General features: G+C 35.7%; 44 protein-coding genes, 5 tRNA genes and 1 riboswitch. Of the genes, 35 read left to right on the top strand and 14 right to left on the bottom strand.

The features are described from left to right. The 21 genes from ABIZ51_07000 to ABIZ51_06900 form a co-directional block, all read left to right on the top strand. Positions 1 to 495: dihydrolipoyl dehydrogenase (locus ABIZ51_07000; protein MEO7088520.1), on the top strand; the 495-nt coding region annotated here is incomplete at its 5' end. Positions 496 to 1,119: 624 nt separating this feature from the next. After that, a complete protein-coding gene (locus ABIZ51_06995) occupies positions 1,120 to 1,626 on the top strand; it encodes a hypothetical protein (GenBank protein ID MEO7088519.1) in 507 nt (168 codons plus the stop codon). Positions 1,627 to 2,055: 429 nt separating this feature from the next. Beyond that, complete coding sequence (locus ABIZ51_06990; GenBank protein ID MEO7088518.1) at positions 2,056 to 3,195, top strand: acyl-CoA dehydrogenase family protein; 1,140 nt, start codon at positions 2,056 to 2,058, stop codon at positions 3,193 to 3,195. 82 nt (positions 3,196 to 3,277) lie between these two features. Beyond that, positions 3,278 to 3,469 carry a 30S ribosomal protein S21 gene (gene rpsU / locus ABIZ51_06985; GenBank protein ID MEO7088517.1) on the top strand — a complete coding sequence of 64 codons (192 nt, stop codon included), beginning with the start codon at positions 3,278 to 3,280 and terminating at the stop codon, positions 3,467 to 3,469. 108 nt (positions 3,470 to 3,577) lie between these two features. Continuing rightward, positions 3,578 to 4,459 (top strand): tyrosine recombinase XerC, encoded by an 882-nt coding sequence (locus ABIZ51_06980; GenBank protein ID MEO7088516.1) that lies wholly within the window; start codon positions 3,578 to 3,580, stop codon positions 4,457 to 4,459. A gap of 62 nt (positions 4,460 to 4,521) precedes the next feature. Then, the gene (gene raiA, locus ABIZ51_06975; protein ID MEO7088515.1) at positions 4,522 to 4,821 is read left to right on the top strand and encodes a ribosome-associated translation inhibitor RaiA; all 300 of its coding nucleotides are present in this window, start codon (positions 4,522 to 4,524) and stop codon (positions 4,819 to 4,821) included. 148 nt (positions 4,822 to 4,969) lie between these two features. Then, a tRNA-Thr gene (locus tag ABIZ51_06970) sits at positions 4,970 to 5,043 on the top strand. Between the two features lie 24 nt (positions 5,044 to 5,067). Then, positions 5,068 to 5,150 (top strand) — tRNA-Tyr (locus tag ABIZ51_06965). Positions 5,151 to 5,258: 108 nt separating this feature from the next. Next, a tRNA-Gly gene (locus tag ABIZ51_06960) sits at positions 5,259 to 5,331 on the top strand. Between the two features lie 69 nt (positions 5,332 to 5,400). Beyond that, a tRNA-Thr gene (locus ABIZ51_06955) sits at positions 5,401 to 5,472 on the top strand. Between the two features lie 77 nt (positions 5,473 to 5,549). Continuing rightward, positions 5,550 to 6,743, top strand: coding sequence for an elongation factor Tu (tuf, locus tag ABIZ51_06950; GenBank protein MEO7088514.1), 1,194 nt, complete (start codon positions 5,550 to 5,552; stop codon positions 6,741 to 6,743). A gap of 62 nt (positions 6,744 to 6,805) precedes the next feature. Further along, positions 6,806 to 6,878 (top strand) — tRNA-Trp (locus ABIZ51_06945). 21 nt (positions 6,879 to 6,899) lie between these two features. Then, entirely contained in the window at positions 6,900 to 7,094 is a 195-nt protein-coding gene (secE, locus tag ABIZ51_06940) for a preprotein translocase subunit SecE (GenBank protein ID MEO7088513.1), read from the top strand. A gap of 22 nt (positions 7,095 to 7,116) precedes the next feature. Continuing rightward, complete coding sequence (nusG, locus tag ABIZ51_06935; GenBank protein ID MEO7088512.1) at positions 7,117 to 7,680, top strand: transcription termination/antitermination protein NusG; 564 nt, start codon at positions 7,117 to 7,119, stop codon at positions 7,678 to 7,680. Positions 7,681 to 7,772: 92 nt separating this feature from the next. Further along, positions 7,773 to 8,216 carry a 50S ribosomal protein L11 gene (gene rplK, locus ABIZ51_06930; GenBank protein MEO7088511.1) on the top strand — a complete coding sequence of 148 codons (444 nt, stop codon included), beginning with the start codon at positions 7,773 to 7,775 and terminating at the stop codon, positions 8,214 to 8,216. Between the two features lie 59 nt (positions 8,217 to 8,275). Further along, complete coding sequence (gene rplA, locus ABIZ51_06925; protein MEO7088510.1) at positions 8,276 to 8,968, top strand: 50S ribosomal protein L1; 693 nt, start codon at positions 8,276 to 8,278, stop codon at positions 8,966 to 8,968. 47 nt (positions 8,969 to 9,015) lie between these two features. Continuing rightward, complete coding sequence (rplJ, locus tag ABIZ51_06920) at positions 9,016 to 9,540, top strand: 50S ribosomal protein L10 (protein MEO7088509.1); 525 nt, start codon at positions 9,016 to 9,018, stop codon at positions 9,538 to 9,540. Between the two features lie 48 nt (positions 9,541 to 9,588). Continuing rightward, the gene (gene rplL / locus ABIZ51_06915) at positions 9,589 to 9,960 is read left to right on the top strand and encodes a 50S ribosomal protein L7/L12 (protein ID MEO7088508.1); all 372 of its coding nucleotides are present in this window, start codon (positions 9,589 to 9,591) and stop codon (positions 9,958 to 9,960) included. 111 nt (positions 9,961 to 10,071) lie between these two features. Continuing rightward, positions 10,072 to 13,881, top strand: a complete 3,810-nt coding sequence (rpoB, locus tag ABIZ51_06910; protein MEO7088507.1) for a DNA-directed RNA polymerase subunit beta — start codon at positions 10,072 to 10,074, stop codon at positions 13,879 to 13,881. Between the two features lie 67 nt (positions 13,882 to 13,948). Then, positions 13,949 to 18,247, top strand: coding sequence for a DNA-directed RNA polymerase subunit beta' (gene rpoC / locus ABIZ51_06905; GenBank protein ID MEO7088506.1), 4,299 nt, complete (start codon positions 13,949 to 13,951; stop codon positions 18,245 to 18,247). A gap of 159 nt (positions 18,248 to 18,406) precedes the next feature. Beyond that, a complete protein-coding gene (locus ABIZ51_06900) occupies positions 18,407 to 18,724 on the top strand; it encodes a DUF3467 domain-containing protein (GenBank protein MEO7088505.1) in 318 nt (105 codons plus the stop codon). A gap of 72 nt (positions 18,725 to 18,796) precedes the next feature. On the opposite strand, the gene ABIZ51_06895 is transcribed toward ABIZ51_06900, so the two are convergent. Continuing rightward, positions 18,797 to 19,567: a DUF3108 domain-containing protein gene (locus tag ABIZ51_06895; GenBank protein ID MEO7088504.1), complete on the bottom strand. Its 771-nt coding sequence runs from the start codon at positions 19,565 to 19,567 to the stop codon at positions 18,797 to 18,799. Positions 19,568 to 19,653: 86 nt separating this feature from the next. Between ABIZ51_06895 and ABIZ51_06890 the strand changes: the two genes are divergently transcribed. The 4 genes from ABIZ51_06890 (at position 19,654) to ABIZ51_06875 (ending at position 23,162) form a co-directional block, all read left to right on the top strand. Further along, complete coding sequence (locus tag ABIZ51_06890; protein MEO7088503.1) at positions 19,654 to 20,772, top strand: hypothetical protein; 1,119 nt, start codon at positions 19,654 to 19,656, stop codon at positions 20,770 to 20,772. Between the two features lie 158 nt (positions 20,773 to 20,930). Beyond that, positions 20,931 to 21,401 carry a DUF1573 domain-containing protein gene (locus ABIZ51_06885; GenBank protein MEO7088502.1) on the top strand — a complete coding sequence of 157 codons (471 nt, stop codon included), beginning with the start codon at positions 20,931 to 20,933 and terminating at the stop codon, positions 21,399 to 21,401. A 43-nt stretch (positions 21,402 to 21,444) separates the two neighbouring features. Continuing rightward, positions 21,445 to 21,888, top strand: a complete 444-nt coding sequence (locus ABIZ51_06880) for a DUF1573 domain-containing protein (protein ID MEO7088501.1) — start codon at positions 21,445 to 21,447, stop codon at positions 21,886 to 21,888. 74 nt (positions 21,889 to 21,962) lie between these two features. Further along, positions 21,963 to 23,162: a pyridoxal phosphate-dependent aminotransferase gene (locus ABIZ51_06875; protein ID MEO7088500.1), complete on the top strand. Its 1,200-nt coding sequence runs from the start codon at positions 21,963 to 21,965 to the stop codon at positions 23,160 to 23,162. A gap of 59 nt (positions 23,163 to 23,221) precedes the next feature. Here the strand turns inward: ABIZ51_06875 and ABIZ51_06870 are convergent, their stop codons facing one another. Further along, positions 23,222 to 24,379 (bottom strand): SpoIIE family protein phosphatase, encoded by a 1,158-nt coding sequence (locus ABIZ51_06870; GenBank protein MEO7088499.1) that lies wholly within the window; start codon positions 24,377 to 24,379, stop codon positions 23,222 to 23,224. A gap of 368 nt (positions 24,380 to 24,747) precedes the next feature. Here ABIZ51_06870 and ABIZ51_06865 point away from each other — a divergent pair, with 368 nt between their 5' ends. Further along, the gene (locus ABIZ51_06865; protein MEO7088498.1) at positions 24,748 to 26,142 is read left to right on the top strand and encodes a DUF1800 domain-containing protein; all 1,395 of its coding nucleotides are present in this window, start codon (positions 24,748 to 24,750) and stop codon (positions 26,140 to 26,142) included. 26 nt (positions 26,143 to 26,168) lie between these two features. Continuing rightward, positions 26,169 to 27,362, top strand: coding sequence for a DUF1501 domain-containing protein (locus tag ABIZ51_06860; protein MEO7088497.1), 1,194 nt, complete (start codon positions 26,169 to 26,171; stop codon positions 27,360 to 27,362). Positions 27,363 to 27,417: 55 nt separating this feature from the next. On the opposite strand, the gene metH is transcribed toward ABIZ51_06860, so the two are convergent. After that, entirely contained in the window at positions 27,418 to 31,095 is a 3,678-nt protein-coding gene (gene metH, locus ABIZ51_06855; GenBank protein MEO7088496.1) for a methionine synthase, read from the bottom strand. A 124-nt stretch (positions 31,096 to 31,219) separates the two neighbouring features. Continuing rightward, a riboswitch (SAM riboswitch) is annotated at positions 31,220 to 31,352 on the bottom strand. Between the two features lie 15 nt (positions 31,353 to 31,367). Further along, positions 31,368 to 31,640, bottom strand: a complete 273-nt coding sequence (locus ABIZ51_06850) for a hypothetical protein (GenBank protein MEO7088495.1) — start codon at positions 31,638 to 31,640, stop codon at positions 31,368 to 31,370. 129 nt (positions 31,641 to 31,769) lie between these two features. On the opposite strand from ABIZ51_06850, the gene htpG reads away from it, so the two are divergent. From htpG to ABIZ51_06820, 6 genes are all read left to right on the top strand, one after another. After that, the gene (gene htpG / locus ABIZ51_06845) at positions 31,770 to 33,596 is read left to right on the top strand and encodes a molecular chaperone HtpG (protein MEO7088494.1); all 1,827 of its coding nucleotides are present in this window, start codon (positions 31,770 to 31,772) and stop codon (positions 33,594 to 33,596) included. Between the two features lie 56 nt (positions 33,597 to 33,652). After that, positions 33,653 to 34,249 (top strand): LemA family protein, encoded by a 597-nt coding sequence (locus ABIZ51_06840; protein MEO7088493.1) that lies wholly within the window; start codon positions 33,653 to 33,655, stop codon positions 34,247 to 34,249. 2 nt (positions 34,250 to 34,251) lie between these two features. Next, entirely contained in the window at positions 34,252 to 34,698 is a 447-nt protein-coding gene (locus ABIZ51_06835) for a TPM domain-containing protein (GenBank protein ID MEO7088492.1), read from the top strand. Positions 34,699 to 34,783: 85 nt separating this feature from the next. Next, positions 34,784 to 35,548, top strand: a complete 765-nt coding sequence (locus ABIZ51_06830; GenBank protein ID MEO7088491.1) for a TPM domain-containing protein — start codon at positions 34,784 to 34,786, stop codon at positions 35,546 to 35,548. 106 nt (positions 35,549 to 35,654) lie between these two features. Continuing rightward, positions 35,655 to 36,389: a TerB family tellurite resistance protein gene (locus ABIZ51_06825; protein MEO7088490.1), complete on the top strand. Its 735-nt coding sequence runs from the start codon at positions 35,655 to 35,657 to the stop codon at positions 36,387 to 36,389. A 20-nt stretch (positions 36,390 to 36,409) separates the two neighbouring features. After that, a complete protein-coding gene (locus tag ABIZ51_06820) occupies positions 36,410 to 37,036 on the top strand; it encodes a rhomboid family intramembrane serine protease (protein MEO7088489.1) in 627 nt (208 codons plus the stop codon). 72 nt (positions 37,037 to 37,108) lie between these two features. Here ABIZ51_06820 and ABIZ51_06815 read toward each other — a convergent pair whose 3' ends face one another. From ABIZ51_06815 to hemE, 4 genes are all read right to left on the bottom strand, one after another. Continuing rightward, complete coding sequence (locus ABIZ51_06815) at positions 37,109 to 37,516, bottom strand: hypothetical protein (protein MEO7088488.1); 408 nt, start codon at positions 37,514 to 37,516, stop codon at positions 37,109 to 37,111. Between the two features lie 293 nt (positions 37,517 to 37,809). Continuing rightward, the gene (locus ABIZ51_06810) at positions 37,810 to 38,529 is read right to left on the bottom strand and encodes a (Fe-S)-binding protein (protein ID MEO7088487.1); all 720 of its coding nucleotides are present in this window, start codon (positions 38,527 to 38,529) and stop codon (positions 37,810 to 37,812) included. Positions 38,530 to 38,570: 41 nt separating this feature from the next. Next, positions 38,571 to 39,944, bottom strand: coding sequence for an MFS transporter (locus tag ABIZ51_06805; GenBank protein ID MEO7088486.1), 1,374 nt, complete (start codon positions 39,942 to 39,944; stop codon positions 38,571 to 38,573). A 27-nt stretch (positions 39,945 to 39,971) separates the two neighbouring features. Next, complete coding sequence (hemE, locus tag ABIZ51_06800; GenBank protein ID MEO7088485.1) at positions 39,972 to 40,997, bottom strand: uroporphyrinogen decarboxylase; 1,026 nt, start codon at positions 40,995 to 40,997, stop codon at positions 39,972 to 39,974. Between the two features lie 333 nt (positions 40,998 to 41,330). Here hemE and ABIZ51_06795 point away from each other — a divergent pair, with 333 nt between their 5' ends. Further along, the gene (locus ABIZ51_06795) at positions 41,331 to 41,693 is read left to right on the top strand and encodes a hypothetical protein (protein MEO7088484.1); all 363 of its coding nucleotides are present in this window, start codon (positions 41,331 to 41,333) and stop codon (positions 41,691 to 41,693) included. A 156-nt stretch (positions 41,694 to 41,849) separates the two neighbouring features. Here the strand turns inward: ABIZ51_06795 and ABIZ51_06790 are convergent, their stop codons facing one another. From ABIZ51_06790 to mutY, 4 genes are read right to left on the bottom strand one after another with little or no spacing between them, the layout of a single operon-like run. Beyond that, positions 41,850 to 42,806: a 2-hydroxyacid dehydrogenase gene (locus tag ABIZ51_06790; protein ID MEO7088483.1), complete on the bottom strand. Its 957-nt coding sequence runs from the start codon at positions 42,804 to 42,806 to the stop codon at positions 41,850 to 41,852. Positions 42,807 to 42,849: 43 nt separating this feature from the next. Beyond that, positions 42,850 to 43,644, bottom strand: coding sequence for an SDR family oxidoreductase (locus tag ABIZ51_06785; protein ID MEO7088482.1), 795 nt, complete (start codon positions 43,642 to 43,644; stop codon positions 42,850 to 42,852). After that, positions 43,641 to 45,035 carry a DUF5723 family protein gene (locus tag ABIZ51_06780; GenBank protein ID MEO7088481.1) on the bottom strand — a complete coding sequence of 465 codons (1,395 nt, stop codon included), beginning with the start codon at positions 45,033 to 45,035 and terminating at the stop codon, positions 43,641 to 43,643. The genes ABIZ51_06785 and ABIZ51_06780 overlap by 4 nt, the downstream gene beginning before the upstream one ends. A 32-nt stretch (positions 45,036 to 45,067) precedes the next feature. After that, complete coding sequence (gene mutY / locus ABIZ51_06775) at positions 45,068 to 46,144, bottom strand: A/G-specific adenine glycosylase (GenBank protein MEO7088480.1); 1,077 nt, start codon at positions 46,142 to 46,144, stop codon at positions 45,068 to 45,070. A 96-nt stretch (positions 46,145 to 46,240) separates the two neighbouring features. Between mutY and ABIZ51_06770 the strand changes: the two genes are divergently transcribed. Then, positions 46,241 to 46,921 carry an SGNH/GDSL hydrolase family protein gene (locus ABIZ51_06770; GenBank protein MEO7088479.1) on the top strand — a complete coding sequence of 227 codons (681 nt, stop codon included), beginning with the start codon at positions 46,241 to 46,243 and terminating at the stop codon, positions 46,919 to 46,921. Between the two features lie 119 nt (positions 46,922 to 47,040). Here the strand turns inward: ABIZ51_06770 and ABIZ51_06765 are convergent, their stop codons facing one another. Together ABIZ51_06765 and ABIZ51_06760 are read right to left on the bottom strand one after the other, a co-directional pair. After that, entirely contained in the window at positions 47,041 to 47,271 is a 231-nt protein-coding gene (locus ABIZ51_06765) for a DUF5652 family protein (GenBank protein MEO7088478.1), read from the bottom strand. 219 nt (positions 47,272 to 47,490) lie between these two features. Beyond that, on the bottom strand, positions 47,491 to 48,701 hold a 1,211-nt coding region (locus ABIZ51_06760), incomplete at its 5' end, for a PAS domain-containing sensor histidine kinase (GenBank protein MEO7088477.1).

The following is a 48,701-nucleotide window of genomic DNA, read 5'->3' as shown; positions in this document are numbered from 1 at the left end:
AATATTCCGAGTATTTATGCCATTGGCGATTGTGTTGGCGGACAAGCATTGGCGCACGTAGCAAGTAAAGAAGGAATTATTTGTGTGGAAAAAATTGCAGGACATCATCCAAAACCGTTGGATTATAATAACATTCCGGGATGTACGTATTGTCAGCCAGAAATTGCTTCCGTAGGTTTTACAGAAGCAAAAGCCAAACAAGCAGGTTATGAAATTAAAGTAGGTAAATTTCCTTTTTCGGCTTCTGGAAAAGCAAGTGCAGCAGGTGCGAAAGATGGTTTCGTAAAATTAATTTTCGATGCGAAATATGGTGAAATTTTAGGAGCACATTTAATAGGAGCTAACGTAACTGAAATGATTGAAGAAATTGTAATGGCGCGAGAATTGGAAGCAACAGGACACGAATTATTGACAACCATTCATCCGCATCCAACAATGAGCGAAGCTATTATGGAAGCAGCAGCAGCGGCTTACGGAGAAGTGATTCATCTGTAAGATAGTGTTGAAAAAATAATTTTTCAAGCACTTTTATTTAAGCTCATTTTTAAGGCTTCAAAAAATTAATTTTTTGAAGCCTTTTTTTCGACATCGGATTTCAAATAAATTTTTTGCTTCCTGAAAGCTAAAATGAAATGAGGAATCCAAACATTGAATTTTTCTTTGTTACTTTCATTTGTTTCAAGACAATAGAAAAACATAAAAATAGCTTTAAAAAATAATTTTTCGAATACGAAAATGATCAATTAAAATCGCGAAAAAAATCTTCGAAACTTATTTCTAGTGCTTCCAACAATCTGTTGATAATAAAGATAGACGTATTTACTCTGCCTTTTTCTATTCGGAATAAATTGGGTTTGTCCATATAACATCTTCGCGCCAATTCGCCTGCGAAATATTTTTTTTCAATCTCGCTTTGCGCAGATGTTCTCCGAATTTCAGTAAAAATTTTATTTTTTCTTTTTCTGCGGCAGTCATTATTGTAGCGAAATCTCGATACAATGAAACAGGATTTTTAGTTTAAAAAAGGTATCATATTTGACATCTCTTAAAATAATACATACTTTTGCCAAAGCGGATGCCGAAAAGATTACGAGTAGGCGCAATTAAAAATAAAAAATTATGAAAAAATTTAAACTATTATTTTATGCAGCTTCTGTAACTTTATTTTTAGCTTCTTGCTCGGGTAAAGATGGCGCACCGGGAGTAACGGGTCCTTCAGGAGCAGCGGGAACAAATGGTACAAACGGAACAAATGGTACAAACATTTCAACTAAAATAGACACAATAAATACCAGCTCATGGACTTCGTTTGCTACTTATTATATTGTTAATATTTCTGAGCCGGCTCTCACAAATGTAAATACTGACGGAGTTCTCGCGTATATTAGCTCAAATTCTGGACAATGGTTAGGGTTACCATGTACACATGTATTAAATAATGGAGATAATATGGTACCTGTTTTCCAAAATGGTACTATAAGGTTAGCGTACGAATTCTCGTCTGCTCCATCGGTTACCCTTCTTTTTAAAGTGGTAGTTATTCCTCCTGCAATGATGAAACAACATCCAAACTTAAATTTTAAAGATTACAATGCCGTGCGTAACGCGTTTCATTTACAAGATTAAAAAAGAGTATTCGAAAAAATAATTTTTCAAAAGCCGTAAACGTCATTGTTTGCGGCTTTTTGTATGTCTGAAAAAGGCGTTCAAAAAAATAATTTTTCAAAACTATTTTCTATAAGTTTTCTTTTTTGAGACACTTTTTTGCGGCATAGGATTTCAAATAAAATTTTAGCAAAATGAAAGCGTGATGAGTTTGGGAAGTTCCGAAAGTAATGAGGAAATCACCCGACGAATAGGTTTCAGGAAGCTAAAATGAAATGAGAAATCCCAGCCTTGAATTTTTTGGTTCTTTTTGTTTATAAGACAAAAAGAACAAGAAAACGTCTTCAAAAAAATAATTTTTCAAACGGAAAAAATAAAGCTAAATTTGCAGCCTCAAAAACAAAATACATTATAATGATGGAACACCAAACGATGGAACATACCGCACAAATGAATTTCGAGTTTAATGAAAACCAACGCATGATTGCGGATATGATTCGCAAATTCGGCGAAGAACATATTAAACCGAAAATGATGGAGTGGGACGAAGCTCAAATTTTTCCGGTAGAGGTTTTTAAAAAACTCGGAGAATTGGGGTTGATGGGCGTTTTGGTGCCAACAGAATATGGTGGTTCCGGATTTTCATACACAGAATATGTTACTGCAATTGTTGAAATTTCTAAAATATGCGGTTCTATCGGATTATCAATGGCAGCACATAATTCATTGTGTACGGGACATATTTTAGCATTCGGAAACGAAGAACAAAAAAAGAAATATTTACCAAAATTAGCAACAGCCGAATGGATTGGAGCTTGGGGTTTAACAGAAGTTGGAACAGGCTCGGATGCAGGCGGAATGATGACCACAGCGGTTGCTGACGGAGATTATTTCGTGATAAACGGATCGAAAAATTTTATTACACACGGGAAATCTGGAAACGTAGCCGTTGTAATTGTGCGCACTGGAGAAAAAGGTGATTCGCACGGAATGTCTGCTTTTATTGTTGAAAAAGAAACTGCAGGTTTTACGAGTGGCAGAAAAGAAAATAAATTAGGAATGCGTGCTTCCGAAACCACCGAATTAATTTTTGACAATTGCAGAGTTCATAAAAATCAGTTGATGGGAAATATCGGCGAAGGTTTTATACAAGCAATGAAAGTGTTGGATGGCGGTAGAATTTCGATTGCATCATTATCTGTAGGCATCGCGAAAGGCGCATTTGAAGCAGCGGTAAAATATTCGAAAGAACGCCAACAATTTGGAAAAGCAATTTCAGAATTTCAAGGAATTGCCTTTAAATTAGCAGATATGGCAACCGAAATAGAAGCGGCAGAATTATTAACATATCAAGCGGCAGACCTTAAAAATAGACACAAAAAAGTAACCAAAGAAAGTGCTTTCGCGAAATATTATGCTTCGGAAGTGGCTGTGAGAACAGCGAATGAAGCCGTTCAGATTTTTGGCGGATACGGTTATACAAAAGATTTTCCAGTGGAGAAATTTTATCGTGATGCAAAACTTTGTACCATTGGCGAAGGAACATCCGAAATTCAAAAAATAGTTATCGCAAGAGAAATCTTAAAATAAGGGCTTCAAAAAAATAATTTTTGAAAACTGATTTTTAATTTTTACATTTGCCATCCGTTTTAAAAACTAAAAAACATTAAAAATGATTATTGTACCGATAAAAGAAGGCGAACCAATTGAAAAAGCACTTAAAAAATTCAAAAAGAAATTTGAAAAAACAGGTGTTGTAAGAGAATTGAGAGAAAGACAAAAATTCACGAAACCATCCGTGAAATTTAGAGAAACGCGTATCAAAGCCGTTTACAAACAAAAAATGCAAGAAGCAGAAGCTTAAGCAAAAAAATAATTTTCCCAATAAAAATTTTGCGGGAGAAAATTTACTTTTCGATACAACTTTTTAAAATTGTATTCGTTGAAACAAGTAAGTTTTCTCCCGTTTCTTATGAGTCAAGAAAAATTTCTCCACTATATACAGTACGAAAAACGGTTTTCGCCTCACACCCTTACCGCTTACAAAAATGATTTGAAACAATTTCAATTGTTTCTCGAAAAAATAAATTCCACAAACATTATTAAGGCTGATTTTTCCTCCATTCGTTTGTGGATGGCGGAGTTGATGCAAGAAAAAAACAGTAGCCGCACAGTGAATCGGAAATTAACGGTGCTGAAATCGTTTTACAAATTTTTGTTTCGAGAAAAAATAATTGAGATCAATCCGACGTTGAAAGTAATTGCTCCAAAAACGTCAAAAAAATTGCCCGTTTTTGTGGAAGAAAAGAAAATGACTATTTTGTTGGATAATGTTTTATTTACTGATAATTTTGAGGGCATCAGAAATAAATTAATCATCGAATTATTTTATGCCACAGGTATTCGTTTGTCGGAATTGGTGAATTTGAAAGAAAAAGACATTGATTTATTTTCGGGAAACTTGAAAGTGTTGGGAAAAAGAAATAAAGAACGGATTCTGCCGATTCATGCGGAACTCAAAAATAAAATTGAAAAGTATATCGTTGAAAAAAATAATTTAAACATCGAATACGAAAAAGGTTTTTTGTTCGTTACAGATAAAGGAAAGAAAATATATCCAAAAATGGTCTATCGCATTGTAAAACTTTATTTGGCGCAGGTTACAACAATTGATAAAAAAAGCCCTCATGTATTGAGACACACTTTTGCGACACACATGCTTAACAACGGCGCCGATTTGAATGCAGTGAAAGAATTATTGGGACACGCGAATTTGGCAGCAACACAAATTTATACGCATAATACAGTAGAAAAATTAAAAAAGGTATATCAGCAAGCACATCCGAAAGCATAGTATTTACAATAGAATCACTATAAATATCATTCAAAAAAATAATTTTTAAAAAGGAGGAAATCATGAAAACAGAAATTCAGTCCATACATTTTACTGCGGACAAAAAACTATTAGAGTTTGTGCAGGAAAGAGTTGATAAACTCGGACATTTTTACGATGGAATTATTGGTAGTGAAGTTTTTTTACGGTTGGATAAATCTGATGCTGCAGAAAACAAAGTAGCCGAAATAAAAATATTAATTCCCGGTAACGACTTGTTTGCGAAAAAACAATGTAAAACCTTTGAAGAAGCTGTGGATACAAGTATAGAAGCACTCACAAAGCAAGTAAAAAAGCACAAAGAAAAATTGAGAGGTGTATAAATATGCTTTTTTCTTAGAAAAAAAATAAATTTATTTTGTAACTAATTAAATTAGTTATAACTTTGCAGTCCTTTTTAAAAAAGGGGACTGCTTTTTTGTGTCGATTTAGATTGATTTGTTCTTTGAAAAAAAGTGGTGAGAAAGTCTTGCCGATGTAGCTCAGCTGGCCAGAGCAGCTGATTTGTAATCAGCTGGTCGGGGGTTCGAATCCCTCCATCGGCTCTATAATGTAATGTGAATTTGGCAGGGGAGATACCAGAGTGGCCAAATGGGACAGACTGTAACTCTGTTGTTTTACGACTTCGAAGGTTCGAATCCTTCTCTCCCCACAAACAACTATTATAGAAAAAAAAGTCTTGAAAAATTAATTTTTCAAGACTAAAAAATAGAAGAAGAATAACGTTCATTGAGATTTTTAAAAGATTAAAAAAAATTAAGCAGAAGTAGCTCATTTGGTAGAGCGTCAGCCTTCCAAGCTGAGGGTGGCCGGTTCGAGCCCGGTCTTCTGCTCTTAAAGATAATTGAGGACGAGGTAAACGCTCTTTTGAAAGATGAAAAGTTAGAACGGCAAAATAAAAAGCCATTGTAGCTCAGGGGTAGAGCACTTCCTTGGTAAGGAAGAGGTCACGGGTTCAAATCCCGTCAACGGCTCTGCTTCAGAAGTGAATGAAAGTGAAATATTAGTAATAAATAAATAATAACAATAAATTTAAAAACCCAATATAGCTATGGCTAAAGAAAAATTTGATCGTTCCAAACCACACGTAAACATCGGAACTATTGGTCACGTTGACCACGGTAAAACAACCTTAACTGCTGCTATTACAACAGTATTAGCTAGTAAGGGATTGTCAGAAAAAAGATCGTTCGATTCTATCGATAATGCTCCTGAGGAAAAAGAAAGAGGTATTACTATTAATACATCTCACGTAGAATATTCTACCGCGAATCGCCACTATGCGCACGTTGATTGTCCAGGTCACGCGGATTATGTGAAAAACATGGTTACAGGTGCTGCTCAAATGGACGGTGCTATATTAGTTGTTGCTGCTACGGATGGTCCGATGCCACAAACACGTGAACACATTCTTTTGGCTCGTCAAGTAGGCGTTCCACAAATTGTTGTGTTTATGAACAAAGTGGATATGGTGGATGATCCTGAATTGTTGGATTTAGTTGAAATGGAAATTCGCGAATTATTGAGTTTCTATAATTTTGACGGAGCTAAAATTCCTATCATCAGAGGTTCTGCTTTGGGTGGTTTGAATGGTGATGCAAAATGGGTAGAAAAAATTATGGAATTGATGGATGCGGTGGATTCTTTTATTCCAATTCCAGTTCGTCAAATTGATAAAAACTTTTTGATGCCAGTAGAGGATGTATTCTCTATCACTGGTCGTGGTACTGTTGCAACAGGAAGAATTGAAACAGGTGTTATCAACTCTGGAGAAGATGTTGAAATCATCGGTATGCAAGAGCAAGAAACAAAACTTAAATCAACCATTACAGGTGTTGAGATGTTCCGTAAAATATTGGACAGAGGTGAAGCTGGAGATAACGTTGGTTTATTGTTGAGAGGTATTGATAAAAAAGATATCAGAAGAGGTATGGTTGTTGCTAAACCTGGTTCTATCACTCCTCACACTGAATTTACAGCAGAGATTTATGTATTGAAAAAAGAAGAAGGTGGCCGTCATACTCCATTCCATAACAAATATCGTCCTCAATTTTATTTGAGAACAACAGATGTTACGGGGGAAATTACACTTCCGGAAGGACGTGAAATGGTTATGCCTGGTGATAACGTTACAATTACCGTGAAATTGATTGTACCTGTTGCGATGGATAAAGGATTGCGTTTCGCTATCCGTGAAGGTGGAAGAACAGTAGGTGCAGGACAAGTAATTTCAATTATAAAATAAGTTAACAGTTTCCAGTTGGCAACCGCTACAATGCGGTTGCCTGCTGCCAATTGCTAACGAATACGGGTGTAGCTCAATTGGTAGAGTAGTGGTCTCCAAAACCATTGGCTGGGAGTTCGAGTCTCTCCACCCGTGCAATGGAATTAAAGAAAAAAAATGAGTAAAATAAAAGACTATTTAGAAGACGCAAGCAATGAACTTTTTCATAAAGTATCATGGCCTACGTTGAGTGAACTTCAAAGCAGCTCTGTGGTTGTGATGATTACTTCTGTTATTATCGCAATGATTGTTTTTGGTATGGATAGATCTTTTAACTTTATAATGGAACAATTTTACCATATTTTTCAATAATTTTTAATCGAAAAAAGCAGCAATGAGCGATAAAGTTATCAATACCCCCGTTAGAAAATGGTACGTTGTGAGGGCTGTGAGCGGTCAGGAGAAAAAGGTAAAACAATATATTGAGTCTGAAATCGGCTTGCTTGGAATGAAAGATTATGTTTCGCAAGTTCTGATTCCGACTGAAAAAGTATATCAAATTCGTAACGGAAAAAAAGTGAGTAAGGAAAAAAACTTTTTTCCAGGTTATGTTTTGATTGAAGCAGCGTTGGTGGGAGAAGTACCGCATATCATTAAAAATATTACTGGTGTGATTGGGTTTTTAGGAACCAAAGGAGGAGAAGCTGTTCCTTTGAGAATAGCAGAAGTAAATCGTATTTTAGGAAAAGTAGATGAGTTGGCGGAAAGTGATGCAGAGATAAATATTCCGTTTATTGTTGGAGAAACAGTGAAAGTAATAGATGGACCATTCAATAGTTTTTCTGGAATCATTGAAGAAATCAATGAAGAGAAGAAAAAGCTGAAAGTTATGGTGAAAATATTTGGGCGGAAAACACCACTCGAATTGAGTTACATGCAAGTTGAGAAAGAAAAATAACAATCATTAAATGATGAATTAAGAAGGATGAATTTTTAGAGCTTCCATTCGTAAATTCTAATTCACATTCAACATTTAAAAACAAATAAAAAATGGCTAAAGAAATAACAGGAGTTGTAAAATTGCAAGTAAAAGGCGGAGCGGCTAATCCATCTCCTCCAATTGGTCCTGCATTAGGTGCAAAAGGTGTAAATATCATGGATTTTTGCAAGCAATTCAATGCAAGAACCCAAGATCAAGCAGGTAAAGTATTACCCGTTATTATTACTGTTTATTCAGATAAATCGTTTGATTTTATACTTAAAAAACCTCCAGTTGCTGTGCAATTGAAAGATGCTGCAAAGTTGAAATCAGGGTCTGCTGAACCAAACAGAAAAAAGGTGGCCTCCGTAAATTGGAATCAAATAAAAGCGATTGCTGAAGAAAAAATGTCGGATTTGAATTGTTTTACAATGGATTCAGCAATGAGTATGGTGGCTGGAACTGCAAGAAGTATGGGTATCACCGTTGACGGCGAATCTCCTTTAAAAAAATAAAATATAAACCTGATGGAGTTTGCTTTTTGTAAACGTTTGCACATCAAAAAAACAATAAAATGGCAATTAGCAAAAAAAGAAAAGCAGCGTTAACAAAATACGATAGTGAAAAATCTTATAGTTTAGCGGATGCATCTAAGATTATAAGAGAAATTACAAATACAAAATTTGATTCTTCAGTGGATTTGAGTATCCGCTTAGGAGTTGATCCTCGTAAGGCCAATCAAATGGTAAGAGGTATTGTAACTTTACCTCACGGAACTGGAAAAACAAATAAAATTTTGGTTTTATGTACGCCTGATAAAGAAGCAGAAGCGAAAGCTGCAGGTGCTGATTTTGTAGGTTTAGATGAATATATTGAAAAAATAAAAGGTGGTTGGACAGATGTGGACGTGATAATCACAATGCCAAGTGTAATGGGAAAAGTAGGAGCTTTAGGAAGAGTTTTAGGACCAAGAGGTTTAATGCCGAATCCGAAAACAGGAACTGTTACTATGGAAGTGGGAAAAGCTGTAATGGAATCAAAAGGTGGTAAAATCGACTTTAAAGTAGACAAAGCCGGAATCATTCAATCTTCTGTTGCAAAAGCATCCTTTGATGCACAAAAAATTGCCGAAAATGCAAATGAATTGTTACAATCAATTATAAAATTAAAGCCTGCTTCCGCTAAAGGCATTTATGTTAGAAGTGTGTACATGTCGAGCACGATGAGCCCGAGTGTACAAATTGAAACAAAATCCTTAGGGCTATAATTTTAATCGTTTTTGCTGATAAAATGCAAAAATACAGATAAAAAAACATGAAAAAAGAAGACAAAAATAAAGCAATAGAGTTAATGGTAGAGCAACTCGCCAATAACAAAAATTTCTATTTGACAGATACTTCCGGTTTGAGCGTAGAAAGCGTTAATAAATTGAGAAGAATGTGTTATAGTAAAAAGATTCATTTGCAAGTTGTGAAAAATACCTTGCTTCAAAAAGCAATGGAAAAACAAAACGATGCAGAATTTCAACCTTTATATAGTGCACTTAAAGGCGCTACTGCGATAATGTTTTGCGAATCAGCGAGCGAGCCTGCAAAAGTAATTCAAGAGTTCAGAAAAACGAAAGACAAACCTCTTTTGAAAGCTGCTTTTGTAGAACAATCAGCTTATTTAGGCGACAATGAATTAACAGCATTAGCAAGTATTAAATCTAAAAATGAACTCATTGGAGATATTATCGGCTTATTACAATCTCCAGCTAAAAATGTTATTTCTGCACTTCAATCAGGTAAAAATACAATTGCAGGTGTAGTGAAAACATTATCCGAAAGATCAGAATAAAAATTTTATAATTAAACTTAGTAATTAATCAATTAAAAAACAATAAAAATGGCAGACGTAAAAACATTAGCGGACCAATTGGTTAGCTTGACAGTAAAAGAAGTACAAGAATTAGCAAAAATCCTAAAAGATGAGCATGGTATCGAACCAGCAGCAGCAGCAGTTGCAGTTGCAGTTGGTGGCGGTGGAGCAGCAGCGGCAGCAGAAAAAACAACATTTGATGTTATTTTGAAAAGTGCAGGTGCAGCAAAATTAGGTGTTGTTAAAATAGTAAAAGAAATCACTGGCTTAGGCTTGAAAGAAGCAAAAGATCTTGTTGATGGTGCACCAAAACCAGTAAAAGAAGGTATTGCAAAGGAAGAAGCAGAATCTATTAAAGCACAATTAACAGAAGCAGGAGCTGAGGTTGAAGTTAAATAAGCTCTTCTAAATACAATCATAAGGTACAGCCTCTTTTCCTTAGGGAATGAGGTCTGTTCCTTTTGTTGTTTATAGTTTTATCTTGTTTTTTAACCTTTAAACTCACGCACCTTGGCTCAGAATAAAAAAGCGCAAAGAATTAACTTTGCATCTATAAAAAATCAGATTGATTATCCCGATTTTCTGGATATTCAGATAAAATCTTTTCAAGATTTTTTTCAACTTGAAACTACTTCCGAGAATCGGAAAAAAGAAGGTCTTTTTAAAGTTTTCAGCGAAAACTTTCCAATCTCAGATGCGCGAAATAATTTTGTGCTCGAATTTTTGGATTATTTCGTAGATCCTCCAAGATATTCGATTGACGAATGTATTGAAAGAGGTTTGACATACAGCGTTCCGCTGAAAGCCAAATTAAAATTATATTGTACAGATCCTGAACACGAAGATTTTGAAACTATCGTTCAGGATGTATATTTAGGAACAATTCCTTATATGACACCTAAAGGTACTTTTTGTATCAACGGTGCTGAAAGAGTTGTTGTTTCCCAATTACATCGCTCTCCAGGAGTGTTTTTCGGACAAAGTCGTCATGCAAATGGCACAAAATTATATTCTGCCCGTGTTATTCCTTTCAAGGGTTCTTGGATAGAATTCGCAACAGACATCAACAGTGTGATGTACGCATACATTGATCGTAAAAAGAAATTACCTGTTACAACACTTTTGAGAGCTATCGGTTTCGAAAGTGATAAACAAATACTTGAAATATTTAACCTTGCTGACGAGTTAAAAGTGAGCAAAGTGGCTTTGAAAAAAGCAGAAGGACGTAAGCTTGCTGCCAGAGTTTTAAAAACTTGGGTGGAAGATTTCGTGGATGAAGATACTGGAGAAGTTGTTTCTATTGAGCGTAACGAAGTGATTATTGATCGCGAAACAATATTGGAAGATCATCACATTGATATGATTGTGGATGCCAACGTAAAATCTGTTATTCTTCATAAGGAAGATGTAAATGCTGCTGATTATGCAATTATTTACAATACACTTCAAAAAGACACTTCTAACTCAGAAAAAGAAGCGGTAGAACAAATTTATCGCCAATTGAGAAATGCTGAACCACCTGATGAAGAGACGGCAAGAGGCATTATCGACAAATTATTTTTCTCTGACAAAAGATATGATCTTGGAGAAGTCGGTCGCTACAGAATCAATAAAAAATTAGGGATGCAAACTCCCGAAGATGTTAAAGTTCTTACAAAAGAAGACATCATCGCAATTATCAAATATTTGATTGAGTTGATTAACTCAAAAGCAAATGTGGATGATATTGACCATTTAAGTAACAGAAGAGTTCGTACCGTTGGAGAGCAATTATACTCACAATTTGGAGTAGGATTGGCACGTATGGCACGTACAATTCGTGAACGTATGAACGTTCGTGATAATGAGGTGTTCACGCCAACAGATTTGATTAATGCAAAAACATTATCATCTGTCATCAATTCATTTTTTGGAACGAATCAACTTTCTCAGTTCATGGATCAAACCAATCCTTTGGCTGAAATTACGCACAAAAGAAGATTGTCGGCACTCGGGCCTGGTGGACTTTCAAGAGAAAGAGCTGGATTTGAGGTACGTGACGTTCATTACACACATTACGGACGTTTATGTACAATTGAAACACCCGAAGGTCCTAATATTGGATTGATTTCTTCGCTTTGTGTTTTTGCAAAAATCAATAAACTCGGATTTATCGAAACTCCCTACAGAACCGTTAGTAATGGTAAAGTAGATATGAATGATCCTATTATTTATTTGACGGCTGAAGAGGAAGATCAAAAAATAATTGCTCAAGCAAATGCATCTATAAACGACAAAGGGGCTCTTACAGATGCAAAAATAAAAGCACGCTACGAAGGAGATTTTCCTGTTGTAGACCCGGATAACGTACACTTAATGGACGTTGCTCCGAATCAAATTGCCTCCATTGCTGCATCACTTATTCCATTTTTGGAACACGATGATGCCAATCGTGCTTTGATGGGATCAAATATGCAGCGTCAAGCAGTGCCATTGTTGCGCCCACAATCTCCAGTAGTAGGGACAGGATTGGAAGGTTTGGTTGCGAGAGATTCCCGCGTACTTGTAAATGCAGAAGGCGAAGGCGTTGTAGAATATGTTGATGCTTCTGAAATCGTTATCAGATATAGCAGAACTGAGGAAGAAAAATTAATTAGTTTTGACGATGATACGAAACGATATAAACTCATTAAATTCAGGAAAACCAATCAAAATACGTGTGTTAATTTAAAACCAATTGTTAAAAAAGGAGAAAAAGTAACAAAAGGTCAGGTTTTATGCGAAGGATATGCTACTCAAAACGGAGAGCTTGCTTTGGGTCGTAACTTGAAAGTAGCATTTATGCCTTGGAAAGGGTATAATTTTGAGGATGCGATTGTTATTTCGGAAAGAGTAGGTCGCGAAGATCTTTTTACTTCTATACACATTGATGAGTATTCATTAGAAGTGAGAGATACAAAAAGAGGCTTGGAAGAATTAACTTCTGATATTCCGAACGTGAGTGAGGAGGCAACGAAAGATTTGGATGAAAATGGTTTAATTCGTGTGGGTGCTGAAGTAAAAGAAGGTGATATTCTAATCGGAAAAATTACTCCAAAAGGAGAAACAGACCCTTCGCCAGAAGAAAAATTATTGAGAGCTATTTTTGGAGACAAAGCCGGTGATGTGAAAGATGCATCCTTAAAGGCTACTCCGTCTTTACGTGGTGTGGTAATTGATAAAAAATTATTTTCGAGAGTAGTAAAAGACAAGAAAACAAAAGGGGACGAAAAAGGAATTCTCGATAAAATAGAAAAAGATCATAACCTGGCTGTTGGTGAGTTAAAATCCAAATTAGTGGATAAATTATTTGTATTAGTAAATGGAAAAAGCTCTCAAGGTGTTCACAACAGTTTGAAAGAAGAAATTGTTCCAAAGGGTACAAAATTTACTCAAAAAATTCTTGAAAAAATTGATTATATCACTGTAAATCCAAGTCGTTGGACAACAGACAAGGATAAAAATGATCTTATCAAAACTTTGTTGCATAATTTCCATATTAAATACAACGATTTACTTGGAGCTTATAAGAGAAAAAAATTCGCAATAAAAGTAGGAGATGAATTACCAGCTGGAATTATTCAACTTGCTAAAATTTACATTGCTAAAAAACGTAAATTAAAAGTAGGTGATAAAATGGCTGGTCGCCATGGTAATAAAGGTATTGTTGCGAGAATTGTTCGAGATGAAGATATGCCATTTTTGGAAGACGGAACTCCCGTTGATATTGTATTGAATCCATTAGGCGTACCTTCTCGTATGAACTTGGGTCAGATTTATGAAACCGTTTTAGGTTGGGCAGGACAAAAATTAGGAATGCAATTTTCAACACCTATTTTTGATGGCGCAACCATGGATCAAATCAATGAATATACTGATAAAGCAGGCGTTCCAAGAAATGGAAGAACGTATCTTTACGATGGCGGTACAGGTGAGCGTTTTGAACAACCGGCAACTGTAGGCGTTATTTATATGTTGAAACTTGGACACATGGTGGATGATAAAATGCACGCACGTTCCATCGGACCTTATTCGCTTATTACACAACAACCATTGGGTGGTAAAGCTCAGTTTGGAGGTCAGCGTTTTGGTGAGATGGAGGTTTGGGCATTGGAAGCATTTGGTGCAGCCAATATTCTTCAGGAAATCCTTACTATTAAATCGGATGACGTAATTGGAAGAGCAAAAGCATACGAAGCCATTGTAAAAGGCGAAAACATGCCAACTCCCGGAATACCGGAATCTTTCAACGTATTGTTACACGAGCTAAGAGGATTGGGATTAAATATTTCCTTAGATTAACGACCGACAACCATGTGTTGTAAAAAATAATTTTTGAAAAAAAATTTTTAACGATAAACAAAAAAAAATGGCTTTCAAAAGAGATAATAAACTAAAAAGTAATTTTACAAAAATTACTATCAGCTTAGCTTCACCAGAAGCAATATTAGGACGCTCCAGTGGTGAAGTTTTAAAGCCAGAAACAATCAATTATCGTACTTATAAACCAGAAAGAGATGGTTTATTTTGCGAACGTATTTTCGGTCCGGTTAAAGATTGGGAATGTCATTGCGGTAAATACAAACGAATCAGATACAAAGGTATTGTTTGCGATCGTTGCGGAGTTGAGGTTACGGAGAAAAAAGTGAGGAGAGAACGTATGGGGCACATCAGTTTGGTGGTTCCTGTAGCGCATATTTGGTACTTCAAATCTTTACCTAATAAAATTGGTTATTTGTTAGGACTTCCTACCAAAAAGTTAGACATGATTATTTACTACGAGCGTTATGTAGTGGTAAATGCAGGTGTAAAAGCAAGCGATGGTGTTAATTATTTAGATTTTTTAACAGAAGAAGAATACCTTGAAATTTTAGATACTCTACCAAAAGACAATCAATATTTGGATGATAACGATCCAAATAAATTTATTGCCAAAATGGGTGCTGAGGCACTTCACGAATTGCTTTCTCGTCTTCAACTAGACACATTGTCGTACGACTTGAGACATAAAGCAAATACGGAAACATCTCAACAACGTAAAAACGAAGCATTGAAACGTTTGCAAGTGGTAGAAGCATTTCGCCACGCAAATGACCATGTTGAAAATCGCCCTGAATGGATGATTGTGAAAGTAGTTCCAGTTATTCCTCCAGAATTGCGTCCTCTTGTTCCTTTGGATGGTGGACGTTTTGCAACTTCTGATTTAAATGATTTGTATAGAAGGGTTATCATTCGTAACAATCGTCTAAAAAGATTGATTGAAATAAAAGCTCCAGATGTTATTTTACGGAATGAAAAAAGGATGTTACAAGAATCTGTAGATTCTTTGTTTGATAATTCAAGAAAATCAAATGCCGTTAAAACAGATTCAAACAGAGCATTAAAATCACTTTCGGATTCCTTAAAAGGAAAACAAGGTCGTTTCCGCCAAAATTTATTAGGTAAACGAGTAGATTATTCTGCACGTTCCGTAATTGTTGTAGGTCCTGAAATGCAATTGCACGAATGCGGTTTGCCAAAAGGTATGGCAGCAGAGTTATTTAAACCGTTCATCATTCGTAAAATGATTGAAAGAGGAATCGTGAAAACGGTTAAATCTGCTAAGAAAATTGTAGATAAAAAAGATCCTGTTGTTTGGGATATCTTAGAAAATGTTTTGAAAGGACATCCTGTATTATTGAATCGTGCTCCAACCTTACATCGTTTGGGTATTCAAGCTTTCCAACCAAAGTTAATTGAAGGAAAAGCAATTCAATTACATCCATTGGTTTGTACTGCGTTTAACGCGGATTTTGATGGAGATCAAATGGCGGTGCATCTTCCACTCGGAAATGCAGCTATTTTGGAAGCACAAACATTGATGCTTGCTTCGCATAATATTTTAAATCCTTCTAACGGAGCTCCAGTTACAGTACCTTCACAAGACATGGTATTGGGCTTGTATTACATGACCAAAGGGAGAAAGAGCGAAAAGGGAAATCCTGTGAAAGGAGAAGGCTTGAAATTTTATTCTCCTGAAGAAGCTATTATTGCTTACAATGAGAAAAAAGTAGATTTACACGCTTGGGTGCACGTAAAATTGCACAATATAAAGGAAAATGGAAAGTTCGTTTCTAAACTTTTTGAAACGACTGTGGGAAGAATTATTTTTAACCAAGTAGTTCCCAAAGAAGTTGGTTACATCAATGAATTATTGACCAAAAAGTCTTTGCGTGATATCATTGGTGATATCATGAAAGAGACTGGAATGGCTAAAACGGCTAAATTCTTGGACGAGATTAAAAGTCTTGGATTTAATGCGGCTTTCAGAGGCGGACTTTCATTTAATTTAGGAGATGTGGTTACTCCATCTGATAAAACAAAAATGATTGCAGACGCGAATACGCAAGTGGACGAAGTGGTAAACAATTATAATTTAGGTTTTATCACCAACAACGAGCGTTACAATCAAATCATTGATATTTGGACACATACAAATTCAAGAATTACTAAAAAGGTAATGGATCAACTTTCCAGTGATAGACAAGGTTTTAATCCTGTTTACATGATGCTTGATTCTGGTGCGAGGGGTTCTAAAGAACAAATTCGTCAGTTAAGCGGAATGCGTGGATTGATGGCAAAACCTCAGAAATCTGGATCTACAGGTGGTGAGATTATCGAAAATCCGATTATCTCAAACTTTACAGAGGGACTTTCCATCTTAGAATATTTTATCTCTACTCACGGTGCGCGTAAGGGTTTGGCGGATACTGCTTTGAAAACAGCGGATGCTGGTTACCTTACCAGAAGACTCGTGGATGTGGCGCAAGACGTTATTATTACAGGAGAAGATTGTGGTACATTACGCGGATTGGTTGCTACTCCACTTAAAAAGAATGATGAAGTTGTAGAATCACTTTACGAAAGAATTCTTGGAAGAACCACTGTTCATGATGTTCACGATCCATTAACTGGAAAATTATTGATTGAATCTGGATTGGAGTTTACAGAAGACATCGCTAAATTGATTGAGAAATCGCCAATAGAATCGGTTGAAATCAGATCAGTGCTTACGTGCGAAATGAAAATGGGTGTTTGTGCAAAATGCTACGGACGTAACTTGGCTACTGGCAGAATGGTGCAAAAAGGGGAGGCTGTAGGAGTTATTGCAGCTCAATCTATTGGAGAGCCGGGTACACAGCTGACACTTCGTACATTCCACGTGGGTGGTACTGCTTCTAACACAGCAGCATCTTCTAAAATTGAAGCGAAATACGATGGTATTTTAGAAATAGACGAATTAAAAACGGTACAACGTAAAAATGCAGATGGCATAACGGTAAATTTAGTTATCGGACGTTCTGCAGAGATACGCGTTATCGATGCAAATACAAGAATTACACTTACAACTGCTCATATTCCTTACGGTTCTCAATTGTATGTGAAAGATGGCGGTAAAGTGAAAAAAGGTGATTTGATTTGCGATTGGGATCCATACAATGCGGTTATCGTTTCAGAATTTGCTGGTAAAGCAGAATTTGACAACATCGAAGATGGTATCACTTTCCGTGAAGAATCCGATGAACAAACAGGTTTTAAGGAAAAAGTAATCATCGAATCGAGAGATAAAACAAAAAATCCGGTTATCAAAATCGTTGATAAAAAAGAAACATTACGTTCGTACAACATTCCAGTTGGTGCTCACATTATGATTAGTTCTGGATCGAAAATTGAAACAGGACAAATTTTGGTGAAAATCCCGAGAATGAGCGGAAAATCAGGTGATATCACGGGTGGTTTACCTCGTGTAACCGAATTGTTTGAAGCACGTAATCCTTCTAATCCTGCTGTTGTTTCTGAGATTGACGGAATTGTTTCTTTCGGAAAAATTAAACGCGGAAATCGTGAAGTGATTGTAGAATCAAGAACTGGCGAACAAAAACGCTATTTAGTTCAATTGTCCAAACATATTTTGGTTCAAGAAAATGATTTTATAAAAGCTGGAGAGCCGCTTTCTGACGGAGCAATAACACCTGCAGATATTTTAGCGATTAAAGGACCAACGGCTGTTCAAGAATATTTGGTGAATGAAATTCAAGAGGTTTATCGTTTGCAAGGACAAAAACTAAACGATAAACATTTCGAAGTAATTGTTCGTCAGATGATGCGCAAAGTGAACATCGAAGATCCAGGAGATACTATTTTCCTTGAAAAACAAATGGCTAACAAGCTTGATTTCATGGAAGAAAATAATCGTTTGTACGGTAATAAAGTGGTGATTGATGCAGGAGATTCTGCAGAATTTAAACCGGGACAAATTGTTTCTGCGCGTAAATTGAGAGATGAAAATTCTTTGTTGAAACGTAAAGATATGAAAGTAGCGGAAGCGAGAGATGCTGTTCCTGCAACGTCCAATTCAGTGTTGCAAGGTATTACCAGAGCATCTTTGCAAACCAATAGCTTTATGTCTGCGGCTTCCTTCCAAGAAACAACAAAAGTATTGAACGAAGCGGCTATCAGCGGAAAAGTAGATGATTTATCAGGATTGAAAGAAAACGTAATTGTTGGACATTTAATTCCTGCCGGAACAGGCTTGAGAGATTACGACAAAATGATTGTCGGTTCTCAAGAAGAATACAATCGTTTGATGGCTTCTAAAAAAGAAGCAGATGTAGAAGAAGAGGTCTAAAAACTTTTTTTTGAAGCATATAAAGAAGGGACGGCAGCAATGTGCGTCCCTTCTTTTTCAAAAAAATAATTTTTCAAACATAGAAAAACAAGGCTCGAAAAAATAATTTTTTCAGCGTAAATAAGCAGTTCAAAAAAATAATTTTTCAAAACAAAAATCATGAACGAACAAGAAAAAAATCCCAATCAATTAAACATTGAATTGAGCGAAGAAATGGCGGAAGGCGTGTATTCTAATCTTGCTATTATTACACATTCCAATTCAGAATTTGTAATTGATTTCATTAAAATAATGCCAGGAACGCCAAAAGCAAAAGTAAAATCGCGCATCGTATTAACGCCGCAACATGCGAAAAGATTAGTGAAAGCATTAAAAGAAAATGTAGCGAAATTCGAATCCATTCACGGACCAATAAAAGATACTGAAATGCCAAACGCTTTGCCGCTTAATTTCGGTGGGCCGACAGCGCAAGCTTGAAAAAATATTTTTTCAACGTACTTATTTTGATAGTTTTTTAGACTTCAAAAAAATAATTTTCCGAAGTCGAAATTAATGGAATGTAATCGGATTAGCTAAACCGGAATACGATTGTAAATCCATTTTTAAAGAACCGAAAAGTATATCTGCTTCTGCGCGAATAGGGATGTGGTTGGCATCATCGGTTATCCACACTTTCATATCTTCTTCGTGTTTAAAAATACGTCCGGTTTGTAAAACGGGTACAAACACCAAACATTTTATTTTTCCGAAAGTGGTTGTAATGGTTTCTCTTTTTAAAAATTTTATTTGAAGATTAAATAATTTATCGTCCACAAAGCTGGGTACATCAAACAAATCACCTTTTTTTGCTTTTGAAAAATCAAAACATCTGGCATAATAAAAAGAGGAAATCATATCTTGAATATTGGGCGGAACGTTAAGCGTTTTTCCATTACTATTGACAGTATGTTTTAATTGATTAAAAACCATGTTTTGGTTAATGATGTAACCGCCTTCATTTACTCTGCGGATAAAAAGCCAAGGCACCAATGCTTTTTCATCAATGTATGTCTCGTACCGATCGCGCACTTTAAAAAACCAATCGAAATTAGTATTGGAAACACCAATTCCTACAATGTGAAAAGTGTTTCTGCCGCCAATCAATGTGTTTTCGTTTTTTACTTCAATGCTGGCAGTTGCGGCATCAATAAAGCCATAATGGATGCGGTAATTTAAAATTTCGCCACGTTTAAATGCACTTACGTTTTCGTTTCGTAATTCTTGTGCTTTTACAGTGGGCAGCATGCCAGTAAAAAGCAATGCGAAAATTATTTTTTTCATGGCTTCAATTTACACATAGATTTCCAAATAACATGCCAAACAAAAAAAGGATGTAAAAAATTTAGTTTAAATTGCACGCTATTCTTATGCAGAAAATACCTTCATTTATTCGATTTTTTATAGTGCTATTTGTTTTTTTTGGAAATTGTTTTTATGCCTTTTCTCAAAATGAACAACCAGAAAAAAACACTGATATTTATTCGAAAAATATTCAAGCCAATGATTCAATTGACATAAGGCGTTTTGATTCCATTCCCAACGGAACGTATTGGGGATATTATGCTTCCGATACCACAAAGCCTGCTTTTGTGTATGAAAAATTAAATAACCGATCGTCGCTCATTATTTTTTGGCAAAATGGGAAAATAAAAAGAATCGGGCAGTATAAAACAACTGTTTTGTCGGGAACCTATCTAAGTGCTTACGAAAGTGGCTTAATGGCGGAAAGGGGGAGTTATAAAAGCGGCGAAAAAAATCATATTTGGAAATATTGGAATACCGATGGAGCCCTTGTGAAACAAGTAAAATACAAAAATGGAAAGAAAGAAATGGTGTTTGAAAAAAATAATTTTTCATCCTTGAAACTTTCTAAAATAGGATTTTATGTTTCCAGTGGTAGTTCGTATTATAATTTCGGAACGTTGAACAATGAATTGCAACAGTTCGGATTCAAAAATATTTTTCCGGCACGTATTGTTTTTGGAGGTGGTTTACTTTATGGAAATACCAAATCTCTTTTTGCTTCTTTAGGCATAGACTTTGATTTGCTTGCAAACTCCGAAACGCCTTACTTGAGAAGTGTTTTTGGAAGTAATTATTCTTTTCTTTTCAATTACGCATTATTGAAAAAACAAAACTGGTCGCTCATTCCGCAGTTAGGTATTGTAAATATCAACCAAAAATTTAATTTTTATGCTGCAAAAGGCATTGTTTACTACAACTCAACAGCTATGTATATTGGCAACGGAATGCTTCGAACAACGAACAATTGGGCTTTAAAAGCGGGCTTTGAAATGGATATAGATAAACCTGTTTTTTTTTCGAGTGCGGTCAATAGCGATACAGGAACCTCTGTTTTTTTTAATGCAGGCGTTTATGTACCGATTTCAAAACCTTTATGGCGAGAAGGAAATCAAGCAGTTTTAGGAACTAATCCAGTACTTTTTAACGGTTTTTATGCTGGCTTAGGGATTTGTTTTTTGTAGCTCGAAAAAATAATTTTTCAATACTTTTCGGATGTATTTTGAGAGAAATTTAAAAATGGCATGATTTTAGTAGTTATCTTTCCAAGAAAAACGAATTGTTTTGAAACCTTGTTTTTATTAAATACTTTTGCAACACATTTTTTAAAAGGAATAATAGCATGAAAAAAATAATTTTTACTTCTGTCATTGTATTAATAGCATTTTTAGGTGCGCAAGCTCAAAATGCGACGAAAACAGTTGATCCGAATGCACCAATACTTGTTTTTGAAACGAGTTTGCATGATTTCGGAACCATTGATCAAAATGGCAATGGAACCTACGAATTCAAATTTAAGAATACCGGAAAAGAACCATTAATCATTAAAGAAGCTCATGGATCATGCGGTTGTACGGTTCCGAGTTGGCCCAAAGATCCGATTGCTCCTGGAAAAGAATCTGTGATAAAAGTAACGTATGATACGCACAGAATAGGTGCTTTTGTGAAAACGGTTACACTTCAATCCAATGCTAATCCAGAACAAAATATTATCACTATTAAAGGAAAAGTAGTAGCAGTCCCTGCAGCCGATGTTTTTCCGGGAACTGGAACCGATAAAGCAGCTCCATATTCTCCATCCACTGAAAATTAATCTAAACTAAATAAGTACAAAAATTAACCTAAAAACAAACACTATGAAAAAAGTAATTTTATCCCTCGGAATGATGATGTGCATCGCCTTTGTAGGGAAAGCTCAAAATGCAGTAACACCTGCTCCTCCGGATCCAAATGCTCCTGTGATGACTTTTGTTCAAGATACCATTAATTATGGAACGATTGAGCACAATGCAGATGGATACAGATATTTCAAATTTACGAATACTGGAAAAGAACCATTGATTATTAAAGAAGCACATGGATCATGTGGTTGTACTATTCCAACTTATCCAAAAGATCCGATTAAACCGGGCGAAACTTCTGAAATTAAAGTACATTATGCAACAGATAGAGTTGGACAATTTGTGAAAACAGTAACTGTAAACAGCAATGCAAAAAACGAAACTGTTGTATTGCACATTATGGGAACAGTAAAGCCTGATGCTCCAAAACCAACACCAGTTGCACCTGCAGCAAAATAATTAATTTTAGTAAAAAAAATGCAATCTTTGTCCCGACTTTTAGTCGGGACTTTTTTATTTTAAATCGATACACAATGCCTAAAATATCAAAAAAATCAATAGAAATGCCTGCTTCGCCCATTCGGAAATTAGTTCCGTTTGCAGATAAAGCGAAACAAGACGGACGTATTATTTATCATTTGAATATCGGTCAGCCGGATATTGAAACGCCAGAAATTATGTTCGAAGCAGTAAGAAATTTCAAAGGAAAAATATTGGAATACAGCCACAGCGCTGGAATTGAATCTTATCGAAAAAAATTAACCACATATTATAAAAAATATTCGATTGATTTGGATTTTGAAGAAATCATGGTTACTACGGGTGGTTCTGAAGCCATAGAAATTGCGTTGATGACGTGTTTTAATGAAGGAGATGAATTGATTGTTCCCGAACCATTTTATGCCAATTACAATGGTTTTTCTTGCGCTGCGGGCGTGGTGATAAAACCAATTAAATCCAGTATCGAAACAGGTTTTGCACTTCCGCCGATTAGCGAATTTGACAAATTAATTACGCCGAAAACAAAAGGAATCATGATTTGTAATCCTGGAAATCCTACGGGTTATTTGTATACACGAGAAGAGATAGAATCCTTGGCGGCATTGGTTAAAAAGCATAATATTTTTCTTTTGTCTGACGAAGTTTACAGAGAATTCTGTTATGACAATAAAACATATACATCCGTAATGCACATCAAAGGAGTCGAAGAAAATGTAGTATTGTTGGATTCTATTTCGAAAAGATACAGTGCTTGTGGCGCGAGAATTGGAGCACTTATTTCAAAAAACAAAGAAGTAATGAATGCGGCAATTAAATTCGCACAAGCAAGATTAAGTCCGCCAACTTTCGGACAAATAGCCGGAGAAGCCGCTATTGATACACCCCCTTCTTATTTTGCTGCCGTAAAAAAAGAATACGAAGAACGCAGAAACTTTTTGGTAGCTGAATTAAATAAAATAGACGGCGTGTTTTGCCCGATGCCGAGTGGTGCGTTTTATTGTATTGCGCGTTTACCGATTGATGATGCCGATGTATTTTGTAAATGGTTGCTCGAATCTTTTCAGCATGAAAACCAAACGCTCATGTTGGCGCCAGCTACAGGTTTTTATTCTACGCCCAATACTGGAAAAGACGAAGTTCGTTTGGCGTATGTTCTGAATAAAGATGCCTTGAAAAATGCAATGATTTGTTTGAAAAAAGCATTGGAAGTTTATCCTGATCGAAAAAAATAATTTTTTGAATTTGTAAAAAAGATGTTTGAAAAATTAATTTTTCAAACATCTTTTTTTGCTTAAATTTTTATTCCCAATACCAATACATCGTCCACTTGTGGCTCCTCTTGCCGCCAATTAAGTAAAGCATATTGTAAAAAAGATTCTTGCTCATTCATTTCCATGGATTGTGCGGAAAGCAATAATTCTTTAAAACGTTTCCGATTGAATTTCTTTTTTTTCTCTCCGCCAAATTGATCGCAATAACCGTCGGTAAAAAAATAAAAACTATCATTCGGTTTTATCTCTATTTCTATAGATGAAAATTTTTTTTCTAAATCAGCATAAAAACCAATCGGATAACGATTCGATTCTAATTCGATAATATCGGAATCGCGCACTATTAAAAGCGGACGGAATGCGCCAGAATACGAAAAAATATTTTTTTCGAAATCAAAAACACCCATCGAAACATCCATTCCGTCGTTCGTGATATCATTGTTTTGTTTGTTCAATGCCAAAAATAATTCTTCGTCCAATGCGTATAAAATTTCCGAAGGTTCTTCAATTCCTTTTTTTACGATTACTTCTTTCAAAATCGAATTCGCAATAACCGACATCAATGCACCGGGAACTCCGTGTCCGGTGCAATCTACGGCAGCCACAAAAACCTTTTTTCCTTTTGTGTGAAAAAAATAATAATCGCCACTCACCACGTCTTTCGGCTGATACAATACAAATGCGTCGTTAAATTTATTTTTAATTTTTTCGATATCTGGCAAAATCGCAGCCTGTATTCGGCTCGCGTATTGGATACTGTCCAACATATCTTTGTTGTGCTGAAAAAGTATTTTGTTTTTTTCGAGCAATTGTTGTTCGGCATTTTTCCTTTCCGTAATATCGTGTCCGATTCCAACCAAGGTATTTAGCGGACCTTTCGAAGTATTCCATAAAATCCAACGTTCGCCACCATTGCCCGTTTTTAATAATTGTTCGTACGGAATTGTTTCCAAAAGGGTGTCCTGTTTCAGTTGCCGATTCACCAATTCTTTGATGTCGTTTCGCGTTGCATCCGTGTCGCGGGTTAAATTCCACCAACCGTTGCCCATTAATTGTTCTGGTTCAAAACCTAAAATTCGTTTCGCAGAAGGACTCACATATTCCACTTCGCCTTTTTGGCTCACAACTATAATTAAGCTGTTTATTTTTTCGAGTATAGCATCTGTAACTAATGACATAAAAATAATTTTTTGAAGAAAAATTGGATGAATAAAAAAGGGAAATTTTGTTTTACAGATTTTTTATCTGTTAATAGAAATGCAATTCGTAAATCGCTTTCTATTATGCATACAATGGCGCATTCCAATGCTTGAGTGCATCGGAGAAACATAAGAAATAACGTATGTTATTATATTTGCCATTATTATTTTTGGAGCGATTTTTGAAAATAAATTTCCATCGCTTCAGCGACAAATGTACTTCTTTTTTTGTTTTTTGAATGAAGAATTTTTTTCGCTTTGAAAAATTAATTTTTCAAACCTATTTTTGAGAGGCTTTATTTTAAACTATTTTGTACGACTTCTGTCGAACTAAAAAAAATAATTTTATGTCGCAAGCTCAAAAAAAAATTCTCCATTTATATGCGCGTGCAGGATTTGGCATCGATTATAAATCGTGGCAACGTTTTTCTGAAAATTCCATCGAAAAAAATATTCAACAACTTTTTGATGATTCCGCTAATTACAGCAATTTGTCAGTGGTTGATGAAGATATGACGAAGAAAAAAATCAAAGATTTAAAAGGAGAAGAAAAAAAAGAATTTAAAAAACAGCTTCGCGAAAAGGTACAAGAACTAAATACCACTTGGTTCTTAAAAATGGCCAACGACAATGCGCAATTGCGCGAAAAAATGACCTTGTTTTGGCACGGACATTTTGCTTGTAGAATTGACAATCCGCTTTTTTTACAAGATCTCAACAATATTTTACGCGCAAATGCTTTAGGAGATTTCAAAAAAATGTTGTCGGAAGTTTCTAAATCGCCTGCGATGCTTCAGTTCTTGAACAATCAACAAAATAAAAAAGATCATCCAAACGAAAATTTTGCGCGCGAAGTAATGGAATTATTTACCATCGGCAGAGACAACTATTCGGAACAAGATATTCGTGAATCCGCCAGAGCGTATACTGGTTGGAGATTTAATAAAGATGGACAATTTGAGTTTGTGGAAAGAATTCACGACGACGGAAGTAAAACATTTATGGGCAAAACCGGCAATTTTAACGGCGATGATATCTTGGGAATTATTTTGCAACAAATACAAACGGCACATTTTATCACCAAAAAAATATATGCCTTTTTAGTAAATGATGACGTGGATGAAAGCCGCGTAACGGAGCTTTCGGAATCTTTTTTTAATTCTGGATACGATATTGGAAGCTTGCTGAAAAATATTTTTTCGTCGAATTGGTTTTACGAAAGGCAAAATGTAGGAACGAAAATAAAATCTCCGACAGAGTTAATTGTAGGCACCAATAAATTATTTTCTGTGATGTATCAAGATCCGAAAGTGCTGTTGTACATGCAGCGCTTACTCGGACAAGTATTGTTTTATCCGCCCAATGTGAGCGGTTGGAAAGGCGGAAAAAGTTGGATTGATAGTTCGTCGTTAATGTTCCGAATAAAATTGGCTTCTATTGTTTTAAACTCCGGTATCATTAATATGGAAGTGAAAAATGATATGCCCGAAGATTTTATGATGATGATGGAACAAGAGCATAAAATTCAACAAAAAGTGCAGAAAAAGGTCCAAACAATAGTGGATTGGAACAGTTTTTTAAATACGCTTCCTGCGAATATTTCTCAAAAAGAATTAATCGCTTTTATTTTAATGCCAGATTTATCAAAAAATATGGAACAATTATTGGATCCATTTTCAAAAGAAAAAATAAAAGACATTACCATTCAATTGCTTTCTACACCGCAATATCAGCTGTGTTGAAAAAATAATTTTTTAAAACCAATAAAATGGAAAGACGTGATTTTATAAAAAATTCGTTGTTGGCATCGGGAATGTTTTTTGTGCCTTCGTTTTTAAAACCATTTCAATATTTATCGGATGGAAATGGATATAAAAATCTGGTTGTTATTCAGCTTTCGGGCGGTAACGACGGGCTAAACACGATTGTTCCGTACAGCAATGATTTGTATTATCAAAAGCGCCCGCAATTAGCCCTCAATAAAAGCGATGTAATTCCATTGAATGATGCGCTCGGTTTTCATCCATCTATGAAAAATTTACATGAAATTTTCGACAACGGTTGGATGAGTATTATGAACAGCGTGGGTTATCCAAATCCCGATCGTTCGCATTTTCGTTCCATGGATATTTGGCATTCCGCCAGCGATAGCAACGAATATCTTTCGTCTGGATGGATTGGTCGTTATTTAGATTCCGATTGTACAGATTGTAAAAATGCGTTTAATGCGATTGAAGTAGATGACACGCTTTCGCTTGCTATGAAAGGAGAAGCGAGAAATGGTTTAGCCGTAAAAAATGCGCAACAACTTTTTCAGGAAACGCGCGATCCTTTTTTTCAAAACTTGGCGGCACATTGTAAAGATGAAAATTTGAATGAAGATAATCTCGGTTATCTCTATAAAACTGTACTCGAAACAAATTCTTCGGCGCAATATATTTTTGAAACTTCTAAAACATATTCAAATGCTTGCGTTTATCCGAATTCTGCATTTGCAAAAGATTTGAAAAATATTTCTACGTTCATCAATTCTGGATTAAAAACCAGAGTGTATTATGTTTCTTTGGGCGGATTTGATACACATGTTGACCAAAAAGGACGTCAAGAAAAATTATTGCGCGATTATTCCGAAGGCATTTCTTGTTTTTTAAAAGATTTGAAAAATACTGGAAAATTGGATGACACTTTGGTGATGACTTTTTCTGAATTTGGCAGAAGAGTGGAGCAAAATGCCAGCAATGGAACCGATCATGGAACGGCAAACAATGTTTTTTTAATGGGCGGAAAAATTTCGAAAAAAGGTTTTTACAACGCTGCGCCTGATTTAAACGATTTGAGCATGGGCGATCTTAATTTTCAAATTGATTTTAGAAGTATTTATGCTACAATACTTGATAAATGGCTTGGCGTAAACGATGTGTCCATTCTTCCGCATAATTTTCAGAAATTAGATTTCGTATAGAAAAATAATTTTTCAACGCTGAAATTCTTTTTCAAAAAAATAATTTTTCGGAGCATCAATATCCCAAGCTCGAACCCAGCCAACGTTCTGTTTCTTCTACACTCATTGATTTTCGTTTCGCATAATCTTTCACTTGTTCTTTGGTAATTTTTCCAAGTCCGAAATAATGTGCTTGTGGATGTGCTAAATACAATCCGCTGACAGCCGCTGTGGGAACCATTGCCAAACCTTCAGTAAGAATAATTCCGACATTTTTTTCGGCATCTAATAAATTAAACAATTCAATTTTTTCAGTATGATCAGGTTGCGCAGGATAGCCAGGAGCCGGACGAATTCCGGCATATTCTTCTTTTATCAATTGATCGTTTGATAAATTTTCTTCTTTCGCATATCCCCAAAATTCTTTCCGCACTTTTTTGTGCATCAATTCTGCAAATGCTTCTGCAAGCCTATCTGCAAGAGCTTTCAACATAATAGAAGAATAATCGTCAAAATCTTTTGCAAATTTTTCTAACCATTTTTCAATCCCGATTCCTGCCGTAACCGCGAAACCTCCCAAATAATCTGTTGTATTAGAAGAGGTATTTTTCGGTAAAATAAAATCTGATAAAGCTACATTGTATTGTCCTGCAGGCTTTTTTGTTTGCTGACGAAGTGTGTGAAAAAATATTTTTTCGTTTTCGTTGTTAATGAGTTCAATATCATCTCCAACTGCATTCGCAGGATAAATTCCGATAACGGCATTTGCTTGCAACATTTTTTCGTTGATGATACGCTGTATCATTTTTTGTGCATCGTCAAATAATTTTTTTGCTTCGATGCCACGTGTCGGATCATTAAAAATTTTAGGATACGAACCCTTCATTTCCCAAGCATGAAAAAATGGTGTCCAATCAATATAGGTTGCAATTTCAGCGATGGGATAATCAATGAAAATTTTATTTCCAGTAAACGTGGGCTTCGCAATTTTTGTGGAATTCCAATCAACCGGAAAATTATTTTTTCGAGCTTCTTCCAAGGAAATAAATTTATTGGCAGATTGTGCATTTTTATTTTGTTCGCGGACATGTGCATAATCGGCATTAATTTTTTTCATAAAATCCGGACGTAAAATTTCGGAAATTAAACTGGAAGCTGCGGGAACCGATTTACTCGCATCGTTCACGTGAACAACAGCGTGCGAATAATGTGGAGCAATTTTTACAGCAGTATGAACGCGCGAAGTTGTCGCTCCGCCAATCAATAAAGGAATCGTAAATTTTTGTCGCTCCATTTCTTTTGCAACGTGTACCATTTCATCTAAAGATGGCGTGATTAATCCGCTTAATCCGATAATGTCCACGTTTTGTTTTATCGCTTCGTCTAATATTTTGTCGCAAGTAACCATCACGCCCAAATCAATAATTTCGTAGTTGTTGCAAGCCAATACAACGCCTACAATATTTTTTCCGATGTCGTGAACATCGCCTTTAACAGTCGCCATTAAAATTTTTCCATTGTTTTTTGCAACTGTTCCATTTTTGCGTTTTTCTTCTTCCATAAATGGTAATAAATACGCAACTGCTTTTTTCATAACGCGCGCACTTTTTACCACTTGCGGCAAAAACATTTTCCCGCTGCCGAATAAATCGCCCACAATGTTCATTCCGTCCATCAGCGGACCTTCAATTACGTGTAAAGCTTGCGGAAATTTATTTCTGGCCTCTTCGGTATCTGCTTCAATAAAATCAACAATTCCTTTTACCAATGCGTGCGATAAACGCTCTTCTACTGGAGCTTTTCGCCATTCTTCATCTTTTACAGATTTTTGTATTCCGACATTTTTCAATGTTTCTGCATGAACAAGTAATCGTTCAGTAGCGTCTTCGCGACGATCAAGTAAAACGTCTTCTACTAAATCCAATAATTCTTTCGGAATATCATCATACACTTGCAACATTCCTGGATTCACAATTCCCATATCCATTCCGGCTTTGATGCCGTGATATAAAAATGCGGAGTGAATGGCTTCGCGAACGGTATCGTTTCCGCGAAAAGAAAAAGAAACATTGCTAACGCCTCCGCTTACTTTCGCGAATGGAAGATTTTTTTTAATCCATTTTGTAGCTTCAAAATAATCAATGGCATTTCTGCGATGTTCGTCCATTCCCGTTGCAACGGGAAAAATATTAGGATCGAAAATAATATCTTGTGGCGTAAATTTTACTTCGTTTACTAAAATATCATAAGCGCGTTTGCAAATATCAATACGTCTTTGTAAGGTATCAGCTTGTCCCGCTTCGTCAAATGCCATCACGATTACAGCAGCTCCGTATTTTTTTACTTTACGTGCTTGTTCGCGAAATATATCTTCGCCTTCTTTCATCGAAATAGAATTGACAATCGCTTTTCCTTGTACACATTTTAATCCGGCTTCAATCACATTCCATTTCGAAGAATCAATCATAATGGGCAATTTACAGATGTCAGGTTCAGAACCAATTAGGTTTAGAAATTTAACCATCACGGCTTCGCTGTCCAACATTCCTTCATCCATATTGATGTCAATCACCTGCGCGCCGCCGTCTACTTGATCTTTGGCGATAGCGAGTGCATCTTCGTATTTTCCATCAATAATTAGTTTGGCGAATTTTTTAGAACCAGTGATATTGGTGCGTTCTCCGATATTCATAAAATTACTTTCAGGTCGCAACGTTACTGGTTCCAAGCCGCTGAGGTGCATTAAAGTATCCGCAGAAACCGGTTTGCGTGGCTTTGCTTTTTTCGCAAGTTCAGCGATTTCTTTAATGTGAGCAGGTGTTGTTCCGCAACATCCACCGACAATATTTAAAAATCCGGATTGCAAAAAATCTTCGATTTGATGTCCCATTTGATGCGCATCTTGATCGTATTCGCCAAACTGATTCGGCAAACCGGCATTGGGATAAGCACTCACAAAAAAAGGAGATTTTGCAGACATCTCTTCAATGTACGGACGCATTTCTTTCGCACCCAGCGCGCAATTTAAACCAACGCTTAATAAATCAACGTGCGAAATAGAATTTAAAAAGGCTTCGGTAGTTTGTCCAGAAAGCGTTCTGCCACTGGCATCTGTAATAGTTCCAGAAACCATCACTGGAAATTTGCGATTAATTTTTTCGCAATAATTTTGTATCGCGAAAAGCGCGGCTTTTGCATTTAAGGTATCAAAAATAGTTTCGATGAGGAGCAAATCCGCACCGCCATCAATAAGTCCGCGAATTTGTTCGGTGTACGCATCCACTAATTCATCCCAAGTAATAGCGCGAAAACCTGGATCATTTACATCAGGAGAAAGTGAAAGGGTGCGATTTGTAGGTCCGATGGCGCCTGCTACAAATTTTGGTGTTGCGAGAGTTGGATTTTCAGCATTAAATTCGGCAACAGCTTGTTTGGCAATTTTGGCGGCTTCGAAATTAAGTTCGTACGCTAAATCTTGCATGTCGTAATCTACCAAAGAAATTTTTTGCGCGTTGAACGTATTGGTTTCAATAATATCTGCACCAGCTTTTAAATATTCTTTATGAATGGTTTTGATAATAACGGGTTGGGTAAGACAAAGCAAATCATTGTTGCCTTTTAAATCTTTATGGAAATCGGCAAAACGTGTCCCGCGATATTCTTTTTCTTCGAGCTTGTATTGCTGAATCATAGTGCCCATTGCACCGTCAATCACTAAAATTTTTTTTTCGAGTTCTTTTCGTATATCACTCATTGTTTTTCGTTTTGAAAAATTATTTTTTTGAACGATTCAATTCAATCTTTTTATAAAAAAAAATCTCTCCCGGAAGTCGGAAGAGATTTGATAAATGAATATTTCTAAATCTTTTTTATTTTCCGACTTATCGTTTTCCGTAAAAAAATACGGAACAGGAGTTGGCACCTTCTTTTATTCCTTCGTAAAATTACGAAAGTAGAAAAGGGTTGCCAAGGCTTCATCGGGCACAGTCCCTCAGCCTTTCTGGATAAGCAATTAATTTAAAAGAACTATACTTTGTGCGAACTATATTTCGCTTTTAAAATTCTGAATTTTTCAAAAATTTCGTCTTTGAAATAAAAAAACAAACAAGTGCTCACAACCAAATAGGGTATAGCCATCAAATATAAAATAGCGTGATTTAAGCCTGCACCTGTTGTGCCGCCGTGTTGTAAATTAGATTGAATGGATGCGGCGCAAACGGAACATTGCGCTTTAACTTGTCCGACAAAAACAGACAAGAATAAAAAAAGTGTTGCGAAAAAATATTTTTTGCTTTTCATTTCGGGTACAAATGTAGTAAAGTAAGTTCAAATCAAAAAAAAGATATTTATTTTGCCACTTTGTCAGTTTTTGTGCAATGGCATACACTTTGACTAACGCGAGCGAACTCAACATTAAAATCAATAAAAATGCAAACAGGCAAAATAAATGTACAGACGGAAAATATTTTCCCCATCATTAAAAAATTTTTGTACTCCGATCACGAAATCTTTTTGAGAGAACTTGTTTCCAACGCCGTAGATGCTACACAAAAACTAAAAACATTAGTTGCTTTAGGCGAAGCAAAAACAGAATTAGGAGATGTAAGCATCGAAATAAGTGTAGATAAAAAAGCCAAAACGATTACCGTAAAAGACAAAGGGATTGGTATGACGGCAGAAGAAGTGGAGAAATACATCAACCAAATTGCTTTTTCAGGCGCGGAAGAATTTGTGCAAAAATACAAAGACAAAGCGGAAGGAAATGCCATTATAGGACATTTTGGTTTGGGTTTTTATTCGGCTTTTATGGTGTCTGCAAAAGTGGAATTAATCAGTAGATCTTTTAAAGAAACAGTTGCGAAAAAAGCAGTGAAATGGGAATGTGATGGAAGTCCGGAATACCAATTAACAGAGACAACTAAAAAGGAAAGAGGAACCGAAATCATCATGCACATTGCAGAAGATTCGGAAGAGTTTTTGGAGAATGCACGCATCGAAACCTTGCTCAAAAAATATTGTAAATTTTTACCTGTCGAAATAAAATTTGACGGAAAAGTCATTAACAATACCACTCCTGCTTGGACAAAGAAACCAGCAGATTTATCGCCAGAAGATTACAAGAATTTTTACAACGAATTATATCCTTTTTCCGAAGAGCCACTTTTTCACATTCATTTGAATGTAGATTATCCGTTTAACCTTACGGGAATACTCTATTTTCCGCGATTGAAAAAAGGTTTTGAAGTACAAAAAGATAAAATTCAATTGTATTGCAATCAAGTTTTTGTAACTGATTCGGTCGAAAATATTGTTCCTGATTTCTTAACGCTTTTACGCGGCGTTATTGATTCTCCGGATATTCCCTTAAATGTTTCGAGAAGTTATTTGCAAAGTGATTCCAACGTCAAAAAAATAAGTGCGCACATCACCAAAAAAGTAGCCGATAAATTGGAAGATCTTTTTAAAAATGATCGTAAAGATTTTGAAGCGAAATGGGAAGACATCAAAGTTTTTATTGAATACGGAATGCTTTCCGAAGAAAAATTTTTCGATAAAGTGCAGAAAATAGCACTCTTTAAAAACACCGAAAACACTTTATTTACTTTCGAAGAATACGCCGAGAAAATTAAAATTTCTCAAATGGATAAAGATAAAAAAGTAGTTTATCTCTACACAAATAATCCTTTGGAACAGCACGGCTTTATTCAATCTGCGAAAGATAAAGGATACGATGTATTGGTAATGGATACGCCGATTGATCCGCATTTTATTAATTTTTTAGAACAGAAAATGGAAAATATTTCTTTTGTTCGGGTGGATGCTGATACGGTGGATAAATTGATTCAAAAAGACGAAACAATTCCTTCTAAATTAAGTGAAGAGCAAATAAACCAGTTGAAACCGATTATTGAAGAAGTGGTTCCGAAAGAAAAATTTTCGGTGTCGTTTGAAAACATGAGCGAAACAGAAAACCCGATGATTATTACACAACCCGAATTTATGCGCCGAATGAAAGATATGAGCGCGATGGGTGGAGGCGGAGGAATGAATTTTATGGGAAATATGCCGGAAATGTATAATTTGATTGTCAATTCCAACAATCCGATTATCTCGAAAATTAGTGCAGAAAAAGACAAAGAAAAACAAAAAAAATTACTGAAACAAACAGCTGATTTAGCCATGCTTTCTCAGAATTTATTAAAAGGAGAAGCATTAACAACATTTGTAAAACGCAGTTTGGAATTGATTGATTAAAATAAATTACTTTTACATTTCGATAAACTGAAAAATAATTTAAAACCGAAAACAATATGAAAAAAGGATTAATCGCATTGGGCGTAGTTGTACTGTTTATTTTCATTATCGTCATGTGGGTGATGAATACTTACAATGGTTTGGTAACAATGGATGAAGGCGTTACCGCACAATGGAAACAAGTAGAAGTAGCATATCAAGCGCGTATGGATAAAACCAAAAATTTGATGGCGATTGTACAAGGTTCTGCTAATTTCGAAAAAAGTACTTTAACGGCAGTTGTGGAAGCACGCGCAAAAGCAACCAGCATACAAATTGATCCAACTAATTTAACGCCTGAAAAATTAGCGGCATTCGACAAAGCGCAATCTGCTTTCGGTTCATCACTTGGACGTTTGATGGCGATTTCGGAAAATTACCCGCAGTTGCAATCGGTACAAGCTTTCCGCGATTTTCAAGCACAATACGAAGGAATGGAAAATAGAATTGCTACGCAAAGAGGTCGTTTTAACGATGCTGCGCAACAATTTAATACATACATCCGTACTTTCCCTACCAATATTTTTGCAGGCATGTTTGGATTTCAACGTCACGCTTATTTTGAAGCACAGCAAGGTGCAGCTACTGCGCCCGATATCAATTTTAGTAAATAAAAATGGCAGACGTAAAAACTTTTTTTTCTGTTGAACAACAGGAAGAAATTAAGAAAGCAATTGTCGATGCGGAGCATCAAACATCCGGGCAAATTCGGGTACATTTAGAAAATAAATGTTCTGGAGATGCGATGGAGCGTGCTGTTCTGGTGCTTCATAAATTGGAAATGCACAAAACAAATCATCGCAACAGCGTGCTTTTTTACGTTGCTTTAAGTCATCGCAAATTTGCGATTGTGGGTGATGAAGGTGTTCACGCAACCGTTCCTGAAAATTTTTGGGACGATGTGAAAGAGCACATTATTAAACGATTTAAAGAATCCAAATTTACGGAAGGTTTGTGCGAAGGCATTAGGATGGCTGGCGATCATTTGAAAAAAAATTTTCCACACACGGATTCCGACACGAATGAATTGCCAGACGATATTTCTTTTGATACCAATGCTTGATTCTGAAAAAATGATCTACCTAAAAAAGAGCGTTCAAAAAATTATTTTTTCGAACGTCAAAAAAATATTTTTCCTGACACTGTTTTTGAGCTTTGCTTTTCAGCCGATAAAAGCGCAAAACGATAGTCTTCCGGACAGGCCAAATCCACCGAGATTGGTGAATAATTTATCGAAACAATTTCCCAATTTTATTTCTCCTGCCGAAACACAACAATTGGAATACAAGTTGGATCGCTTTAGCGACAGCACTTCCAATCAAATCACCATTGTGATTGTAGACGATTTAAAAGGTTTTGAGCCGTACGATTATGCTACACGATTGGGGCAAAAGTGGGGCGTTGGTACGAAAAAATTTGATAACGGCGTGGTTGTTTTAATCAAACCAACTGGCGGACAAGGACAAAAACAAGTTTTTATTGCTGCTGGTTCCGGCTTGGAAGGCGCTATTCCGGATGCGACGTGTAAGGAAATTGTGGAAAATGAAATGATTCCGAATTTCAAACAAAATCAAAATGATGTGGCGTTGAACAAAGCGACGGATGTATTGATTTCCTTAGCAAAAGGTGAAATTAACGCGAAACAATACGCACAAAAAGCATCGCAAGGAATGAGTTCCGGAACTCTCTTTTTTATTTTTTGGGTGCTGTTTTGTGTTTTTATTTTCTTCCGTTCGGCTTCGCAAAAACGTACTGGCGGCGGAAGTGCAACCATGGGCGCAGCCGGAATGTTTTTTGGAATGGGTGGCGGCGGATTCGGTGGTGGTGGTGGATCTTTTGGAGGCGGCGGTGGTGGTTTTGGAGGATTTGGTGGCGGCGGATTTGGCGGTGGTGGAGCAGGAGGGAGCTGGTAAAAATAGTTTTGAAAAATTATTTTTTCAAAGTAAAAAATAGGACAAAAATAAATGACAAAAATCCCTCTTGGCAACGGAGGGATTTCATTTTAAATAGAATGGAAGAATGATTGTTAAATGGATTGGCGGCATTTTGGGCTGGGCGTTGGATGGACCTGTTGGCGGTGTAATTGGTTTTGCTTTGGGTTATTTGATTGATGAATCTGCCACTGTAACGGTGAGTACTGGAGCGCAAAGTTCGTATGTGCGACAAAGCTTTCAGCCAAATGATTTTAGCAATAGTTTATTGGTTTTATCTGCCGCCGTTATGAAATCGGACGGTAAGATTATGAAAACGGAATTGGATTATGTGAAAAAATTTTTCATTCAAAATTTCGGTATCGATCAAACAAATATTCTCTTACAAAAATTAAAACAAAATTTAGAAGGCGAAATTCCTTTGCAACAAGTTTGTTTCCAAATTCGGCAGCAAATGGCGCTTTCCTCGAAATTACAATTGGTACATTTTTTATTTGGAATTGCAAATGCGGATGGAGAAATTCAGACTGCCGAATTAAATATGCTTGCCATGATTACCAATTTTATTGGCGTAAGCACCGCCGATTTTAATTCGATAAAAGCCATGTTTTACAAGGATGCGGAAAGCGAATACAAGATTTTAGATGTTTCGCCTAACGCAAGTGATGATGAAATAAAAAAAGCATACCGACAATTGGCAATTAAATTTCATCCTGATAAAGTGAGCAGTTTGGGCGAAGACGTTCAGAATGCTGCGAAAGAAAAATTTCAGAAAGTGCAACAAGCCTACGAAAAAATCCGCAAAAAACGCGGCATGAATTAACGCGTCAAAAAAATAATTTTTTGAACACCGATAAAAAAAAATTTCTCGGAAGCCTCTTTTTCCCTTGTTCGTTTGTCCTTTTATTATGGATAATTAAAACGGTGGAAGTGGCTTTTAACATCAGTTTTGCGCAATTCGGAATTTATCCGCGTACCGAAAAAGGACTGATTGGAATTGTTACAGCGCCCTTGATACACGCAGGTTGGGAACATTTAATTTCCAATACTATTCCTTTATTAATTTTAGGAATCACCATTTTTTATTTCTACCGAAGCATTGCCGTAAAAATATTTTTTTGGATTTATTTAATTACAGATGTTTGGGTTTGGGTAGCTGCGCGCGAAGCATATCACATTGGAGCCAGCGGATTAGTTTACGGATTTGTGTGTTTTGTTTTTTTTAGCGGCGTTTTCCGAAAAAATAAATCACTGTTGGCGCTCTCACTTTTCGTAACTTTTTTTTATGGAAGTATGGTTTGGGGAGTTTTTCCGATGATGCCGCAAATATCTTGGGAATCACATTTAATGGGCTCTTTCGCTGGAATAATTACAGCGTATTATTTTCGTCAAGAAGGTCCGTCAAACGAACATTATAATTTTGAAGACGACGACGAGAACGAACCTTACGAAGAACCGGAATTTGAGTGATTTACGAATTTGAAAATGTGCAGATTTTGTGTTTGAAAAAATATTTTTTTTACCTCATTTTTTAATGATTGTTTAACTGATGTACCAACGGTTATAATTTGTAACAAAAAAGAAAGCAAAAAGTACTACAACATAAACGATAGTAATTGTTTTTATTTTTTGCAATTTGGCTTCATCGCATTTAAAATTTTTCATTACGTCTTCCTTGCCTGTGTAAAGGCTTACAAATACAAAAACAATTGCAAATTGCGGAATAAGTAATATTCTTGAGACTAAAGGACCAAACCTAAGAGTTTGATCAACAGTTTGCATGGCAAATTTATGTAGGAAGATTGTTTGTATTACAAATAATTGAAACCAAAGAACGAAAGTAACTATTGTCTTTGCTGACATAAATTTGATTGATTCTTGGGCTCCTGTACTGTAATAGCGGTACAATAAGAAAACAATTGCTCTAAATCCGTATCTTATCTTTTTCATTTTTGTACTGGTTTACTTTGTGTATTCAGATTTGTTGTGCATTTTTAATGTGCGCCTCTCTATAATTAGAACGATTTTAAATTCGACTTAAATCTAATCAATAAAAAATAATTTTTCGAAATAAATATTATTTCGCTTCTACGGAGCTAATTTTTATTTCTGCAATTAACTATTACAATTTAACTCCTACGGAGTTATGATAAAAAACAGATTTGAAAAAATAATTTTTCGAGGCATAAAATTTTGCATAAAAAAAGTCTTTAAAAAAATAATTTTTCGAAGCCTTATTTTCCTTACCAGCCAGATGCGAGTACATCTACCAAGTGCATCATTTTGATATTTTTGTGTTGCTTTTTCGCGATTCCATCTAAGTGCATCAGGCAGGAAGTATCAGTAGAAATAAGGTATTCGGCGCCTGTTTCCAATACATTCGCAATTTTATCATTTCCCATCCCGATAGAAATCGGTTCCATTTTTGTAGCGAAAGAACCGCCGAAACCGCAGCAAACATCGGTGTCTTTCATTTCACGTAATTCCAAACCTTTTACTTTTTCGAGTAATACTCGTGGTTCGCGCTTGATACCGTATTCGCGCAAAGCCGCGCAGGAATCGTGATATGTGGCAACGCCATTTAATTCAGCTCCGAGATTTACAATCTTAAGAATGTTCACCATAAAATCGCTGAACTCAAAAATATTTTTTTGAATTTGTTTGTACTCGTTGTGTAAAGCCGAATTGTGAAACATTTCGGGATAATAATTTTTGATCATTCCAACGCACGAAGCCGAAGGACAAACAATGTAACGATCATTTTGAAATTCGCGAATAAACTTTTCGCCCACTTCTTTGCAATTGTCCCAATAGCCTGCGTTAAATGCAGGTTGCCCGCAACACGTTTGCTCCGGATTGTAATTGACTCCACAACCCACTTTTTCTAAAATTTTCACCATATTAAATCCTGTATCAGGATAAATTTGGTCGATATAACACGGAATAAAAATATCTACAATCATGATTTTAGTACTTCAAAAAATTATTTTTTCGAACACCTTTTTTAGGAAGATGCACTTTCAGTTTTTTGTATTTTCGGTACGCGCATCAACAAAAGTAATCCAACAACAAAAATAAGAACCAATGAAACTACAGCGTTTCGCATATCGCTCGTCATTTGTGTAATGCTTGCAAATAAAGCTGTTCCGAGTACAATGCCTACTTTTTCGCATACATCAAAAAAGCTGAAAAACGAAGCGTGATCCAATGTTTCGGGCAACATTTTAGAATACGTGGAGCGCGACAAGGATTGAATGCCGCCCATTACTAAGCCAACTACGCCGGCAAGAATGTAAAACTGTGTGGCGGTTGTTGTGAAATACGCGCCAATACACAATAAAATCCATATCACTACTGCAATTTTTAAGGTGGCAATGTTTCCGATTAATTTCGATAAATAAGAAAACAAATACGATCCTGCAATGGCAACAAATTGAATAACGAGAATGGTAATAATGAGTTGCCCGCTTTCCAATTTAAGCGTGTCGCTTCCGAACAAAGTAGCCACCATCATAATTGTTTGAACGCCCATACTATAAACAAAAAATGCTGCTAAAAATCGCGTTAAGCGAGTGGTGTGTTTTAATTGATGCCACACTTTTACTAATTCTTGATAGCCACGAAATAAATAATTTCCTTCGGGTTTTCGGTTGGTTGGATTACTCGGAACGTAATAAAAAGTAATTTGTGCAAAGACAATCCACCAAATACCAACTGCCAGAAAGCCCAAACGAGAGGCGATTCCAGCGAAAGAATCTTTGGCTTGTTGCAAAGCTTCTGTTTGTAAAATGCCAGCGTGTTGCGCCATAATTTGTTTCATTTTTGTATCTACATCGAAAAAATATTGCGGATATAAAACAACAATCAAATTTAAAATAAGTAAAATAGAACTTCCGATATAGCCCATCGCAAAGCCTTTTGCACTTACGCGATCTTGATTTTCTTCTGTGGCAATTTCAGGAAGATAAGCGTTGTAAAAAACAATGCTTCCCGAATAACCGATGCACGCCAAAATAATTAAAACGATTCCAAGCGAAAGCGTTTGGCTCGTAAAGAAATACATCAAGGAACAAGAAGCCGCTCCGAGATAACAAAAAAATTGCATGAATTTTTTCTTGCTTCCGCTATAATCGGCAATACCCGAAAGTAAAGGTGAAAGCACCGCAATTACTAAATAAGCGAAGGAAAGTGCATACGTTAAAAGAGCTGAATTATTAAAATTGATTCCCATAAATCGAATAAGGCTGGAGCCTTTCGAACTGGTAACGGCAAGGTAATAAATGGGAAATGTGGTGGACGTAATAACGAGCGGATAAACGGAATTAGCCCAATCGTAAAATGCCCAAGCGGTAATGATTTTTTTATTGTCTTTTTCCATTCGAAAAATTATTTTTTTAAAACCATTTTAAAACCGAAATTCTTTAACCGTATCCACAAAACATTTTACTTTGTCTTTTTCTATATCAGGATAAACGCCATGTCCGAGATTGGCGATATATCTTTGCGGACCAAATGCACGCAACATTTTTTCTGTTTCTTTTTTGATTTCTGAAAAATCGGAATACAACAAACACGGATCCATATTTCCTTGTAATGTTTTTGTGTCTCCGAAAATTTTTTTTGTGGCGGCAATGTCCATATTCCAATCTAAACCGATGGTGGCGCAATTTAATTTTTTCATTTCTTCCAAAGCGAAAAAAGCACCTTTCGCGAAAACGGTAACGGGCACTTCTGTTATGGCATTGCAAATTTCAGAAATGTAATGCAATGAAAATTCAGAATATTGCTGAGGCGATAAAATACCTGCCCAAGAATCGAAAATTTGAATTAAATCAGCACCTGCAGCTACTTGTGCTTTTAAATAATGAATGGTGCTTTGCGTAATTTTATTCAATAATTGATGCGATAATTGCGGTTGTGTGTACAATATTTTCTTTGCTTTCGAAAATGTTTTCGAGCCACTTCCTTCTATCATATATGAGAAAATTGTCCAAGGCGCGCCTGCAAAACCAATCAAAGGCACACGACCGTTTAATTCTTTTTTTACCAGTTTTATGGCATCCGTTACGTAGTGTAAATCTTCGCCATTTGCAATGCGTAATTTTTCGACATCCGCTTTTGTTTTTATTGTATTTTCAAACCAAGGACCTTTACTTTCAATCATTTGGTAAGGTAAGCCCATTGCTTCGGGAATAACCAAAATATCCGAAAAAATAATTGCCGCATCCACACCTAAAATATCTACGGGCTGAATGGTAACTTCTGCTGCAAATTCAGGTGTTTCTACTAATTCTTTAAATCCGCCCATTTTGGCGCGCACTTCGCGGTACTCCGGAAGTATGCGTCCTGCTTGGCGCATCAGCCAAACAGGAGTGCGTTCTGTTTTTTCACCTCTCGCTGCACGAAGCAATAAATCGTTCTGTAATTTCATGTCGCAAATTAACGGAAATAATTGATATTGAAATAAGAGATGAGGTGATTAAGTAATTTAGGTATTGTCATTCCGAACTTGATTCGGAATCTGCGCGTGGGATGGTGGTCTGGCTTACTTACACTGCAGTCGGCACGGCTGTCATAATATTTGCATTTATTTATATTTATATTTGCGTTTCATACTTATTAAAAATATAAAAAAATTAAAAACTATTTAGCAGTTATTGAAGAGATAAACAAAGAAATTTCGGTATTCAACGAGTTCTTAAAAGATAATTACAAAGTTGCTTTATTAGAAAAAGAGTGCATATTAGATGATACTTTACTCAATTTGAATGGAAAAAAGTGGGAGGATATTAGTTTTCCTGATAAGTGCGTGGTTGGTGGTGTATATTTTTACTTTGGATATTCGAGATCTAATCCAGATAAGATTTGTGTTTACATTGGAAAGGCATCATTTAATAGCACAACTGGAAGAAGACTGTGGTCTCATTTCAGATATGCCTTTGATGAAAATGGACAGATTGTCAAAACAAGTAGTAACGGAGATCCGTACAATATAGAAGCAATAACTTTAATTCCTTTCGAGATAAAAGGGATGACTTGCTTTGTATCAGCATTAGAAGAGCATCTCATTACCGAATTTGATAAAGAAGGGAAATATGAAATACTTAATGTTACAGGTCGTAAATAATTAATAATAATTTCAGAAAGCCTATAATTTAAAGGATTAAAAAAGAATGAGGGAAGGTAAATAATTGAAAATGTAAAATTGACAATGAAAGAAGCGTGTCATTCCGAAATGATTCTGAATCTGCTGCATATGGCAAAAAAGCAATTAAAATATTTTTTATTCATAAAAAGCAATAATTTTCTCCGCAAGCACACGCGCAATTTTCTCATTGCTTTCGTGTGTCCAGCCGGCAATGTGAGGCGTTAAAATTACTTTTTCGGATTGTGTTAAATACGTAAATGCTTCAGAAAAGGCTGATTTTTCAAGATTTTCTAAAGAAGTGGATTCGTATTCCAATACATCCAAACAAGCGCCTTTCACTTTCCCTGAAATTATATTTTTTACTAAATCGGCTGTGTTTAGGCATTTCCCTCGCGCAGTATTAATGACAAAAATATTTTTCTTGAAACGATTAAAGAAATTATCGTTCATTAAATAATCTGTTTCTTCCGTCAATGGCGTATGCAAACTAATGACGTCGGCACTTTCAAAAAGAGTTTCCAGCGAACTTTCTTTTGCAAACTCATCCGAGAAATTTGTTTTGTATTTATCGTACGCTAAGGTTTTCACACCAAAGCCAGAAAGCCTTTTGGCAAAAGATTTTCCCATGTTTCCGTACCCGATAATTCCGATTGTTTTTCCGCCCAATTCAATTCCACGATTTCCTTCACGAATCCATTTTCCTTCACGTACTTGTTTATTGGCTCTGCATAAATTATTGAAAAGTGCCAACAACATTCCAACTGCTTGTTCGCCTACTGCATCTCGGTTTCCTTCGGGTGCGTGAATACATTTAATTCCTTTTTTTTCTGCGAATGCAACATCAATATTTTCCATTCCGGCACCAGCACGCGCAATAAATTCAAGCTTTGTTGCTTTTTCGATGAGCGATTGCGTAATTTTTATGCGACTTCTAATAACGATTCCATGGTAGACGAAAATATTTTTTTCGATTTCCTCCAATGTCCAATTGTATTTTAAATCACATTGAAAGCCTTTTTTTTCAAGTGTTTCATGAAGTAAAGGATGATTGGAATCTATAAAAAGAATTTTTTTTTGATCTTGATTTTCCACGCTCGAAAAATTATTTTTTTAAATCTGTTTTTAGCAAAAAATATTATTCTATTTTTTGCTTGCGAATAAGTTTTGAAAATAACTTCGGAAAAAAACGTTTTATGTAAACAGCTTGTAGTTCATTGCCGCCCATAAAAATCTCTTCCTTTTCTTCTTTCATTGCTTCTATAATGAGGTCGGCACATTCCGAAGCCGGCATTCCTGCAGCCGTCGAAGCGTCCATCACATTATTTTTTTCTCCTTTTTCATTGATGGCATTCAAGGAAATATTGGTTTGGATTCTGCCCGGACAAACTATTAACACTTTCACATTGTCGTTAAAAATTTCCATCCGCAAGGATTCAAAAAATCCGTGTAAAGCGTGTTTGGATGCAGAATAAGCGGAACGCAAATAAAAACCGAATTTTCCAGAAATACTGCTCGTTACCACAATCATTCCTGATTTCTGTTTCAATAAATAAGGCAAAACACTTTTGGTTACGGCAATGGTTCCGAAAAAATTTACTTCCATCACTTTTCGATCGATGGACAAAGGAGTGTCTTTTGCGTATGAACGCTGACTAACACCACCGTTATTAATGAGAAGATCTATTTTTCCGAATTGAAAAATTATTTTTTCGACGAGCATATTTACGTTGCTTGTATCGGCTAAATCTAAAGGTAAAATCAAACTATTTTTATCATTTAACTGACATTTTTTTTGCACGCGCAACAGTTCCTCTTCTCTTCGCGCCGAAAAAATAATTTTTGCACCTTCTTTGGAAAGTCCTATTGCAAGCGCTTCTCCAATTCCGGAAGAAGCTCCAGTAATCCAAATTACTTTGTCTTTTAAAATCATTTGATGTTGAATCTTAAAACTCCAATTGCCATTGAAATATGAGGATTTTTGCTTTTTTCAAGATACGTTAGAACATCGTCCGTGGCGAGAAAAAATTCGATAAAATTATGTGCACTCAACGTAATTCCTATCGGCACTGAAATTCCGTAATTACTATTTCCGGCAACGCCTGTACTGAATTTAAAAAAACTATTCAAGGTAATTTCTCCGCCCAAAGCGTAATATGGGTTTTCTAAATTTCCACCAACAGTATTGAGCGGAAAAACTGCATCTGAGGCAATAATTATTTTAGATGTTAGCTGAAAACTGGCTCCCATACGTAGTTTAGAAGGAAGTGCGATATTGTAATCGGGTCCTGATTTAAAATCAACAATGCTATTATTCCCTAGCGTAAATCCGGAATTACCAAAATTCCAAGATTCCAAGCCATTGTTACCAGAATTTAATTTCGGCATTGTGGTATCAACAGCCGTTAATAAATTATGTGTCCAATGAATTTGTCCTAAATCAGTAGCAGAAATTCCCACGGTTAATTTATTGTGAATGACGGCACTTAAGCCCAAGTCAAAAGCAGTTCCATGTCCAACGCTGTTAAATAAATTGCCTGCATTTTGCGGAGAAAAATTTTGAATAGATCCATAATCAATATTGTAAATAGTGGAAAAAGACGAATGTGCATCCACGCCTGCATCCGTTATATTCGTTTCCAAATCGCCCAATCCCCATAAATATTTAAAACCAAGTCCTCCGAAAATATCAATGCCTTTTCCGCTTGCTGAATCGCCAAGAGAAAATAATTTTCTTCCGTAATCTATATTTAATTCGCGGTAATGATAATAGCTGATATTGGTTCCTGCCAACTCTTGAGAAATCAATTTAGAGGTAATGTTACTGTCTTGATACGCTTGGGAATTGACTCCGTTGAATAAAATATCTGCTGCATTTTGGCTCAACCCAATATGTCCAATCATACGATCGCGTACATTAATTGCAAAACCTCCTACCTTAGGAATGCTTACGGATGCTGCCAACCAAGTAATATCGGCTTCTAAATTTAATCCGTCCGAAGTGGTAAAAAGGGAAGCGTATTGTTTTTTCTGTTCAGGTGTAAATGTTTGATTAGGATTGCTAACAGCATTTTCCAGCGATTGAAAATCGAGTGCTTTGGATTGCAAATTAATGCCGGCATTGAGAATACTCAAGGAAAACCTATAGTTATTTTTCCATCCCAAATTGGCAGGATTGATGCCAATGGCCTCCCAATTTTTTACGATAGCCGTTGCTGCACCACCTTTGCTTACTGCCATTGGCGTAGCCAAATCTATTTGCGCATTTACTGTTTGAAAGGCTAAAAAAACAAAGGCAAACAAAGTAATTTTTCTGAATTTCATGTTTTATTTTTAGAGTTTACTGCAAAAGTAAACTAATTTTTTTCTTCTTTTAAATAAATGTCAATCAGTCTGGGAACGGCAAATTGCGAAGATTTTTTTTTCGGAATACAACTGAAATTATTTTTTTTCAAAATGGTTTCCGAAGGCATTTTTTTTAAATTTATTTTCCAAAAACGCGCATGAATTTTTTGATGACTGAGAATGTGTTTGTGTGTAGACGAAACTTTTTCGACACTGTAATTACTCGAAATACGAAGCTCCGAAAAATAATTTTTCAAAGCCTTATTTTCAAAAAATATTTTCTCAGCAATCTCTGTATCTGTTTCTAATAAAGGAAAATCGTATAAATTTTTCCAAATATCTTTTCCGGAACGCTTCCGAAAAATTATTTTTTCGGCATGCGTAAAAACGAAATAATTAAAATAACGATTGCGCTGTTTCGTGTTTTTTTCTTTCACAGGAAATTGTTGCTGCGCATTATTTTCGTAAGCGAAACACATCGTATTTAAAACACAATTTTTACAATCTGGATTTTGCGGTTTGCATTGCTGCGAGCCAAATTCCATAATAGCTTGATTGTATTTTCCAGGATTTTTTTTATCCAATAATTGAAAAGCTGTTTCTCGAAAAACTTTTTTTCCGGCGCCTGAATCAATCGCTGTTTTTATACCGAAAACACGTGCCAATACACGAAAAACATTTCCATCTACAACAGGCTGCGCTTCGCCAAAAGCGAAAGAAGAAATCGCGGAAGCGGTATAATCGCCAACGCCTTTTAATTGAAGAATTTCCGAGTACGTTTCCGGAAATTTCCCTTTGCATTTTTCATGAATAAATTTTGCACTTGCGTGAAGATTGCGCGCACGCGAGTAATAGCCGAGTCCTTGCCACAATTTCAAAACTTTATCTTCCGAAGCTTCGGCTAACTTTTTTACCGTTGGAAATTCTTTCGCGAAACGCAGATAATAATCCATGCCTTGCTCCACGCGTGTTTGCTGCAAAATAATTTCCGAAAGCCAAATTAAATACGGATTTTTCGTGTTGCGCCAAGGTAAATCGCGCTTGTTTTTATCGTACCAAAAAATTATTTTTTCGGAGAAGGTTTTCATCGGTTTTCGGAAAAATCAAATGTACATTTTTAATGATATAACAGATAAAATTTATTCAAGCAATCTATTTCCTCGCGCATTACGTAAATGTAAAAGATGAAAATAAATATTCTATTATTCGGACTTTTATCCACCACATTATTTATGGGAAATTCTTTGATGGCGCAAAAACATACGATTAAATACGTCGCCTTGGGCGATTCATATACGATTTGCGAAGGTGCGAAACGGGAAGAATCCTGGCCCGTTTTATTGACGAATGAATTAAATAAACGCGGTGTAAAAACGGAACTGGTTGCCAATCCGAGCAAAACAGGTTGGACAACGCAAGATTTAATTGACAACGAATTATCTGTTTGCGAAAAATTAAAACCTGATTTTGTTACCTTGTTGATTGGTGTAAACGATTGGGTTCAAGGTGTAGATTCAGAAACGTTTCACAAAAACTTGATGTACATTTTAAATAAAGTAGAACTTATTTTACCGAACAAAAAAAACTTGGTTTTAATTACCATTCCTGATTTTGGCGTAACACCTACTGGCGCGATGTACAGCAATGGCAGAGACATTGCAGCAGGAATTGCAGCTTTTAATTCGATTATTATCGCGGAAGCAAAAAAAAGAAATTTACTTTGCGTTGATATTTATCCAACAACTCAAAAAATGAAAGGAAATACTGTTTTAACTTCCAAAGATGGATTGCATCCTTCGGCAGAAGAATATGCACTTTGGGAAAAAATTATTTTTCCAATCGTATTTTCGCTGCTTGCAAAATAATTTTTTGAGAATAATTAATGAGAAATAACGTGTATCATACTAAACCTGTTTTTGAATTGCCTATAGCTTTGGCGGGAGGATTAAATAATTCAAAACAATATTGTCTTTACTAAGGTCAGTTATACAGTTACCTTTTCTGATTCGGATTTTTTCCGATGTCGTAAAATGTAAATGATTGGCAAAATTCCTCCTGTGTTAATAAGCGCAATGCAGATAAACCAAGCCAGATGATTGTTCCGTCCTGCTTTCCACAAGGCAATTAATTTCCAAATCAGTTCCCAAATAATCAGAAAAATGATTAAAGGCATAAGCGATATTACTATTTCTTGTAAGTGTTGACAGTGTCCCATTTTGTTTTTATTTTAATTATTTATTTGTCCGCCGTTTGGCTTTCTTTTAACGGTTTCGGGCTTGGCGAAGGTGGCGGAAATCGAATCATTAAACTTTAATTGAAAAGCTGAACTTGAATTTAGCCCTGAACCGCCAATTTACCAAACCGCTGTTGTACGCTGTGGTTATTTCAAAGTTAGTCGATTTGTTCATATAAATGTCATTAATCAGTCTTTGTATTATGCACTTTCATCAAACATAATTTGGTCTGAACTGCCTATTTTATATAAAGGTTTCTCAATGGGTAATGTAAAGTAAAACGAGGAACCTTCACCTTCAATACTTTCTACCCATATTTCTCCCCCATTTTTTTCCAAAAACCCTTTTACTAATAATAATCCAATACCAGCGCCTTTATTCTTTATTCTTTTTTCTGAAAGAATTTTCGTTTGTGGTGTAAAAAGTTTTTCAATTATTTCATTGGACATTCCAATTCCAGTATCCTTAATCTGAATAATAATTTTATCGTCTTTGGTCTTCGCTGAAATCATTATTGTTCCACCTTTTCCGGTATGTTTTATTGCATTTGAAACGATGTTTTGAATGATGGAAATTAACATTTTACCATCTGCAAATACAGAAGTATTCTCCTCGATTTCGTGATGAAGACTTATTGTGTTTATTGAAGCAGTTTCGTTTAAAGTTTCAAATACTTTATTAATGTATTCGGTTAGTTTTATTGTTGTAGGAGAAAAAGCGTCCGATGCATATTTTATTCTTGCCCATTCTACTAAATAGTCTAACATAGCTAATTCATCCGTTGATGATTTATAAAGTAAGTCAAGCATTTCCTGAACAGCATCAGGCTTCATTTTACGAAAATTTTCTTTCAAATATTTTGTTGTTCCAATAATAGCAGACAGTGGACTTCTTAAATCGTGTGAAAGTATAGCAAGAACGCTCTCCTTATGAGTATTAAGTTCTTCCAATTCTCTTATATATTTTTTAATGGCATCCTCCGATTGTTTCCTGTATGTCAAGTCGCGCAAAATTTTAACATAACCCAACATCTCACCGTCTAAACTGATGAGTGGAAAAACTAACCCATAAGCATAAAACAGACTCTTGTCTTTAGCAATGTGCCATCTATTATCTGTTGCTCTGCCTTCTTTTAAAGCTGTTTCAATTTCTCTTTTTGGAATACCATTTTTTATATCCTCTTCTGTAAATATTAAATCGAAAGGTTCTCCAACCACTTCCTTCGTTTCGTAACCAAATATTTTTGTCGAGCCAGAACTCCAACTATTAATGATGAATTCTTTGTCCAACGTAAAAATTGAATAATCTTGTAAGCTGTCAATTATTTGGCTATAAAATTCAGCAGTCGGTATATATTTTTTTAGAGTTTTTGGATTGTCTTGTTTGTTTTCCATTTGATTTATTTTAGTCG

This window comes from Bacteroidia bacterium, assembly GCA_039924845.1.
In the GTDB taxonomy this organism is placed as follows: Bacteria; Bacteroidota; Bacteroidia; order DATLTG01; family DATLTG01; genus DATLTG01.
Note: the sequence above shows the minus strand (reverse complement) of the source record. Positions and strands in the feature narration are given on the sequence as shown.

Bases quoted from the DNA above. Each gene is read 5' to 3' on its own strand.
- ABIZ51_06995 (MEO7088519.1), top strand. From the start codon at position 1,120: ATGAAAAAATTTAAACTATTATTTTATGCAGCTTCTGTAACTTTATTT.
- ABIZ51_06990 (MEO7088518.1), top strand. From the start codon at position 2,056: ATGAATTTCGAGTTTAATGAAAACCAACGCATGATTGCGGATATGATT.
- rpsU (MEO7088517.1), top strand. From the start codon at position 3,278: ATGATTATTGTACCGATAAAAGAAGGCGAACCAATTGAAAAAGCACTT.
- ABIZ51_06980 (MEO7088516.1), top strand. From the start codon at position 3,578: ATGAGTCAAGAAAAATTTCTCCACTATATACAGTACGAAAAACGGTTT.
- raiA (MEO7088515.1), top strand. From the start codon at position 4,522: ATGAAAACAGAAATTCAGTCCATACATTTTACTGCGGACAAAAAACTA.
- tuf (MEO7088514.1), top strand. From the start codon at position 5,550: ATGGCTAAAGAAAAATTTGATCGTTCCAAACCACACGTAAACATCGGA.
- secE (MEO7088513.1), top strand. From the start codon at position 6,900: ATGAGTAAAATAAAAGACTATTTAGAAGACGCAAGCAATGAACTTTTT.
- nusG (MEO7088512.1), top strand. From the start codon at position 7,117: ATGAGCGATAAAGTTATCAATACCCCCGTTAGAAAATGGTACGTTGTG.
- rplK (MEO7088511.1), top strand. From the start codon at position 7,773: ATGGCTAAAGAAATAACAGGAGTTGTAAAATTGCAAGTAAAAGGCGGA.
- rplA (MEO7088510.1), top strand. From the start codon at position 8,276: ATGGCAATTAGCAAAAAAAGAAAAGCAGCGTTAACAAAATACGATAGT.
- rplJ (MEO7088509.1), top strand. From the start codon at position 9,016: ATGAAAAAAGAAGACAAAAATAAAGCAATAGAGTTAATGGTAGAGCAA.
- rplL (MEO7088508.1), top strand. From the start codon at position 9,589: ATGGCAGACGTAAAAACATTAGCGGACCAATTGGTTAGCTTGACAGTA.
- rpoC (MEO7088506.1), top strand. From the start codon at position 13,949: ATGGCTTTCAAAAGAGATAATAAACTAAAAAGTAATTTTACAAAAATT.
- ABIZ51_06900 (MEO7088505.1), top strand. From the start codon at position 18,407: ATGAACGAACAAGAAAAAAATCCCAATCAATTAAACATTGAATTGAGC.
- ABIZ51_06895 (MEO7088504.1), bottom strand. From the start codon at position 19,567: ATGAAAAAAATAATTTTCGCATTGCTTTTTACTGGCATGCTGCCCACT.
- ABIZ51_06890 (MEO7088503.1), top strand. From the start codon at position 19,654: ATGCAGAAAATACCTTCATTTATTCGATTTTTTATAGTGCTATTTGTT.
- ABIZ51_06885 (MEO7088502.1), top strand. From the start codon at position 20,931: ATGAAAAAAATAATTTTTACTTCTGTCATTGTATTAATAGCATTTTTA.
- ABIZ51_06880 (MEO7088501.1), top strand. From the start codon at position 21,445: ATGAAAAAAGTAATTTTATCCCTCGGAATGATGATGTGCATCGCCTTT.
- ABIZ51_06875 (MEO7088500.1), top strand. From the start codon at position 21,963: ATGCCTAAAATATCAAAAAAATCAATAGAAATGCCTGCTTCGCCCATT.
- ABIZ51_06870 (MEO7088499.1), bottom strand. From the start codon at position 24,379: ATGTCATTAGTTACAGATGCTATACTCGAAAAAATAAACAGCTTAATT.
- ABIZ51_06865 (MEO7088498.1), top strand. From the start codon at position 24,748: ATGTCGCAAGCTCAAAAAAAAATTCTCCATTTATATGCGCGTGCAGGA.
- ABIZ51_06860 (MEO7088497.1), top strand. From the start codon at position 26,169: ATGGAAAGACGTGATTTTATAAAAAATTCGTTGTTGGCATCGGGAATG.
- metH (MEO7088496.1), bottom strand. From the start codon at position 31,095: ATGAGTGATATACGAAAAGAACTCGAAAAAAAAATTTTAGTGATTGAC.
- ABIZ51_06850 (MEO7088495.1), bottom strand. From the start codon at position 31,640: ATGAAAAGCAAAAAATATTTTTTCGCAACACTTTTTTTATTCTTGTCT.
- htpG (MEO7088494.1), top strand. From the start codon at position 31,770: ATGCAAACAGGCAAAATAAATGTACAGACGGAAAATATTTTCCCCATC.
- ABIZ51_06840 (MEO7088493.1), top strand. From the start codon at position 33,653: ATGAAAAAAGGATTAATCGCATTGGGCGTAGTTGTACTGTTTATTTTC.
- ABIZ51_06835 (MEO7088492.1), top strand. From the start codon at position 34,252: ATGGCAGACGTAAAAACTTTTTTTTCTGTTGAACAACAGGAAGAAATT.
- ABIZ51_06825 (MEO7088490.1), top strand. From the start codon at position 35,655: ATGATTGTTAAATGGATTGGCGGCATTTTGGGCTGGGCGTTGGATGGA.
- ABIZ51_06815 (MEO7088488.1), bottom strand. From the start codon at position 37,516: ATGAAAAAGATAAGATACGGATTTAGAGCAATTGTTTTCTTATTGTAC.
- ABIZ51_06810 (MEO7088487.1), bottom strand. From the start codon at position 38,529: ATGATTGTAGATATTTTTATTCCGTGTTATATCGACCAAATTTATCCT.
- ABIZ51_06805 (MEO7088486.1), bottom strand. From the start codon at position 39,944: ATGGAAAAAGACAATAAAAAAATCATTACCGCTTGGGCATTTTACGAT.
- hemE (MEO7088485.1), bottom strand. From the start codon at position 40,997: ATGAAATTACAGAACGATTTATTGCTTCGTGCAGCGAGAGGTGAAAAA.
- ABIZ51_06785 (MEO7088482.1), bottom strand. From the start codon at position 43,644: ATGATTTTAAAAGACAAAGTAATTTGGATTACTGGAGCTTCTTCCGGA.
- ABIZ51_06780 (MEO7088481.1), bottom strand. From the start codon at position 45,035: ATGAAATTCAGAAAAATTACTTTGTTTGCCTTTGTTTTTTTAGCCTTT.
- mutY (MEO7088480.1), bottom strand. From the start codon at position 46,144: ATGAAAACCTTCTCCGAAAAAATAATTTTTTGGTACGATAAAAACAAG.
- ABIZ51_06770 (MEO7088479.1), top strand. From the start codon at position 46,241: ATGAAAATAAATATTCTATTATTCGGACTTTTATCCACCACATTATTT.
- ABIZ51_06765 (MEO7088478.1), bottom strand. From the start codon at position 47,271: ATGGGACACTGTCAACACTTACAAGAAATAGTAATATCGCTTATGCCT.